This window comes from Modestobacter marinus, assembly GCF_019799945.1.
In the GTDB taxonomy this organism is placed as follows: domain Bacteria; phylum Actinomycetota; class Actinomycetes; order Mycobacteriales; family Geodermatophilaceae; genus Modestobacter; species Modestobacter marinus_B.
The window spans coordinates 1-56,916 of the sequence record NZ_JABGCH010000023.1 but is presented as its reverse complement, the minus strand read 5'-3'; the positions used below and the strand labels follow the sequence as shown (position 1 = coordinate 56,916).

Genomic DNA, 56,916 nt, shown 5'->3' with positions numbered 1-56,916 from the left:
AGGCCTCCAGGAAGACCACGGCCTCGGCCAGGACCTGGATGTTCGCGGCCACGATGAGTTGGTTGGCCGCCTTGACCGTCTGCCCGGACCCGGCCGGGCCGACGTGCACGACGGTCTTCCCGACCACGTCGAGGACCGGCTTGGCGGCGGCGAAGTCCTCGGGCGTGCCCCCGACCATGATCGACAGGGCCGCGTTGACCGCGCCCGCCTCACCGCCGGAGACCGGGGCGTCGACCAGCCGGAAGCCGCGCTCGGTGGCCTCCCGGTTGAGCTCGGCGGTGACGTCGGGGCGGATGCTGGAGAAGTCGATGATCAGGGTGCCGGGCTTGGCGGCGCTGAAGACGCCGTCGTCCCTGGTGAGCACCGCCTGCACGTCCGGGGAGTCGGGCACCATGACGGCGACGACGTCGGCGCCGGCGACCGCCTCCGCGGTGGAGGCGGCGGCCCGGCCCCCGGCCTGCTCCAGCGGCCCGGTGCGGTTCGGGGTGATGTTGTAGCCGACGACGTCGTAGCCGGCCTTGGCCAGGTGGACCGACATCGGGCTGCCCATGATGCCGAGCCCGATGAACGCGATGGTGGTCATGTCGCTGCCCTTCTCAGGAGGTGCGCGGGGATGGGGTGCGGTGCCGCCGACGCGGGGCGGCGGCCGGGCCGGGGCGGTGCGGGGCTCCCGCTGCCCGCCGGGGTCACGACCGGCGGGCAGCGGGTGCCACCGCCCTCAGTGCTCGCTGTGCGACCGGGTCACGGGTGACTGCGAGGTGCCGGGGGCGTCCGGCGTCCCGGGGGCGTCCGGCGTGCCGGGGGCGACGCCGCGCTCGTCGGGGGCGGCGGCGGCGACCGAGGCGCCTGGCCGGGTCCCCGCCCGGAAGTGGTTGAACACGAGGTTCAGCACGACCGCCACGATGGCCGCGGCGCTGATCCCGGAGTGCATGATCGTGGCGAACCAGGTCGGGAAGGCGTCCCAGAAGGCCGGGGCGGCGATCGGGATGATGCCGACGCCGATGGCCGTCGCGACGATCACCAGGTTCAGGCCGTCGCCGTACTCGACCCGGGACAGCGTCCGGATGCCGCTGGCGGCCACCGTGCCGAACAGGACGATGCCGGCGCCGCCGAGGACCGACAGCGGGATGGCGGCGACCACCCGGCCGACGACCGGCAGCAGGCCCAGCAGGACCAGGATGAGGCCGCCGGTGGCGACGACGTAGCGGCTCTTGATCCTCGTCAGTGCCACCAGGCCGACGTTCTGGGCGAACGCACTGGCCGGGAAGGTGCCGAAGAACGGCGCGACGGTGGTCGAGAGCATGTCCGCGCGGAGCCCGTCGGCGACCCGGCGGGAGTCCACCGGGGTCTCCACGATCTCGCCGATGGCCAGGATGTCCGCCGTCGTCTCGGTCATGATCACGACGATCACGACGGTCATCGAGATGATCGCGCCGATCTCGAACGTGGGGCTGCCGAAGTGCATGAACGGCGGCAGCGCGACGAACGACCCCTCCCCGACACCGGAGAAGTCCGCCTTGCCGACCACGGCGGCGACCACCGTCCCGATCACGATCCCGATCAGGATCGACAGCCGGGAGATCGCGCCCTGGAAGAACCGGCTGATCACCAGGATGATCAGCAGCGTCAGCCCGGCGAAGCCGATGTTGCCCATCGAGCCGAAGTCGGCCGCGCCCGCCCCGCCCTGGGCCCACGTGAAGGCCACCGGCATCAGGGAGAGCCCGATCACCGTGATGATCGTGCCGGTGACCACCGGCGGGAAGAACCGGACCAGCTTGGCGAAGAACGACGACAGCACCAGGCCGATCAGGCCGGCGACGATGATCGACCCGAAGACCGGGCGCAGGCCGCCCTCGCTGGCGATCGCGACCATCGTGGAGACGCTGGCGAAGGAGATGCCCTGCACGATCGGCAGCCGGGCGCCGAGCGGGCCGATGCCGATCGTCTGCAGGACGGTGGCCAGGCCGCTGATGAACAGCCCGGCGGTCACCAGCAGCGCAAGGTCCGTGCCGGAGAGCCCGGCGGCGCCGCCGACGATGAGCGGCGGCGCGATGACCCCGCCGTACATGGTCAGGATGTGCTGGGTCCCGTAGACCAGCAGCTGCCCGACGGGCAGCTTCTCGTCCTCGGGGCGACCGGTGGTCCGGCGGCTCGTCCGGTTCGCCGCCCTCGTGCGCAACGACATCTCGGCCACCGTCAGCAGAAGCCCGGCACGCCGTGCCAGGCCGAGCCCGGGTCGGACGCGTCGTCACGCACGACGGTGGCCTCGATCAGCCCGTAGGGCCGGTCCGCGGCGTGGAAGACCTCGCCGGGGTTCTCCACCCCGAACGGGGAGAGGTCGACCAGGAAGTGGTGCTTGTTGGGCGCGGAGAACTTGATCTCGGCGACCTCGGGGTGCTGCTCGAGGACGGCCTGACCCATGCCGTAGAGGGTCTGCTGCAGCGCGTAGCTGTGGATCTCGGCGAACCGCTGCAGCAGCAGGGCCTTGATGGCCTCGAACGACTTGTCCCAGTCGACGTCGGTGTGGTCGTACCGCCAGCGGGCGACCAGGGACGTCGCGAGGATGCGGTCGGTCGTCTCCTGCAGGGTCGTGTACTTGTCCTTCAGGAAGCCGTGGAACTCCGAGCCGGTGGACTTGAGCAGGGTCAGGTCGGTGAGACCCGAGACGACGTGCGCCCGCCGGTCGGCGCCGCGGCCGTCGACGTTGACGACGGTGGTCCGCACTCCCCCACCGGAGCGGACGAAGGAGTGGTCGTGGCCGGCGCCGTCGACCGGGATGCGCTGCCAGGCGTACTCCTCGATCTCGATCCGGGCGCCGTCGGCGGCCGGCGACGCGGCGAGGAAGTGGTCACCGAGGGTCAGCCCGAACTCCTCGATCGAGCGGACGCCCTTCTCCTTGGCGAAGGCGAAGACCGTGTTCTTCTGCGTGTCGGTGGGCAGGACGTCCTTCTGGTCGCCGGTGACGTGCGCGTCGCCGAACCGGCCCCGCAACGCCGAGGAGACGTTGAGGTCCCGGATCTCGTGGCGCGGGGTGTCCCGGTAGACGCGGACCAGGCGGTTCTCCGCCTTGCCGTACTGGTTGGGGCCCAGGCTGATGGACATGGACGGTTCAGCTCCCTCGGTAGGTGGAGTAGGCGAACGGGCTCAGCAGCACCGCGACGTGGAGGTGCTGTTCGGGGTCGGCCACCAGGAACGCGAGGCTGACCTCGGGGAAGAAGCAGGGCTGGCCGGTGCGGGTGAAGTAGCCGGCGGTGTTGAAGACGAGCCGATAGGTGCCGGGGCAGACGCGGTTGGGTCCCAGCGAGCGGACCCGCCCGTCGTCGTCGGTGGTGCCGGCGGCGAGGACGGCGGGCTCGCCGCCGATGACCTGCTCGAGCCGGACGAGCAGGCCGGCGGCCGGCTCCCCCCGCATGGTGTCCAGCACGTGGGTGCTGATCAGGCTCATGACCCGACCACCCGGCGCAGGCGGAGCAGGGCGATCTTGCGGAGCTCCTCGGCGACGACGCCGGCCTCGGTCGCCTCGTCGTTGCCGAGCCGGCTGCGGAGCGAGGCGAGGACCTCCTCGCCGGAGCGACCGGTGGCGCAGATGAGGAAGACCCGGTCGAAGCGGTCCTCGTAGGCGCGGTTGCCCTCGGCCAGCGCCCGCTGGACGGCGGCGTCCTGCTCGACCGCGGACTGCTCCTCCCTCGACCAGGCCGCCTCGGCACCGTTCCCGACCGCCCGCTCCCCGATCCGGGGGTGCGCGGCCAGCGCGCGGTCCACGTCGGCCCGGGTGAACTGCCGGGCCGCCGCATCGGCGGTGGCCAGCAGCGCGGCGACGTCGGCATACGGCCGGTTGTCCCGGACCGCGGTGGCCCAGGACGGGACGTCGCAGCAGGCCAGGAGCGTCGGAGTGACCGCCTCCGCCGGGGCGGAGTTGAAGTCGGGCAAGTCCACGAGGACCCCCTCTCGTGTGACGGAAGTAACTTTCCGCGCAGTGAGAAGGTTGCCAGGTGACCGACGTCACGTCAACAGTTTGTTGAAGTTCTGGGGGGTGACGGCTCCTGCGCCGGGCGAGGGGACGTCGCGACGGGTCAGCCGTCGACGCGCTCCACCTGCAGGGAGACCCGCGTCGCGCCGTGCGCCAGGGCCGTGGCGAGGACCCGGCCGAGCACCGGGAGCAGCTCGTCGTCCTCACCGGCGATCGACGTGCCCAGCGGACCGAAGACGCAGGTCAGTCCGGCCGTCTCGACGATGCGCAGCGTCTCGGTGGCGTGCGGCGGCGGGGTCCCCTCGCCGACGAAGGGCTCGGTCGTGAACTCCGCTGCCAGCCGCATGGCGGGCACGCTACGCGGGCCCGCCCGCCCGTGGCAGGCGACGAGGAGCGGGTCAGGCCGGCCGCGCGCGTCGGGCCAGCTCGGCCAGCGCCGGGAGGCCGATGCCGACCCCGTCGACCAGCTCGCCCTCGTCCAACGCGCCGCAGTCCAGGCCGCGCAGCAGGAACCCGGCGAGGGCGATGGCGGTCGCCGGCTCGTCGAGGACCCCGGAGTCGCCGCCGCCGGTGTAGGCGCGGAGCCGGGCGGCCGCGGACGCGAAGCCCTCGCGGTAGAAGGCGTAGGTCGCCAGGAAGCGGGTCGGCAGCTGGCCCGGGTGCATGTCCCAGCCCTGGTAGAAGCCCCGCTCGAGGGAGCGCCGGACCAGCCGGGCGTGCAGCCGCCAGGCCGCGTGCACCGCGTCCCGCCCACCGACGGGCAGCACGTTGGTGGACCCGTCGCTGAGCGCGACGCCGGTGCCCGCGGCTGCCACCTGCATCACCGCCTTCGCGTGGTCGGCGGCCGGGTGCTCCATGCTCTGGTACGCCGCGGCGATGCCGCAGGAAGCCGAGTAGTCGTAGGTGCCGTAGTGCAGGCCCGTGCACCGGATCCCGGCCGCCTGCACCATGCGGGCGACCAGCGCCGTGCCGTCCGGACCCAGGATCGCCTGCGGCGTCTCCACCTGGATCTCGAAGTGGAGCCGTCCGGCCGGCAGCTGCCGCGCCTGCTCGATGCGGGCGCAGGCCACCACCATCGCCTCGACCTGGTCCACCGAGGTCACCTTGGGCAGGGTGACCACGAACCCGTCGGTGAGCGCGTCGTGCGCGGCGAGCTCCCCCACGAACAGGTCGAGCGTGCGCAGCCCCCGGCGCCGGGTCGGCGCCTCGAAGCTCTTGAAGCGGAGGCCGTGGAAGGGGGGTGCGGTACCCGCCCGGACCGCGTCGGCGAGGGCGCGCGCGGCGTCCCGGACGGCGGCGTCCTCCTGCTCGTCGGGCCGACGCCCGTACCCGTCCTCGAAGTCGATGCGCAGGTCCTCGATCGGCTCGCGCGCCAGCTTGGCGGCCACCCGCGGGAGCAGTTCCTCGACCAGCGGTGCGGCCAGGCCGGTCGCCGTCGCCAGGTCGGCGGCCGAGCCGGCGTGCTCGTCCAGCACGGACTGCGCCGCGCGGCCCCAGCTCGACACGGTCTCCGGGCCGTACTGGTCGGCGGGGACGTACACCGTGTGGATCGGCTGCCGGCCGCCCCGGTCGCCCGGGTACCGGGCCAGCAGGGCCGCGTCCGCGGCGGCGAGCCGCTGGTCGAGCTCGCCGGCGAGGTCCTCGAGGTGCTGGCTCATCCGTCCCCATCTCCACGTGTCCGTCAGCGTCCGGGAGCCGCCACCGGCGCGCGGCACCGGCACGTGCCGATGCCTTGGTCACCGCCGCGCGCTCGGGCCCGCCGGTGTGCTCCCACGGTGCGGGTGCGATCGAGGGGGTCGCCGGTGGAAGGACTCCACGGACGACCACCACGGACGACGTCCGGTCCGTCCGGACCCGGTCACTCGCGCTGATCCCGCGCCGCGGACGCTAGTGACTGCAGGGCGAGACAACAAGGACGAGCACGGATCGAGCCGCTGAGCTGCGGCATCGCTACTGGGGGACGGCGTCGACCCATGAGCCGACGCGCACCGATCGTGATGACCCGCCGGTCTCGGTTCCGGCCCGGGAGCCCGTGGTGCACGAGGCCCTGGCCGTTCCCGGCCCGCGATCCGACAGTCCCCGAGCGGTGGTCAGGGCGTTGCCAGCGGGACTGCGCTCGCCGCAGCGGACCGGGCGCCCACCCGGAGGACCCGAGGAGAGCACGATGAGCCACCGCCACACCTCTGCGACCGACCGCGGCCCTGACTCCGCGGCGGCGCGGCGCCGGAGGGTCCTGGGCCTGGTCACGGCCACCGCAGCCGCCACCGCCGGACTCGCGGCCGTCGCTCCCCCCGCGAACGCGGACGTGCTCACGCCCAACGGCATCCAGGTCCACACCCGCGCGGACTGCATCGCGATCACCAACACCATCGAGCTGACGGCCTCGCCCGACCCGGAACGCGCCAGCGCCCGGGTGTTCCTCCGGGACGTCGCCACCGGACAGGACTTCGCCGTGAGCGAGTTCCGCGGCGGCGTCCAGTACCCCGCCTTGGGATGGACCACCTACACGTTCGAGTTCCCCGAGTTCGGGCTCGGGGACGTCGACGCCCAGGTCTACGTCGAGTACTGGTGGCAGACCGATGCCGGCGGGTTCCTCTACGTCGGCGAGTGGCTCCCCGATCCGTGCTACGTGTGACCCCGGTCTCGGGGCTCACGGGTGCGGCCCTCGCGGCGGCGGACCGGGCGGTCAGGGTCGGCCGCCCCCGGAGTGCCGTTCGAGGAAGCGGTACGCGTCGGTGGTGTCGACGCCCGGCGGGGACGCCGAGGTCATGCTGGGCGCGGTGGGCAGCGTCGCGAACAGCGAGGCGTTCAGCCGCGGGCTCGGCAGCGCCCGGCCGGCCCAGCGCTGCGCGAGTGCGGGCGGTGGCGTACGACAGCAGTTCTCGTCGGGGCACGTCGAGGTGAACCGCTGGTCGGCGTCCATGCCGCGGAACCACTTGGCGTGCGGGAACGACGTGCCCACCGACAGGGAGAACGCGCCGCGGCCGGTGGTCTGGATGCTGGAGGTGCACCAGTAGGTGCCGCCCGGCTTGTCGGTGAGCTGGTGGTACGGGCTGAACCGGTCCTCCACCGCGAACACCCGCCGGGCCGCCCAGAAGCGACAGACCAGCTGGCCCTCGACCGTGCCCAGCGGATCACTGGGGAACCGCACGTCGTCGTTCTCGTAGGCCTTCGCGATGGTGCCGGACTCGTGGACCTTCAGGAAGTGCACCGGGATGCCCAGGTGCTCGGTGGCCAGGTTGGTGAACCGGTGGGCCGCGGTCTCGTAGGTGACGGCGTAGGCGTCGCGCAGGTCCTCCACCGACAGCTCCCGCCTCTCCTTGGCGGACTTCAGCAGCGGCACCGCGGTCGCCTGCGGGACGAGCAGGGCGCCGGCGAGGTAGTTGCTCTCCACGCGCTGGCGGAGGAAGGACTCGTAGTCTTCCGGCGGCCGGTGCTCGAGGACGGCGCCCGCCAGCGCCTGGAGCAGGGTCGACCGGGGGTCGCGACCGGCCTCTGACTGGCGCGGCAGGTAGATGCGCCGCCCTTCCAGGTCGGTCAGGCTCCGCGTGGAAGCCGGCAGGTCGCCGACGTGGTGGATGGTGAACCCCAGGTGGCCGGCCAGGTCGGCCACGACCCGCTGGGACAGCGGGCCGCCGGTGTAGTCGACCGCGGCCAGCAGGGTGGCGGCGGTCGTCTCCAGCTCGGCCAGGTGGTTGCCGCGCCGACGCATCTCCGCGCGCAGCGACGTGTTCGCCCGGCGCGCCTGCTCGGGTGTCGCCGCACGCTGCTCGTGCACCTTCTCCAGCTCGCTGAGCAGGGCGAGGACCGTCTCGATGGCCTGATCGGGCAGCGTCTTGCGCACCGCCAGCGGAGCCAGTCCGAGCGAGGTGAACAGCGGGCTGCGCTGCGCCCGCTCCAACGCGATCTCCAGCTGGGCGCGGCGCGACCGCGGTGCCTGCGACAGCAGGTCGGCGACGTCGACGCCGAGCGCCCCGGCCACCGCGTGGAGCTCCCCGAGCCGGAGTTCGCGCTTGCCGTTCTCCACCATCGAGAGGTGGGAGGGCGCCCGCCCGAGGCGGCCGGCGAGGTCGCTCAGCGTCAGGCCGACCGCGCTCCGCAGCTCCCGGACCCGCCGTCCGACCACCAGGGGGTCGTAGCTCTCGATCATCCGCGGATCTTCCCGACACGGGAAGAACCGGTCAAGTTCTCCTGATCGACCCCTACTCGGCGCACCGCTCCCCCCGCAGGCTCATCGCAGCAAGGCAGTCCCCCGACCCGCAAGGAGCCCTGATGAGCCCCCACCCCGCCCGCGCCGGCGACGCCCTCGAGACCGCCACCGACCTGGCGTTCTCCTGGCAGACCGACCCCCGCTGGGCCGGCATCCGCCGCGACCACACCGCAGAGGACGTCGTCGCGCTGCGGGGGCCGGTGGTGGAGGAGCACACGCTGGCCCGCCGGGGGGCAGAGAGGCTGTTCGAGCTGATCCAGGCCAGCGACGGCCAGGAGTGGGTGTCCGCGCTCGGCGCGCTGACCGGCAACCAGGCCGTGCAGCAGGTCCGGGCCGGGCTGAAGGCGATCTACCTGTCCGGCTGGCAGGTCGCCGCGGACGCGAACACGGCCGGGCAGACCTACCCCGACCAGAGCCTCTACCCGGTGGACTCCGTGCCGTCGGTCGTCCGCCGGATCAACAACGCGCTGCTGCGGGCCGGCCAGGTCGAGGCCGCGGAGGGCGGCTCCGGCGCGGCGCGCGACTGGATGGTGCCGATCGTCGCGGACGCCGAGGCCGGCTTCGGCGGCCCGCTCAACGCCTACGAGCTCATGCGCTCGATGATCACGGCCGGTGCGGCGGGCGTGCACTGGGAGGACCAGCTGGCCTCGGAGAAGAAGTGCGGCCACATGGGCGGGAAGGTCCTGGTGCCCACCGGCCAGCACATCCGGACGCTGAACGCCGCCCGGCTGGCCGCTGACGTCGCCGGCGTCCCGTCACTGGTCATCGCCCGGACCGACGCCCTCGCCGCGACGCTGCTGACCAGCGACCACGACGAGCGCGACCGGCCCTTCCTCACCGGCGAGCGGACGGCGGAGGGCTTCTACACCGTGCGCAACGGTCTGGACCCGGTCATCGCCCGCGGCCTGGCGTACGCCCCCTACGCCGACCTGATCTGGGTCGAATCGGCCACTCCCGACCTGGAGCTCGCCCAGCGCTTCGCGGAGGCGCTGCACGCCGAGTTCCCGGACCAGAAGCTGGCCTACAACTGCTCGCCCTCGTTCAACTGGAAGAGCCACCTGGACGACGACCAGATCGCCCGCTTCCAGCGCGAGCTGGCCGCGATGGGCTACGCGTTCCAGTTCATCACCCTGGCCGGCTTCCACTCGCTCAACCACTCGATGTTCACCCTGGCCCGCGGCTACGCCGACCGGCAGATGAGCGCCTACGTGGAGCTGCAGGAGGCCGAGTTCGCCTCCGAGGCCGACGGCTACACCGCCACGCGCCACCAGCGCGAGGTCGGCACCGGCTACTTCGACCGCATCGCCACCGCGCTCAACCCGACCAGCTCCACCCTCGCCCTGGTCGGGTCCACGGAGTCCGAGCAGTTCCACTGACCCGTCGACCACCCATCCCGACCTCCTGAGGAGAACGCCATGACCACGCTCGACGCCCCTCCCACCCCCACCGCCGCCCCGCCGGAGCACCGGCCCCAGCGCGGCCGGATCGACGTCCTCGGCCCTCGGCTGCCCCGCGGCGAGGAGGTCCTCACCCCGGAGGCACTCGACCTCCTCGCCCATCTGCACGACCGCTTCGGTCCCCGGCGGGCCGAGCTGCTCGCCGACCGGGCCCGCCGCCGGACCTCGGTCACCAACGGCCGCGACCTGCGGTTCCGCCCGGAGACCGCCGCGATCCGGACCGATCCGAGCTGGCGCGTCGCCGGTACCGGGCCCGGGCTGGCGGACCGGCGGGTGGAGATCACCAGCCCGGCCGACCGCCGGTCGGCGACCGCCGCGCTCGGCTCGGGCGCGCAGACCTGGGTGGCCGACCTGGAGGACGGCACCAGCCCCACCTGGGGCAACGTCATCGACGGGCAGGTCGTGCTCGCCGACGCCGTCCGGGGGTGGCTGGGTGCCCCGGAAGGGGCCACCCCACCCACGATCATCCTGCGCCCCCGGGGCTGGCACCTGGTCGAGAAGCACCTCTGCGCCTCCGACGCCGGCGGCCGCCGGACGCCGGCGTCGGCGTCGCTGGTCGACTTCGGCCTGTACATGGCCGCCAACGCCCGCGAGCTGGTCACCCGGGGTTCGGGCCCGTACTTCTACCTGCCCAAGCTGGAGACCGCCGCGGAGGCCCGGCTGTGGGACGACGTCTTCACCGAGACCGAGCGCGTGCTCGGGCTGGCCTCCGGCACCATCCGCGCGACCGTGCTGATCGAGACCATCTCGGCGGCGTTCGAGATGGAGGAGATCCTCTTCGAGCTGCGGGAGCACTGCGCCGGGCTCAACGCCGGCCGGTGGGACTACCTGGCCAGCATCATCAAGGAGTTCCGCGGCCGCGGGCCGTCCTGGGTGCTGCCGGACCGGTCGGCCCTGACGGTGACGACGCCGTTCATGCGGGCGTACACCGAGCTGCTGGTGGCCACCTGTCACCGCCGCGGCGCGCACGCCATCGGCGGCATGAGCACGGCCATCCCGGACGACCGGGACCCGGAGGGCACCGAGCGGGCGCTCGCCGGCGTCGCCGCAGACAAGCGGCGCGAGGCCGGCCAGGGCTTCGACGGCACCTGGGTGGCCCACCCCGGGCTGGTCGCCACCGCGCGGGACGCATTCGACGGCGAGCTCGCCGGGGCGACCGACCAGCTCGGGCGGCTGCGGGAGGACGTCACGGTCACCGCCACCGACCTGCTCGACGTCCGCGGGTCGACCGGCCCGGTCACCGACGAGGGGGTGCGGGCCAACGTCTCGGTCGCCGTCCGGTACATGGAGGCGTGGCTGCGCGGGATCGGCGCCGTCCCGATCGACGGGCAGGTCGAGGACGCCTCGACCGCGGAGGTCAGCCGGGCCCAACTGGGGCAGTGGCTGGCGCACGGCACGACGACCACCGAGGGCACCCGGGTGACCCCCGGCTACGTCGAGCAGCTGCTGGACGAGGTGGTCGCGGCCCAGCCCCGCACGGCGGACGACCGGTTCGACGAGGCCGCGCGGCTGGTCCGGGCGGTCACGTCAGGGGAGGACAACCCGACGTTCTTCACCGTCCCCGGCTACGTCGGGCACCTGGTGGAGGCAGCGCACTCCTGACCGTCCCGGGGGCGGGTGAGGCCCCTGACCCAGCGGTTGCCGCTGGTCAGGGGCCTCGTGCCGGGCCCGGACGAGGATGGCTGCCACGAGACCGTCAGCCGTCGGGCGCGGGGCGTCGGGACCACCAGCCGCTCCGAGCAGCTGCTCGAGCGGTGCACCGGCGGGCAGTGTGCGGTCGTCCACGAGCCCCCGGGTGACCATGGCACCAGCCAGCGCCTCGACGTCGTCGAACAACTCCCGCCTCCCGGTCCGGGAGACCAGCACCCAACGGTCCCCGAACGCGGACAGCCCGGCGCGGGTCCCGACGGCGCGCTGGAGCGCCTGCAGGACGGCGAACTTCATCCCGTGCAGGTTGAGATGGGCCGTGGTCCGCGAGACGGCGCGGCCGCCGGGACATCCTGCGCACATGTGGCGCTCGCTCCCTCGGGCCGGGCCTACGGCATCACGTCGCCGCTGTTGGGACCCAGCGTCTGCCCGGTGTACAAGTCCCCACCGGGTGAGGAGGCCAGCAGCAGCGCGGTGGGCGCGACCTCGTGTGCCTGGCCGAAGCGGCCGATGGGCAGCTCGGCCTGCTTGGCGGCCTTCCACTCCGCCGACAGTCCCTCGATCAGGGGCGTGACGATGGGGCCCGGGGCGATGGCGTTGACCAGGATCTTGTACTGGGCCAGCTCCAGGGCCATGGCCTTGGTCATGCCGATGACCCCTGCCTTCGCCGCCACGTAGTGCGTCAGGCCGGTTCCGCCCTTGATGCCCAGCTGCGAGGCGATGTTGATGATGCGTCCGCCGCCCCGCTCGACCATGTGGGGCGCGGCCCAGCGGATCCCCAGGAACACGGCCTTGAGGTCCACGGCGAGGACCCGATCGAACGTCGCCTCCGTCATCTCGAGCAGCGGCGTCTCGTCGAGGACACCCGCGGAGTTGACGAGGACGTCGATCCCGTCGAGTTCCGCCACGACCCGGTCCATCGCCGCCCGGACGGCCTCGCCGTCGGTGGCGTCCACGGTCAGTGCCGTGGCGCGGCCGCCGGAGCTCCGGCATTCCTCGGCGACGGCCCTGGCGTTCTCCTCGTTGCGGTCCAGCACGGCCACGTCGGCGCCCTCCCGGGCGTAGAGCACGGCAATGGCCGCGCCGATCCCGCTGCCGCCGCCGATGACGACGGCGACCCGGCCGGTGAGCTGCTTCTCCATGTCGTCCCGTCCTCGGGTCGAAGCTGAACTCGGGAACGTGTCAGCTGGGCCAGCGGACGGTCAGGCCGCCGTCGACGATGAGCTGCTGTCCCGTGACGTAGGCCGAATCGTCGCTGGTGAGGAACCGGATGGTGCGCGCGGCCTCGTCGACGTTGCCGACGCGGCCCCACGGGATGATGGAACCGGCGGCGTCGAGGCCCTCCCGGCCCAGGGAGTTGACCGCGTCCAGGGACTGCGGGCTCTCGATCAGCCCCGGGATGACGGTGTTCACCCGGATCTTGCGGGGTGCGAGCTCCACGGCCAGGGATCGGCACAGGCCGAGCAGGCCCGCCTTCGCCGCCGCGTAGTGGGAGTGCTCCTCCCACCCGTAGACGCCGCCGGCGATCGAGGAGGTCGCGACCATCGCCCCACCCCCGGTCATCCGCGTGCTGCAGGAGCGGAAGACGCGCAGGACCCCGGAGAGGTCGACGGCCATCATGTCGTCCCACGCCTGGTCGGTCATCTCCGCCAGAGGCGCCCGGCGCAGGATGCCGGCCGCGGCCACCGAGATGTCGAGCCGGTCGAACTCGTCGAGCGCGGTCTGGGCGAGCCGCTCGGTGTCCTCGAAGCTGCGCACGTCCATGGGCACGGCCGAGCACCGCCCGCCCGCGGCCTCCACGGCGGAGACGGTGGCCGACGCGTCGTGGGGGTCCGATGGCAGGTAGCCGACCACGCTGTGGGCACCGGCCCGGGCGTACGCCACCGCGAGGGCCCGGCCGATCCCGCTGCCGCCGCCCGAGATGACGGCGACCTTGCCCTCGAGTCCGTCGTCACGGTTCATGCGAACACCGTCGACTTCTGGTGGGCGTCGTGGATGGTGCGCGTCCCGGCCATGCACAGCGCCGAGAGGATCAGGCCGCCGGTGCCGGTGATGATCGCCGCGAGGCCGGTGTCCACCCCCGCGGTGAGCAGGATGGTGAACAGGCCGGAACCGGCGACGCCGCCGAGCGGCGCCATGACGTGCGCCACGTTCGCGCCCATGCCGCGCACCTGGGGCGGGAAGGACTCGCCCATGTAGAACAGCAGCGCCGCGTAGGGACCCGTGAGGAAGAACAGGGTCAGCGCGTAGAGCGGGATGATGAACGCCGCGTTGCCCGGGCCGAGCAGCATCGCCAGGCTGACGAGGCCCCCGGCGATCCAGCCGAGGACCACCGTCCACTTGCGGCCGATCCTGTCGCCCAGCCACCCGTGGCTGACGTAGCCCACGAAGCCCACCGCGTTGGAGAGCACCAGGATGATGAGGGCGTTCTCGAAGGACACGTCCTTGGCCTCGACCAGGATCGTGGTGCCGAGGACGGAGAAGATCTGGATCGCGAACCAGTTGAAGAACCACGCCAGGGACAGGCAGGTGGTGTGCCAGCGCAGCTCCGGGGTGAAGACGTCCTTCAACCCGGTGGCGTGGTGGGCCGCCTCCTCCAGGTCGTGCTCGTCGGCCAGGGCTTGGGCGCCGGCGGTGTCACCGGCGGCACGCCGCCGCCTGACCTCCTGCATGGCGGCGAAGGTCGGGGACTCGGGCAGCCGGGACGCGAGGACCACGACGATGATCGACAGCACCGCGGCGACGACGAAGGACCAGCGCCAGCCGATGAGTGGCAGCGTCAGCGCGGACAGGCCCGCCGAGACGAGCGCGCCGACCGGCCAACCGCCCTGCACGAGGGAGTACATCAGGCCCTTGCTCTTGGCCTCCTTGTACATCTCGTTGAGGTAGACGGCGTTGACGACCTCCTCCGACATGGAGAACCCGGAGAAGGAGCGGATGATGACCAGGCTGACGGCACCGATCGCGGCACCGGTGAGCCCGGACGCCACCGCTCCGCCGAGCATCAGGACCATGAGGGCCTTCTTCCGGCCCATCCGGTCGATGATCGTGCCCACGCTGAGGGCGACGATGAACACGCCGATCGTGGCGTAGGTGTTGATCGCGGCGGACTCGGCGACCGACCAGCCGAAGTCCTCGGCGATCACGGGCAGGAGGGTGCCGAAGAGGGTGAAGTCGTAGACGGACGCCACCCAGGCGATGAAGCAGACGACGGACACCTGCCGGATCGTCTTGGCGGTGATCTTGACGTTCCAGGGCTCGACGCCGGTGTGGGTCGAGCCCGAGCGCGGACTGGGCATGGCATCCCCTTCGGGGAAGGAAGATCAACCGGAGGTGCGGGGGGTGCGGGTCGCGAAGTCGCGGGCGACGTCCGCCATGAAGGCGAACTCGACACCGTCGTGGCCCTGGATGTGGTCGAGGAGACGCTCGAGCATCAGCAGGTTCTGCGGACGACCACAGACGTCCGGGTGGATGGTGATCGGGAAGACGGCGTAGTCCATCTCGCGGTGGACCCAGTCGAACTGGTCCTTCCACAACTGCTCGATGTCCCGGGGGCTGACGAAGCCGTGGCTGTTGGGGCTGGACTTGATGAACATCATCGGCGGCAGGTCGTCGAGGTACCAGGACGCCGGGATCTCGATGAGGTCAGTCTCCTCGCCGCGGACCAGCGGCTTCATCCACTCCCGGGCCGAGGCCGCCTCATAGTCGATCTTGGTCCAGGTGTCGCCGACCCGCACGTAGTAGGGCGTGTGGTCGTCGTGCATCAGCGAGTGGTCGTAGAGGAACCCGCGCTCCAGCAGGATCTCGTTGGTGACCGCCGAGAACTCCCACCACGGCGCCACATAGCCGACCGGCTTCACGCCGGAGCGCCGCTCGATGAGGTCGGTGCAGTAGTCGAGGATCTCGGTCTCCTGCTGGCGGGTCATCGCGATCGGGTTCTCGTGGCTGTACCCGTGCACCCCGATCTCGTGACCGGCGGAGACGACCGCGTCGAACTGCTCCGGGAACGTCTCCACGGAGTGCCCGGGCCAGAACCACGTCACCGGCATGTCCCGCCGCTGGGCGAGCTGGAGCAGGCGGGGCACGCCGACCTCGCCCGCAAAGAGGCCGCGGGAGATGTCCCCCGGTGAGTCCTCTCCGCCATAGGAGCCGAGCCAGCCGCCGACGGCGTCGACGTCGATCCCGACGGACACGTAGATCTGCTTGGGCAAGGTGTCTCCTCTGGTGGTGGGCTGGATGGGCGGGTCAGCTGTGGGCTCGGAACGCCCGCGGCAGCTCCGACGCCGAGGTCCCCTGGGAGAGCAGGAGGGCGGTGAGGATGCGTGCCTGGAAGGGGTTCAGCTCCCCCGACGGGATGGCCCCCGCCGCGACGAGGTCGATGCCCCCGCCGTTGCCGTAGGTCGGGACGATCGGGCCCCACGGCGTCCGGGTGCTGAGGACCACGGCGCACCCGTTCGCGACGGCGTGTGCCACTCGCTCCGCGAAGCCGGGGCCCGCGTTGCCCACGCCGGTGCCGGCCAGCACGACGGCCTGGGCGCCGAGTCCCACGGCGGCGTCCATGAGGTCCGGCGTGGCGCCGGGATACGTGGTGACGATCTCCACCCGGGTGGTGTCGAAGGCGGTCGACGGCAGGGGCAGCGGCTGGTGAGCGCGCCGCGGGGTAGCCGTCACGACAAGCCGCCCACCCGCGATGTGCGCGACCCCGGTACCGCCCTGGAACGGGCTGCTCGCGGTGGTGTGGGCCTTGCGGGCGCCCCGGGCCGAACGCACGGTCCCGTCGAAGGAGATCAGCACGCCGCTGTCGTGCAGTTCCGGGGACGCCGCGGCCAGCACCGCCTGCTCGACGTTGCGCGGACCGTCCGGCGCCGGACTGTCGGCCGGCCGCTGGGCCCCGGTGAGCACCACGGTCTTGGCCGAGTGGTGCACCAGGTCCAGCAGGAACGCCGTCTCCTCCAGGGTGTCGGTGCCGTGGGTGATCACCACGCCGTCGGTGTCCCGGTCGCGCAGCGCCTCCTGCGCGGCCTCGGCGATCAGCCGCAGGTCGCCGAGGGTGAGCCGGTAGCTGTTCGTCCTAAGCACGTCCCGGGACGAGACCCGCAGCTCGCCGTACTCGCCGCGGGCGAGGTCGGCGGCCTCGTCGGTGGCCACGGACCCGGCATCCCCACCGCCGCGCGACGCGATGGTCCCGCCCGTGCCGAGCAGCTGGACGTGTGCCACGTGCTGCCTCCCCTCAGGCCGACCAGTTCGTCCGTCCTGGACCCCGGTCCGCCTCGGGCAATCGTGTGCAGCATCGATTGCCCTGAGTCGCAACCGTAGGGGCGCGCGCGGTGATCTGCATGCCGACCGTCGGGACCTGCGACGACCACGGGGGCGGGCCGCTCGCGACGTGGCTCCTGATGGGCTCCGTCTGAGAGCCTCCGGGTTCATCGCCGGCGACGTACGGGGCGCGAAGCGGGAGGACGGCATCGTCCGCGGCGGCACAGCCGCCCGGGCCTCACCGGGGACGTCCACCTGGGCCGTGGACCCGCCATGCCGAGGCTGCGACCGCGCTCCGGCATCTCCAGCAGCAATCCGACTGGACGCCAGGAGACCGCGCTCGGGCGGAAGGATCAGGCCGGTGACCTGCGGTGCTGCTCCCGGATTGGACTTGGACCCATGACCTTGCGAGTTGATCTTGTTGCCATCGACAGCTGTCGGTCGGCGGTGAACGTGCAGTTCAGGCGACGTCGGGACCGTTGGCTCCCATCGGCTGCTGAGGGTCTTCGTTGGTTGTAGGTCGGTCGCGTCACGGGAGCGACTCCTGCGCGGCAGCAAGATCGCTGATCCGGTCACGCGCCCACACCTGGCGCATCCAGATCAATCTGTGCCGTGGGCGTCAGCCGCCGTCGGTCAAGCACGACTGCACCCGTGCCCAGAGCGCTTCGTAGGCGGCTGTCGCGGAGCTGGCCGGCGCGAACGCCGGAACCGGTGCGCGCTCGTCGGCCATCTGCTCGATCACCACCCGATTCGGGATCGCCTCGGGGACGACGGACGCGTGATCGTTCGGCAGCCGCTCGGCGAGCTCGCGATGGGCCTTCTTGCGGCGGTCGACCATCGACAGAAAGCCCACCACCTGCGGCTTCCGCCCTGGCATCGTGTCGACGAAGTCGATGAGCTGGTCGTAGGTGCGTACCGAGAGCATGGCGGGAATCAGGGGGACGAGCAGCACGTCGCAGGCGTGGACGACGTTCTCCGACACCAGGGACACGCTCGGCGGGCAGTCGAGGACAACCAGGTCGTAGTCCTTTTTCAGGGGCGCGATCAGGCGGCGGATCCGATCCGTGGGGCGCTTCGTGGAGTCCAGGTCCAGATCGAGGTTGCGGTAGCTGAAGTCGGCCGGCATCAGATCGAGCTGGCGGAAATCGGTTCCCCTGATCCCGTCGTCCAGGGTGCGCTTTCCACTGACCAAGGCGTTACCGCCACCCTTCACCTCGGGTCTGACCCTGAACAGGTACGTGGCCGAGCCCTGCGGATCGAGGTCCCAGAGGAGGGTGCGCAGACCGTCGCGGGCCGCGAAGTAGGCGATGTTGACCGCGGTCGACGTCTTTCCGACGCCCCCCTTGATGTTGTACGTGGCCACGACCTTCACCGCACCGCTCCCACCATTGCGGTGGCCGGCCCCGCTGGCGCCGTACGGCGCGGTCCTGGTTGGGCCGTCCGAGGCTGCGCCGAGCGCCGCGAGGACCGCTCGAACGTGGCGGCGAACGGCGCGCGCGACGTGTCCGGGTCCTCCTGCTGCGGGGTCGCGATCTCCCCCATCGCGAGCATCGTCCGGGCGGAGGCGCCGTCGCTGGCCGTCATGTCGGTGGCGGGTGAGGAGAGCGCCTCGCGCTGGGCCTTGCTGTCCTGGGACGTCCCGAGCACATCCTGCATGGCCTTCAACTCCTTGATCGCGACGCGAGCGTCGGCCGGGTCTGTCCGTCGGGGGGAAAGGTCTCCAGCAGGTGGCGGAGCTCCCTGGCCGGCTTGCGCACGTCGTGCAGGGCCTCGGCAGAGGACGCTCCGTGGTCCGCGAGCCGCGACGAGCACACGACGATGCGCGCGGTCGAGCCGATCCACAACCACCTCGGCCGCGGTCGCTCCCGCACGGGGCTGCCCGTCCCAGGTCGCCAGCGCCAGCAGCGAGGCCCGCCATCGTGCACGAGACCGCTTGAACCGCGACGACCGCAAGCCAGCCGCGAGCCTGCGCCGCTCGTCCGCACGGAGCCCGGTGAGGTGGAGCACCAGAGGTTCCACGTCCTCGCGCCGGCCGCTCGTCAGACCAGCCGTCAGAGGCGGGAGCTCCTGGAGAAGGACGTCGAGGTCGCGCGACGGCGTCGTGAGATCGCCGAGCGCCCAGAACTGGCCGTCGCCAGGTTCACTCACCGGCGTTCCTCTCCGATCAGCGACCTCGGTCGGGTGTCGCGCATTGTGTCGGTCGCACCCGACCACCAGAGCGAGGCGCGCCGAGCAGCCGTCCTCCCACATGACCAGTGCGGCCGGGCTGCCCGACCGAGGCGCGCGAGGCGTCAGTGGTCACGCGGCGGGCACGGATCGGCGGCCCACGAACAACTCGACGACGAGTTCAAGCCGCTGTGGCTCGACCCGGCTTCCACGCCGGCGTTCCAGCGCGGCGCGATCGGAGTCGTCGACGAGGGCGATGACACCGGGACCGACGACGTCGCCGTGCTCGACGTCCGGCCCGCGGAGGGCGACGAGGCGTCGCGGCTCACCGCGGCCGTCGTGCTCGATGCGCTGCGGGCCGCGCAGGCGGCCGTCCACGACGCGGAGCAGGAGCTCGGCCGGATGGACGGACTGGGGTGCGCGTGGCGTCCTCGACGCGGCCGGCGACGCGTGGGCGGAGTTCGCCGGCGGCACCTCGGGCGTGCTCTGGGGCGTGGGGTTGCGCGCCTTCGGGACGGTGCTCGGGAACGAGGGACGGCCGGACGCGTCGAGGGTCGCGGAGGGCTTGCGTGCCTACCTCACGGCGCTGGTCGACCTCGGCAAGGCGGCGCCGGGGGACAAGACCCTGCTCGACGCCGTCGTGCCCTTCGTGGAGACGATCGAACGCGGCGTCAGCCACGATCGTGGACTGCGCGAGGCATGGGCCGACGGCGTCGCCGCGGCGGAGGCCGGCGCGGAGGCGACGGCGGAGATGTCACCTCGGGTCGGACGCGCACGCCCGCTGGCCGCGCGGTCGATCGGCACTCCGGACCCGGGCGCGGTGTCGTTCGGGATCTGCGTCCGCGCCATGACTCCGGTCGTCGAGAAGCACTGCGGGTGACGTGCGGGGGTAGCGCCGGCGAGGATGGGTGGCGGCGGGAACCCGTGCCGGTCACGCCGCCACCCACCGAACGGTCGAGGACGTTGCGCTGCAGCAGGCGCAGAAGGACTCGATCGCGGCGTTGTCTCCGCAGCCAGGGCCCGCCTCGGACGGCGCCGGGTTAGCTCACCGCTTCGCCTCGTCCAGGCTGATGCCCGATGGCTCGGCGTGGACGAGGCCCAGTTGGGCCCGTGCGGTGGAGACGATGTTCTCCGTGGTGAACCCGAACTTGGCCTGCAGCACCTTCATCGGGGCCGAGGCTCCGAACGTGCTCATGCCGATGATCGCGCCGGTCGAGCCGACCCAGCGATCCCAGCCGAACGTCGAGCCCTTCTCGACGGAGACCCGCGCGGTGACCGCCGGCGGCAGGACCTCGTCGCGATAGGACTGCGGCTGCTGGTCGAACAGCTGCATCGACGGCATGCTCACCACCCGCGCCCGGATGCCGTCGGCGGTCAGCCGTTCGTAGGCCTCGACGGTCATCGCGATCTCGCTGCCGGTGGCGATGAGGATGACCTCCGGCTCGCCGTCCGGCGGGTCGGCGAGCACGTAGGCCCCACGGGCGACGCCGGACGCCGGGGCGTACCGGCTGCGGTCCAGGGTCGGCAGCGGTTGACGGGACAGCGCCAGGGCCACCGGCTCGTGCCGGAGCGGCATGAGGACCCGCCAGGCCTCGACGACCTCGTTGGCGTCGGCCGGCCGCAGATCGATCAGCCCGGGCATGGCGCGGATCGCGGCGAGGTGCTCGACCGGCTGGTGGGTGGGCCCGTCCTCGCCGACACCGATGGAGTCATGGGTGTAGAGGTGGATGAGGGGCAGCTCCATGAGAGCCGAGAGCCGCACAGCTCCCCGCTGGAAGTCGGAGAAGATCAGGAACCCGGCCTGGAAGGCGCGCAGCTTGGACAGCGCGAGCCCGTTGGCGACGGCGGCGGCCGCATGCTCGCGGACCCCGAAGTGCAGGTTGCGCCCGGCCCGGTCCTCGGCGCTGAAGTCACCCGCCTCCTCGAAGGTGAGCCGAGACTTGTTCGACGGGGCGAGGTCGGACGAGCCGCCGATCAGCCACGGCACGCGCTGGGCCACCGCGTTGAGCACCTTCCCGTTGGCGTCCCGCCCGGCGACGCCCTTGGCATCGGCGGGGAACGTCGGGAGGTCGGCGTCCCACCCGTCGGGCAGCACCCGCCGCTGCATGCGGTTGAGCTGGTCGGCGAGGTCCGGGTACTGGGCGGCGTACCGGCCGAGCAGCTCCTCCCACGCGCGCCGCAGTCCGCCGCCGCGCGCACGCATGCCGCCCGCGATGTGCGCGCGCACCTCGTCCGGGACGTGGAACGTCTCGTCCTCGGGCCAGCCGTAGAACCGCTTGGCCGCTCGGACCTCCTCCTCGCCGAGCGGCTCCCCGTGCGCGGCGTGGGTGCCCTGCTTGTTCGGCGCCCCGTAGCCGATGACGCTGTCCACGACGATCAGCGTCGGGCGGGCGGTCTCAGCGCGGAACGCGTCGAACGCCACGCCCAGCGCGTCCAGGTCGTTGGCGTCCGCGACGTGCTGCACCGCCCAGCCGTAGCCGGCGAAGCGAACCGCGACGTCTTCGCTGAACGCCAGGCCGGTGCCGCCCTCGATGGTGATCTCGTTGTTGTCGTAGACCCAGCACAGGTTGGACAGCCGGAGGTGGCCGGCGAGCGAGGCGGCCTCCGCGCCGATGCCCTCCATCAGGTCGCCGTCGCCGCACAGGGCGTAGACGTCGTAGTCGAAGAGGTCGAAACCCGGCCGGTTGTACGTGGCGGCCTGCCACAGGCCGGCCATCGCCATGCCGACGCTGGTCGCGATGCCCGTGCCGAGCGGGCCGGTGGTGCACTCCACTCCCGACGTCCACCGGTACTCGGGGTGCCCGGGGCACTTCGAGTCCAACTGGCGGAACCGGCGGAGGTCATCGAGCGAGACCGCGGGCGTGCCGACCGTCTCGTAGTCGGGGTTGACCGACGTGACCTCGCTCAGGTGGAGCAGGGAGTACAGCAGCGCCGAGGCATGGCCGACCGAGAGCACGAAACGGTCGCGGTTGGCCCACACCGGCAGGTCCGGGTCGAACCGGAGGTGGTGCTGCCACAACCTGTAGGCGACCGGGGCCAGCGCCATCGGTGTGCCGGGGTGACCGGAGTTGGCGGCCTGCACCGCGTCTATCGACAGCGTGCGGATGGTGTTGATCGCCAACTGGTCGATCGACCGGCCCGTCGCGGCTCGGTCGGTGGGCGTGTCCACGGTCATCTCGACTACCTCACCTGGATCGGTGGATGTTCTCAGGGATCCACAGCGGTCTGCGGGGCGCGCCGCCGGGGCCGTTCCCACAGTTCATGGGGCACCGCCTCCGCCGTCGGGCACACGACGCGGATGTCCGCTTCTTGGCCCCTCCGGGGGGCGTCAGGGCACCCTCCGGAGGCTAGGTGTGAAGTGACCCACGACCACGGTCCCTCCTCGCAGCAGATCCGTCGCCCGGCCCCTGAGGAGCCGTCCTCCTCGAGCTGACAGCCGGTGCCGGTGCAGCTCCCGCACTGGAACGAGTCGAGCAACTGGCGGAGGTCTCCCGAGCGTTCGACGGATCGCGCAGGCTGCCGGTCAGCGGCGGGGCGAAGACGACCTCCACCCGACTGCGCGGGGCATTGCGCCCGCCGGTGTTATAGCACCCGGACGGCGAAGTCGGGGAGCGCGATGACCCGCCAACCGGCGGTGGTCTTCGGCCGCGGTTGGATCGTCAGTCCGGCGCCCGGAACGCGGACGACGGTGGCGTTCACCTCGCGGGACCGGACCGCGAGATCGAGGATCGGTTCGCCGTCGCCGTTGGCCCCGTACCGCAGGGCCAGCGCCGCCGATCCGGCAACCGGTGGCCGGCATCCAGTCGACCAAGTCAGGCACGTCGAGTGCAGCCGCGCGGTCACTGCTCCGGAACACCTCGACGAGGCGCGAGGTCTGCTCCACGGTCAGTACGCGCACCCGCTTGCCGCTGCTGGTCTTGGCGGTGGGAGTCGCGCACCGGATCGGCTGCAAGGGCGCCGTCCTAGGACGCCAGCGCGAACATCCCGGAGAGGCACGCCCGCGCCGTCTCGCACCCAGGCCGCCCGGCGCCTGGCGGCCGGTCACCCCGGCCGTCAGCGCCCGCTCGGCTGCTGCCCGGGACGGGCCCACCCTGGAGACCAGCCGGACCCGCCCGTCGTAGTCGCGGAACGTGACTCGGGCCTGTCCTGGATGCCTTCATCGCTTCCGGCCGAGTCCCCCATGCGCCAGGCACCCGCTGACGGGACTGCCCTGACTTTGGTTGACTCTGTTGGGTAGGGGTAAGGCCGCCTCCGAAGCCCCAACTTCCCAGCCGGCGCGTAGTCGACGCCGCGCGCGGCGCACATCCCCCAGACGTACGCCCGCACTGCCGGGTGCGACCCTGGTCCTTCCGTGAGCGGACACAGCCGCGCCGACGACGCCGGTGCCGCCGGGTCCCTGATCTGGTGACGGATCGGTGACGCTCGGGTGACAGCCCACCGAGAGGCTGGTCGCCCAGTCCCGGTGTGCGCGGAGGTGGCCATGAGCGTCTTCGAGACGGAGACCCCGTACGGATCCGCTGGTGAGCTCCTCGTCTCGCCGTTCTCCGTTCCCGAGGTCGAGGCACCCACCGCGTCCGTGCGGGAGACTCCTGTGTCCGCCCTGCTCGAGACGCCCTTCGCCGAGGCATTGGCCACCGTGGGCGAGGAGGAGCTCGAGGCCGAGGCGGTGGGGGCGCTCGCGGCCGAGCTCGAGGACGAGGAGTTCACCGAGGCGCTCGAGGCCCTCGTCGATGAGGCGGCCGGCCGGCACCTGCGCTCGGCGGGCACGTGGAGCCACGAGGCGGACGGCGGGCGCCTGGCCGCCGGCGAGGTCGAGCAGTGGCTCGAGGCCCTCGCCGCCGAGGCCGACCATCGGCTCGCGCAGCTGGAGGAGCACTACGCCGACCGGCCGGTGGACGCCGTCTCCGAGGGGGAGCTGGAGGCCATGGTCGGGAGTGCCGTTCAGGACGAGGGTCTCGGCGGCCCGGTCGACGTTCAGGAGCAGTTCCTCGGCAAGCTGGTGCGCAAGGCCGCGAAGGCGGTCAAGGGCGTGGCGAAGTTGGCCAAGCGCGGCATCGCCATGGCCGGCAAGCTGCTGCCCGTCGGCCGCGTGTTCGCGCTGCTGCGCAAGCTGGTCCGCCCGCTGCTCCAGCGCGTGCTGGCCAAGGCGGTCGGCTCCCTCCCGCCGGCACTGCAGCCGGCGGCCCGTCGGCTGGCCGGCCGGATCCCCGGCGTCGGTGAGGTCGCGGACGAAGCCGAAGGCACTGTCACCAGCCTCGGCGAACGGTTCGACGCCGCCCTGGCCGAGGCGGTCCTCGCCCCGGGCGAGGCCGCGGCGGCCGCACCGCTCGCGCTCTTCGAGGACGAGGCGACCGCCAGCCGGGACGGCGGTTCGGCCCTCGAGGCGCTCGACGAGGCGCGCCAGCGGCTGGCCCGGCAGCTCAGAGAGGCGGAGGCGGGGGCCGACCCGACCGCGGAGATGGAGCAGTTCATCCCCGTGGTCATGGCGGCCATGCCGCTGGTCAAGCTCGGCGTCAAGGTCATCGGCCGGCAGAAGATCGTCGGGTTCATTGCCAAGCTGCTGGCCGATCTCATCCGGCCGATGGTCGGCGCCCAGGTGGCCCAGCCGCTCTCGCAGCACGTGGCCAACGCCGGGCTCCGGCTGCTCGGGCTGGAGGCCGAGGCACGCGACACGATCGGGGCCGAGGCGCTTGTCGCCGCCGCCGAGGACACCCTCCGTGAGGTGCTGTCCCTACCGGAGGCCTCGCTGGAGCAGGAGCTGCTGCTCGAGGCCGCGGTGCAGGAGGCGTTCGAGGAGGCCGCCGTCCGCCACTTCCCCGCGCGGGTGCTGCGCACCGGGCTGGACGACGGCGAGGCGGAGGAGCAGGAGCGCGGGATCTGGGTGCCGATGCCGCGGGGCGCCGGCGTCCGTCGCCGGTACCGCACCTACAGCGCCGTGCGGCCGGTGACCATCAGCCGGCTCATGGCGCGCTCGGTGATCTTCCGGGAGGGGGACACGCTGGAGGAGCGTCTGCTCGACGAGGGCGTCACCGCGTGGCCGGTTCCCGCGGAGGTGACCACGTACGAGCTGCTGCCCGGCGGCCAGCTGGGGCACCTGGCCGCCTTCGAGGCCGACGGCGAGTCGCCCGCGGTCGGCGCGCTGCAGTTCTCCGAGCTGGAGGACGAAGGCTGGCTGCCCGGCCCCCGTCGCGGCTGGGCCGGGCTACCCAGCGGGCTACGTCGGCCCGGCCGTACCGGTCGACGGATCGTCCGCCTTCGCGTCGCCGGACGGCCGGTGCGCCGTCGCCGCCGGTTCGGACTCCAGCTGGATCTGACCGGTCCGGCACCGCAGCTGGTGCTGTCGGTGCTGGTGAGCGAACGGCTGGCCCATCTCCTGGCCGGTGAGCTGGCGCGTCGCCGGCACGCGGTGGTGGTGGCCGCGGTGCGGCGTCTCGTTGGGCCGGCCCGGCAGCGGGCCATCGCCGCCCGGCTGGCTCGCGTGCTGACGCGGCAGGGCATCACCCTGCCGGAGGGCGGCAGCGTCCGGCTGGCGGCGCAGCTGGCCGCAGCCGTCGAGCGGGTGGTCGCCGCGCGGCTGCCCGAGGCCGCGGCGACGCTCGCCGCCGCCGCCAAGGACCCGGCACCGGGCATCACGCTGGCCTTCGCCTTCCCCTTCGCCGATCGCGCCGCCCTGGCGGGGGGTGTGCCCGGCGAGCCGACGATGAGCATCCGCCCGGGCACCGGTCGTGCCTGACGTCTCGACGCGGCAGACACTGGCCGAGCTGACCCACTGGCGGCTGGCCGTCGAGGCGCTGGCCGACCTCGACGCCGTGGCCGCGCCGGAGGCGTGGGCCGGGCTGGAGGCCTACCTGCAGCAGGGGGTCCGCGACCGGTTGGCCGCGGTCGTCGCCGCTGTCGCCCTGGAGGCCCGGGCGCTGGAGCGCCAGGCGGCCGCCGGGGCGTCGCCGGACGCCGTCCGCACCGGCGTGCTGCGGCTGCGACGTCGCTATCTGCAGGCCGAGACGGTGCTGGACTTTTACGGCGACGCGGTGAACACCCGCACGAACCCGACCCTGCGAGCGCTGCTGCGGGGCTTCGACACGCTGGCCGGCGACTCGATGGCCACCTCGCTGCGGCCGCTGGGCCTGTCCTCCCCGCCTGCCCTCACGTACGTGGACAAGGGGCTCGGCGCCTCCATCCTGCGCGCCGGGATCCGCCTGTGGGACTCCGCGCACCCCTCCCCCGCGGCCGCGATCAAACTGACCCGCCACAACCTGTCCTTCCCGACCGCGCTGCTGCACGAGACCGGCCACCAGGTCGGGCACCTGACCGGGTGGAACGGCGAGCTGGCCGACACCCTCCACTCCGTCCTGGCCCCCCGCTCCCGGCAGGTCGCCGCGCTGTGGCGCTCCTGGGCCGGTGAGGTGGCCGCCGACGTGCACGCCTTCGCGCAGGCCGGCTGGGTGCCGGTCTCGGCACTCGCCAACGTCGTCGACGGGCCGACCGAGGCGGTGTACCGGATCCGGCTGGGCGACCCGCACCCGTTCGCCTGGATCCGGGTGCAGTTCAACGTGGCTCTGTGCCGCCGCTGGTTCGGCTCCGGCCCCTGGGACGACGTCGGCACGGCCTGGCTCCGTCGCCACCCGCCGGACTCCGTGGGCGGTCCGGTGGCCGCCGTCACCGCCCGTAGCCTCGAGGCTCTCGACGAGGTCGTCGACGTCTGCACGAAGCGGCCGATGCGGGCCTTCGGCGGCGCGTCCCTGGCCAGGGTGCTCGACCCACAGCGGGTCCACCCCCAGGCGCTGCGCGATCTCGAGCAGCAGGCCGGCGGGTCGCTGCTGACCTCGTCGTACCTGCGCCGGCGCGACTCGCTGCGGATCCTCGCCGTGCTGGCGGCGCGCAGCGTCACCGACCCCGCGCACGCCGCCGAGCACCGCGCCCGTCTGCGGGCGTGGGTCTCGGACCTCGGCGCCGACTCCAGTCCACGCGCCGCGGTCGCGGCGTAGTCAGCCTCGGCAGGAGGAGAACGCAATGGCCGACGACGACCAGCCGCCCGCGGACGCCGCGCAGGGCGACGAGCAGGGCAACGAGCAGGGCAACGAGCAGGGCAACGGGCGCGCGGACGAGCAGATCACCTACCTCGTCCAGCAGTTCACCGAGGCGATCCGGGAGCTGGCCGACGGACGACGTCCCCCGCCGACCACGGAGGACGAGGAGAGCCGTGCCCGACGGCAGCGGGTCGACTTCGGGTACCGGGCCCTCGGCACGCTGATGGGCCGGGTGAGCCGTACGAACGGCGACGAGTTCGACGTCCCGACCTTCACCGCCAGCTGGGACGCCAACCGCCCGGTGATCCACCTGTACGGCCTGCCCGACGATCCGAAGCGCGAGGTCACGTACGTGGAGCTGCGCGCCCCAGCCACCGCTGACTACCCCGTGCCGGTCGAGGAGACCGTGCGGGTCATCCGCGGCGGACGCGAGGAGCCGGACGAGTACGGCTACCGGGCGCGCTCGGCGCGTCTGGAGCCCAAGCGCACAGCCCGGGGCAGCGCGATCGAGTCGATGATCGGGCTGGGCGGACGCACCGGACCGCTCGTCGCCCTCGGTCCTCGGCTCGCCGCCATCGTTCCCGCCCCCGCCGAGTGACCTGGAGGTCAGTCCCGTGTTCCTCAACCTGGCGAAGCTCCTGGGGCCGGCCCGCCGCGAGCAGGTCTTCCTCGTCCACCCTGTGCAGCTCAGCAGGTGGCTCGACGAGGCGTGGCAGGCCGCGGCGCTGGTCCCCCCGCTGCCGATCGGGTCGGTGTCGACCCGACCCCCCTCGATCGGTGGCGCCTTCATCGTCGACGCCCTGGACCTTCCCCAGCAGCTCCCGCCCGCGTCGCTGCTGCCTTCCGGCATCGACCTCGCGGACGTGGACAGGTACCGGGACCAGACGATCCCGCCGGCCGGGCCGGGGCTGCTGTGGCACCACCTGATGTACGCGTACCTGATCGAGAGCACCGGGGCGCTGGAGGTGTTCGCCGAGGTGGTGCGGCGGCTGGTCGTCGGCGAGACCCTGGGACAGCTGTCCCCCGAGTCGGTCAAGTGGGTGCGAGCCACCGAGGAGCTCTTCTTCCGCGACCCCCCGCTCTTCTCGATCGCCGGCGTCACGAGTGAGTTGCGCCCGCAGGCCCGGGTGAATCGCCGCAACGCCTACTGGCGGATGTTCGGGTTCGATCTCCCCCACCCCATCCCGGCACGGTGGGCGCCGCCGACTCCGGACACACCGTGGAAGGCCGACGTCGGGGCCGGGGTCAACACCGACTTCCGGTCCAAGTGGTCCGAGCTGCTCCGGCAGGTCTGGCTCGGTCTGGAGCACTTCACCAACACCTCCGGCGCCAAGCCGACGGACGAGGCCTACATCGCGACGCTCTGCCGCGCGCTCGCCGACATGCTCAACCACCGCCGGCGTGGCGGGCTGCTCGCCCGCGAGGAGTTTGCCTACGTGACGACGCTGAGCTGGTTCCACCTCACCCTGCTGTCCGACACCCCCATCGTCGCCGACTTGAAGGCGCAGGCGTCCCACCCGTCGGAACGCCTGGCCATGATCGCGGAGCGGGTCGGGTTGCGGCCGGCGCAACGGGCCAGGGAGCTCTTCGACCTGGCGGAGCCCATGTCCAGCGTGCTGCGGGCGATCGAGATCGGCTCCTTCGACGACGACGCGGCCGCGGCGACGCTCTTCGACCCGAACGGCGCGCTGGGCAAGGAGATGCGGGACCTGATCAACCAGTGGCAGTCCGCCACGGGCGAGCGGATCAAGGAGCGCGTCACCGCCACCGCCGTCCTCACCGACCGCCAGCCGCTGCGCCTCCCCACGCCCGGTGGAACGGACGGTCGGCGTCCGGTCGCGCCGGCGGTCGAGGGGCGGACCTACGCACCGGCCCCACGGTCGGGCGGTGCCGAGACCGTGCGACCGGGCTGATCCACCGTGTCGGCCGTCTGGGAGAGCACCTGGGCAGCGGGGGCGACACCGAGCACCGCCGAGGTCCAGCTGCAGGAGGACGAGGCGTGGCTGCACGAGGACGAGGACGAGTCAGCCCTCGAACGCGGCCACGAGGTGCTGGCGCCGTCCGGCGAGCTGCTCGCGCCGCCGAGCGTGGCCGGGCAGTTGTGGGTGCCCGGCGCTGAACGGGTGGCCAACCCGCGCTCCCGGGGTGGGGTGTACGTGGGGGGTCCGTGGCGGTTCGTGTTCCACACGGTAGAGGGCAGGCCGAGCGCGGCCGACTTCCGCCGGCTGGCCGCACGTCACCGGCAGCCGCCGCACCTGTGGGCCATGCCGACGGCGGACCTGCTCCTGCAGACGATCCCGCTCGACCGGTCGGCGTTCGCGCTGGCCCGACCCGGCAGCGTGCACACCAACCGCAGACAGGCCGTGCAGGTGGAGCTCTGGGGCTTCGCGAAGGACATGGCCGGCGCGCCGCCCGACGTCCTGGAGTGGCTCGCCGACCGAGTGCTCGCGCCCGTCGCCCGGCTGGTGCCCATCGACCTGGGCAACGTCCGGCCGGCCGGCACCGAACGCTGCTACGGGCTGCGGTCCGCCTGCCGCATGTCGGCCGAGCAGTGGCGCAACTTCAACGGCGTTTGCGGGCACAAGGACGTCCCGGACAACGCCCACTGGGACCCCGGCGGCCTCGACATGGCTCGGATCGCCGCCCGCGCCCGGCTGACCGCCCGCGCGCCGGCGCGCGAGGACGCCGGCACCGGGGAGGCGCCACGCACCATCTTCTCCTGGCCGAGGGAGCCCGTGCAGTGGGCGGAGAGTATTGGTCCGCCCCCCGCCGGGAAGAACGCCGAAGGCGAGGCGTGGGCGAGCTACGACGAGGGGGACGCCTTCGGGGAGGCGGAACTCGAGTCGCTCGACGCGGACGGCGAAGCTACCTGGGACGGCGAGGTCCACCCCCCGGCGCAGACTGCCTGGGAGGCCACTCCGAGCTGGGCGGGCGAGGAGTACGGCGGGGCGGGTGAGGTTGAGGGTGATGGCGGCGTAGGGGTGCGGACCAAGTTGCTGGCCGCGAACGGCCGCCAGCCGATGAGCACGCTCAGCCCATTCCGCGAGGCGATCGAAGTCGAGGACCGTTTCGAAGGCTACGACCCCGGGATGGACTCCGAGGACGGCGGCCAGTATGAGGCCGACCATGACAGCGGGGAGCTCGAGGAAGACCGCCTCGCCGCCGAGCACGAGGGCATCTGCCCCGAGTGCGGCGCTGGCCGCGAGGCCGAGGCTGACTTCGAGGGAGACCTCGAAGGTGACCTCGAGACCATGTCCGTCGAGGGCGGGGAGGCCGAGTCGTTCAGGCAGGACGACCTCGCGATGGAGGCGGAGCTGGGCATCGGTGAGACGCCGTTCGTCGAGAGCTGGGAAGCCGAGGACTCCGGCGACGTCCCGTCGAACATCGTCTCCTTCGCCACGTCGCTTGGCGCCGAGTGGTCGAAGCGGCGCAACGGATCCCCCACGCCCGAGAAGATGACGCAGTGGCTGCTCGGTGACTACCGCGAGACGCTGGAAGGTGCGCGCAAACGCTGGGGCAACAAGGTCGGTCAAGGGAAGTTCACCCTCGACGTCCTTGGTCGGGCGTGGATGGTGAGCCGCCGCGAGAACATGGGATTCCAGGGTGGGTCTCGCGGGGTCAAGTCGCTGGGATCCCACGAGCCGCCCACAAGCGCCGTGTCCCTGATGTCGACGGATCTGGTCGAAGACAGCAAGACCTCTCCCGTCGCGCCGCTCATGGTCCGCTTCATGAAAGAGCTCCGCCAGCGATACAAGAGATTCATGAAGGCCGCGAACTACCCCGGCCACGGTGGCGGGAAGTTCAACGACCGCGGATTCTCCTTGGACCTCTACATCGAAGGCCTCGACGACCGCGGGTTCTACCCGAAGGACGAGGCCATCCGCTTCCTGCAGAAGCTGCACGAGGCGGCGACCGCGGTCAGCGCACAGTGGCGGGTTATCTACAACGACTTCTCCGTCGCGGATGTAGTCAATCACGCGCTTGGGCGCGAGCACGTCATCTTCGTGGGCAAGGCGAGGAAGACGGGCGGCCGGGTTACGGGGCTCAACTGGCACGGGCCTGCGCCGCTCATCCTCCATTTCCACCTGGACCTCGCGCCGCTCTCGGGTGCTGCGTCCACGTGGAGCGGCCCCGCAGGCATCTCGTCGTCGTTCGCCAACTCCCCGCCGCCGTCTGCCAGCGGCTCGGCGCCGGTGAGCGATGGCGCTGCCACTTTCGCCGCCCCCACGGGTGGTCTGGCCAAGCTCGAGCAGCAGCTGCTGCGGGAGGTGCAGGCTTCGTGGCAGCGGGTGAATCTCACGCCGCCCAACGCCGCACAGCTGAGCAAGATGCGCGCGGTGAAGAAGGGCTACACGCGCTACATCTCGAAGGGGCTGTTCGTGGACGACGTCGCGGTGGCGCTGCGCGGGCTGAGCCTGCTCAGCATCTCGGACGACGACATCGACATGGTCCAGCGCGCGTCGAACGTCGAGACCGGCGGCAGGCTGACCGCGCTCAACAGCTGGGACAGCGCGTTCATGAGCGTCGGGTTCATGCAGTGGACGCTCAAGTACAAGAAGCTTCAGCAGTGGATCGCGCTTGCTCCGCAGGCGTTCCGACGCTACGGCATCGAGCTCGAGTCGACGCGCAAGTACACCTTCTCCTCAACCCACGAGGAGAAGGCCATCGTCGGCGCTGCGCGAGCCGTGGACCTTCGTTCCCAGGAGTGGGGCTTGCGCTTCTATATGGCGAGCCTCGACCTCGACGCGGTCATTGTCGAGTACCGCCGCGCGCTGGAGGTCAGCAACGAGGTGCGCCGCTCCATCGTCGACCCCCACGGGGCCGCGGTGGTCGCGCACTACAACTCGTCGCCGGTGCTCCGCGCGCTCGTGCAGGAGACGCACAACAACCGGCCGGCGTACATGAAGCAGGCGATGAAGAACGTGGCGTCGAAGGCCCACACCGACACGGCCACCTTCCTGGACGTGGTTCGCAAGGAGATCCTTCGCATCTACACCGCTCGTGAGGACGCGCCGACGAAGGCGGCGAACCTGATCAAGAAGACACAGTCGCGCCGCGTCTGAACCCGAATCCGCGAATAGCAGGCAGATGATCGCTGCTGTCACGAATTGATCCTGCTTGACTCGGATCCGTGGTGCTGGGCAGCTCGAAGGCCCGAGTGTCGCCCAGCGCGACGATCCACCCACCGAGAACCTCGGCCAGGGACGCCGGTCGGTGTGTCACCAAGGGGGGCGAGGGTTGGCAGCCGCAGTACTGGCTAGGTCAACCACCGCACCGGACATCTACGCCTGGCGCACTTGCCGGACGGGCGCTGCGCCAGCCCAGTTCCGCGGTGATGCGGTTGATACTGACTGGGTTGTCGGCTTTCGTCCCGCAGACGCTGGCAAGAAGCTATGTCGTGCAGACGGTCTGCGTCGACTGCTCACCGAGTACTTGACCGGTGGCATACTTATCGCCGACCCCGGCAGTGCGTGGCTGCGCGCCGCGAAGAACAACACCGACGGCCTGCTCGGGTGGGTGCTTCCCTCTTCCCTCGAGGAGAGCGACCTGCGCGCGTGCTCCATCCCCGGTCAACGCCGCGCGGAGCAAACGCTCACGAGCGACGCAACCACCTCGGCTGGCGCGACCGGGTACAGGGGGAAGCGACCCGACTAGCGCCCTGATCTCGCCATCGCTGCGCTGAACGCACGATTCGCCCGTAGGACGGACCTGGGGCTGAGGAGTGAAGCTCCGCTCGTCGCGGACTGCTCCTGCGACGACTTCGCGGTCGACAATCACGACCGCCAAAGAATGGGGACCGTTCCACTGCCATACCAGGAGGAACGCCTCCGCCTTCCCACTGTCGACTTTGGAGGAACTACCCTCGCTGACGCGAGGGCAACTCTCGTGCTATCGGCTTCACCCCAATTATCCCGTGAGGCTCAGTAGCCGAGCGAGGCCACCAGGCCTACACCTTAGTGAACGCATAGGCCTTCGTCTTGTAGCTCAGGCTAGTGAGCTTGCCATTTGCGTCGAGAGTCCAGAACAGTCCGCTCCAATCCGCGGATGCAGTGCCATCCGTCCTGTTGATCGTGACTATCGAGGGCCCTGGAGACCTCGCTAAGATTTCGTCACGGACCTCCGGTCGCGCACCAAGGAAGGTGAGGACTTCGGCGTCATTCGGTCGTTCGAGTCGGTACCGACCACCAACCACGTGCGGAAAAACCTTTCGAGTGATCGTGCCTCCGGAAGCATTGCGCTCGACCCAGTTGCATGCGCCGTCAGAGAACCCCAGCGTCCACCGCGAAGGCGTGTCGTTGCTTCGCCACGTCCCCAGCATGAGGTCGTTTGGTGACGTTCCTAGCTTCCAAAACCATATGACCCCGCCCCAAGTGGGGTAGGTGCCATGAACACCCTTACCGCTAGCACCATCCCATAGGTCTATGTGCCCCGTGAGGGAGGTGGCGGGATCGGGCTCTTCAAAGAAGACGATTCCTTTCCAGGGCGGCCGATTTGCCCATCCCGAAGCATCGACCGTGGCGTTGTTTTGAGCTCGTGCTAGGCGCGCCATGATGTCCGCACCACGCACACGAGGATTCGTATGTGGGCACTTGTTGTAGGGATCCGAGATGATCGGAAGTGTGTAGCTAGCCCGCAAGACCGCATCTGACAAGTCGAGCGCGCACGAGTTGATGGTCCCTCCTCCTACATCTCGATAAGGACACCCAGTAATTGTGCACCCGCTACTATTGAAGAGTGTCAGAATCCGCTCATAGCTCCAGTCCTGCGTCGAGGGCATGCTCACTCCTACATCAATCGACTGGCGCGATCCATCGAACGACTAGCGCGGCGTCGGCACTGTGTGATGTTTCACACTCACTTTGTCTCGGGGTCGGCCGATTACCGTGTCAGGAAGAAGATCGATTTCTGCAACCAGCTTTGGGTGCCATGGAGTTCAACAGGTGGGTAATCCGTATCGGGTCATGAGGCAACGAGTTGCACAGCCGAGGAACGTCCGGGGCCGTTGGACTTGACGGCTCGCATGATGCTCTTCATGCTCCGTCGGTCTAGAAGGTGACATGTGCGGAGGCGCCATAGTATGGGTCGTTTCATCTCCGGTCCGTCACTGTAGGGTGGCTTTGACCGCGAAGGCCAGTCAATCGGTTTGACCAGCGCTTGAGCCGGTCGAGGAGATAGCGTGGGTAGTCCTGAGGGCGTCATAGTTCCCCCGCTATGACGCACTCAGGACTATAGGAAGCATGCAGTGGACTTCCCCCACGTTCGAGCCAAACCGCACGATTATCGACGCGCGCCTATCCGCCGAGCCCGAGGGATGCCGCGCGGAAGTTGATGCGACTTCGGGGATAGCAGGCATTTCAGGAGCTGGCGGGGCCGCCTGAGCGGCAACGCGTCTATGCATGACTCCACTACCCGGCTGAGGCGCTATGTTGCGGAGGCTAAGCTGGTGAAGCCTGACACGTGAGGCGTCACCGCAGCGTCACGGTGACGTCAATCGAGTGCCGCGGTGCTGGCCACACTCGCCCATGCTGCCAGCGGGACTGCCCCCGGTTCGGTTGACTCCTTGCCTGTGAGGCTTCGGCCTCGCTGGAAGGATCAGCACCGTGCCTAAGCCTCGATCCACCGATGGAGCGGGCGCCTGCACTGATCTCGCGCGGGACGGGGGTGGAGGCATCGGGCGTGACGTGGCCGCCGGTCTGCCCGGCTTTTCCACTGTGGTTTCTCTCGGTGTCCCGCCCCGGGTCTGATGGAGGCTCTGGTGTGCCCCGGGGGCGGGAAAGTCGAGCGATTCGTGGGTCGGTGCCGGTGGACCAGCCGTGCTCAGCGGCCAGCCGGGTGTCGGCCAGCGTCGACACTCGGGTGTCGGCGGTCAGCGCACCCGTCCGCCGGGCGCGTTCGGCAGCCGCCCGGGCGTGCTGCGGTCTTCCACACCAGCCGGACCTGGCCGCCGTAGTCGCGGAACTTGACCCGGGCCTCGACCCGGCCGTTGCGATCTGCGAGCCGATTGCCTCATGTCGCTTTTCTCGAGTCCGTGATTCCTGGAGCTGTGCGTTGTGGGGATGACGGGGGCAAGGTGCGACGACGACGGGCTCGACGGGAGACGACGGCAGGCTGTTCCACCCCGCGCTGTCGAGGATCCCTACGGATCACCCAGGGATGCGGGTGGGCTGGAAGGCCAACAGGCGCCACCGTCCGTCCTCGGCCACCCAGACGGCGACGACCCGGCTGTTGAGCGTCTTCGCGGCCCCGTTCATGCGGATGGAGCCGGACATCGTGCCGCCGACGATCACCACACCGGGTCGGCTCACGACCGCTTCGGTGGTGTGCTCGAGGCTGTGGTAGACGAGCGTCCCGTTGCGGAGGATCTCCAGGTAGGAGGCCTTACTGTCGACCGACGCGTCGGAGTGGGCGTACCTCACCTCGTCGCTGAGCAGTTCGTCCAGCGCGTCGAGGTCGGCGTCGACCATCGCCGCGTACCGACGGTCCTCGAGGTCGTCGATCTGGCCGGTCGAAAGGGTGTCGGACGAGGTCATCGTTTCCTCCATCTGGTTGTCGTTCCGGAGCAGGCGCACGACTTCGGCCATGTCCCGGTCGGCCAGGCCGGCTCGCCGGGCGTCCTCGAGGACGCGACCGACCGTGGTCGCCACCGGGAGGTCCAGGTGGTGTTCGCGGGCGAGCTCCAGGCCCAGGCCGACGTCCTTCTGCAGCAGGGAGACCGGGAAGGCGACCTCGGCGCTCTCCGGCCTCAAGAACGTCTCCCGCTTGTAGGACACGTACGGCGCGGCCACGGCACTGGCCTGGAGGACGTCGTAGAACACGTCGGGGTCGAGGCCGTCGGCGCGCGCGACGACGAGCGCCTCCGCGACGGCCTGGTTCAGCGACGCCAGACCGCGTCGGCCTCAGCCGACATGAGCGTGTTGATGAAGGTCGTGAGCATCTGGCGCAGCAGGTCGGGACTGGCCTGGGCAGCTGCTCGTGCAGAAAGCGGGCAGGGTCGATACTGCTCGAAGCGGTCATCGCGTCGTACTCCTGAAGGACTGTGAGAGGTCATCCAGAAGATCACGCGGTGGCCGCCTTCACGTCCTTGGCCCGCCGGTCACCGGGCCGTGGCACACCACCTTGGTGGACGCCACTTGGCGCGCGCCTCTGCCTGTCGCCGCGCACGGTGTCCGGGCACCTGTACCGGATCTTCCCCAAGCTCGGCATATCGACAGGGGCCGCCCTCCGCGACGCGCTGACCTAACTTCCGGTGGCCGCGGACCCCGACGACTGACTCGGGAGGAAGAAAGACGAGTCAAATGGCGGATAGGCCCCCCCCGTCACGCCCCCTAGTCTGGGCTGCCTCGGAGAGGCTCGGGAGGGACCGCCCGCGGTCCGCGGACTCTCCACGGCCTGGTCCTGACCGAGAGGGACTCGTCATGACGGTCCTGTCGCGTGGTTTCCGTCGCGGACGTTCCGACCGGGCGGACGACCGCCTCCCGCCCGGGCAGTACGACGTCGGGGACGCCTTCCCGGTGCTCTCGGCCGGTCCGACGCCGCAGACTCGGCTAGAGCGCTGGGACTTCAGTGTTCACGACCAGACCGACGAGCTCCGGCGGTGGACATGGGATGAGTTCCGGGCACTTCCCCGCGAAGCCGTGTCCGTCGACATCCACTGCGTCACCACGTGGTCGAAGTTCGACACCCGTTGGGAGGGCGTGTCGCTCGACACCCTCCTCGGGGACGTGCCGGGCACGACCCGCTACATCCTGGCCGCGTCCGACGGCGGCTACACCACGAACCTGCCGCTCGACGAGGTGACCGCAGGCCGGGCGTGGTTGGTGGACACCTACGAGGGGCAGCCGCTCGCGCCCGAGCACGGCGGGCCGGCCCGCCTGCTGGTGCCGCACCTGTACTTCTGGAAGAGCGCCAAGTGGGTGCGGCGCCTGACGCTGCTGCCGTACGACGAGCCCGGATTCTGGGAGACCTTCGGCTACCACAACCACGGTGACCCATGGCGCGAAGAGCGGTACAGCGGCGACTGACCTGGCTGCGCGCCAGGCTGCTGGAGAACCGGTCGGAAAGCCGACGCGTGCACCGGCTGGTGCTCGACGTGCCCGACTGGCCCGGCCACCTTCCGGGTCAGCACCTCGTGGTCCGGCTCACCGCCGAGGACGGTTATACGGCCCAGCGGAGCTATTCCGTGGCGTCACCCCCCGACGTGTCGGAACTGCACCTGCTGGTCGAGCGCCTGGACGGAGGTGAGGTGTCGCCCTATCTCGTCGACGAGCTGGCCAAGGACGACGAGATCGAGCTGCGGGGGCCCATCGGCGGCTACTTCGTCTGGTCGGCGACCTCGGATCCCCTCGGCACGGAGGAGGGCCGGCGGCCGGTGCAACTGGTGGCGGGTGGGTCCGGCGTCGCGCCATTCGTCGCCATGCTGGATCACCACCGTCGGGCGGAGGGCTCCACCCGCGTGCGCCTGCTCTACTCCGCGCGCTCGGAGGACGATGTCCTTGCCCGGGATGTGCTCGGCTCGGAGACGACGGTGACGTTGACCCGGGAGACGCCTGCCGGCTGGTCCGGGGAGGTGGGCCGGATCGACGCCGACATGCTGCGCCGGTGCTGCTTCGGCCCGGATGAAGATCCGCGGATCTTCGTCTGCGGCGCGACGACGTTCGCCGAGTCCGTGAGCTCGACCCTGCTCGATCTCGGCCACGCACCGTCGTCCATCCGGATCGAACGCTACGGAACCTCTGGGGGGCCCCCATGACCGACCCGACCGGCACCGTGGACATCACCGCCTCGCGGCGGCTCGACGGCAACGCGGCCGCCGGCATGCTCGCCGAGCTCTTCGCGGTCGACGTCACCACCGCTCGGTCCCGTTGCGCATCCTGCGGCACGACGTCGATGCTGGGTGCGCACCACCTGTATGCGGACGCGCCGGCGCTCGTGCTGCGGTGCCCAAGCTGCACCGACGTCGTCCTCCGCTACGCGATCCGGGAGGGACGCATCCTCCTCGACCTGCGCGGCGCGCAGCTGCTGGCCGTCCTCCTGCCCGCTGCATCGAATGAGTCGAATGGCGCATGAACGAGTCGCGTCCTCGCCCCTAGTCTGGCGCCCTCCGCCGCTCCCCCACCGACCGCCCTCGGGCCGACGGGTCCACCTCTCCCTGGCTTCCCGTGGCTCCCTGGCTTCCCGCGGCGAGGAGGTGTCATTCAAGGAGGTCGACCGTGGTGCGCACGTCGTCACCGGGGCGCAGCCCGCCTGCTCGCGGCCAAGTGCCGGAGGCGTGACGCCCGGGGGGCGGCTGGGGCGGAGGGCCCGCCGGTGAGCGGCCCGCCCGGGACCTGAACGGAGGGACACGTGATAGAGACGCAGCAATCCCTGCTCGCCGCGATCCGCGAGGCGGTCCGCGGCCCCGGCTGGGCTCCGGGGCGGCGCCCCACCGGGGGCAGGATGCCATCCCTGGACGCGGCCACCGGGTGGCTCAACTCTCCGCCACTGACGACCGAGGGGCTGCGCGGCCGAGTGGTCGCCGTCGACTTCTGGACCTACACCTGCATCAACTGGCTGCGCACCGTGCCCTACGTCCGCGCCTGGGACGAGGCCTACCGGGACGCCGGACTGGTCGTGCTCGGTGTCCACACCCCCGAGTTCCCGTTCGAGCAGGACGTCGACAACGTCCGACGGGCGATCGAGGACAGGCAGATCACCTATCCCGTCGCCGTGGACAACGACTACGGGATCTGGACCGCGTTCACCAACATGTACTGGCCCGCCCTCTACGTCATCGACGTGCAGGGGAACATCTGCTTCCACCACTTCGGCGAGGGCGCCTACAAGGAGTCGGAGCAGGCCATCCGGCAACTGCTCACCGAGGCGGGCGCCGGCGGCCGCCTTCCGGAACCGGTCATCGTCGACGCTCGCGGCATCGAGGCCGCCGCCGACTGGTCAGACCTCGGATCGGCGGAGAACTACCTCGGCGCCGAGCGCACCGACAACTTCGCCTCCCCCGAGCGCGCGACGCCCGGCACCCCGCACCGCTACACCCTTCCGCCGAGACTGGAACCCAACCACTGGGCCCTGTCCGGGGAATGGACGGTCCAACCGGACGCCGTGCTGCTGCACCAACCAGGCGGGCGGGTCGCCGATCGCTTCTCCGCCCGGGACCTGCACCTCGTCATGGCACCGGCGGCGGGCGGGAGCCCAGTGCGGTTCAGTGTGCGCCTCGACGGGCAGCCGCCGGGCTCCGACGCCGGGGACGACGTCGACGACGACGGCACGGGCACAGTCACGGAACCGCGGCTCTACCAACTGGTCCGCCAGCGCGGCCCGGTCGCCGAGCGCACGTTCGAGATCACCTTCCACGACCCCGGCGTCCAGGCCTTCGCCATCACCTTCGGCTAGGCCGGCCCGCGTCGGATGCCGACCAACACGTACAGAGAGGGAGAGCCGTGACCGCAATCGCACAGGACACCGGTAAGGCCATCCGCGCCTTCCGGGCGGACGTGCCCGACGGGCAGCTCACCGACATGCGCCGGCGCATCGACGCGACGCGCTGGCCCACCAGGGAGCTGGTGACGGATCGCTCGCAGGGCGTGCAGCTGGCCACGATGCAGGCACTCTGCCGCTACTGGACGACCGAGTACGACTGGCGCCGGTGCGAGGCGAAGCTCAATGCGCTCCCCCAGTTCGTCACCGAGATCGACGGCGTGGACATCCACTTCATCCACGCACGCTCGCCACACGCGGACGCGCTGCCCTTGATCATGACGCACGGCTGGCCCGGGTCGGTCGTCGAACTACTCGAGACCGTCGGGCCCCTCACCGACCCGACCACGAACGGCGGACGGGCCGAGGACGCCTTCCACCTGGTGCTGCCGTCCCTGCCCGGCTACGGCTTCTCCGGCGAGCCGACCGAACTCGGATGGGACGTCGCCCGCGTCGGGCAGGCCTGGGCCGAGCTGATGCGCCGGCTCGGCTATTCCCGCTACGTCGCCCAAGGCGGCGACGTGGGCGCCGGCGTCACCGACGCCATGGGCCGCCAGGCACCCGAGGGACTGCTCGGGATCCACCTGAACCTGCTCGTCACCGCCCTGGGCGCCCAGCTGCCGGGCGACACCGAACAGGAACGCGCCGCTCTCGAGGCGATCGCCACGTTCCGGTCCAGCGGCTTCGCGTACTTCCTGGAACAGGCCACCCGGCCGCAGACCATCGGCTACGGCCTGCTGGACTCACCCGTCGCCCTGGCCGCCTGGATGCTCGACCACGACACCGACGCCTACTACAAGATGTCCCGCGCCTTCGTCGACGGGCAGCCGGCGGGAAACCTCACCCGCGATCACGTCCTCGACAACATCACCCTGTACTGGCTGACCGGCACCGGGGCCTCGGCGGCCCGGTCCTACTGGGAGAGCTACGGGCCTGACGCTCCCGCGGCCGCAGCCGCGGCCGGCCAGTCTCCTCCACCCGTCTCCGTCCCGGCCGCGTTCACGACCTTCCCCGGCGAGATCTGGCGGACACCGCGCAGCTGGGCCGAGCAGAGCTACCCCACCCTCGCGTACTTCAACGAGGTCGATCGGGGCGGCCACTTCGCCGCCTGGGAAGAACCAGAAGTATTCGCGACCGAGGTTCAGGCCGCCTTCCGTCCGCTCCGCGCGCCCCAGGTCCCTGAACCGCGGCGCTGAACATCCGTCCGGCGGCTGAACGGGGCCGGCGCCGTCCCTGAAGCCGCCGTCCGCTGCCATCCAGACCTTGCCAGAGATTGCGAGTAGAGGAGCAGAAGCCATGACCACAGTCGCACAGGAGACCGCCAAGGCCATCCGCCCGTTTCGCGTCGACGTACCGGACGAGGCCCTCGCCGAGATGCGCAGACGCATCGCCGCCACGGTATGGCCAGAGCGGGAAACGGTTCCTGACTCGTCGCAAGGCGTGCCGCTCGCCACCATGCAGGAACTCGCGCGGTACTGGGCGACCGACTACGACTGGCGCGCGTGCGAGGCGAAACTGAACGCCCTGCCCCAGTTCGTCACCGAGATCGACGGGCTGGACATTCACTTCATCCACGTGCGTTCGCAGCACGACAATGCACTGCCGCTCGTCATCAACCATGGATGGCCCGGCTCCGTCGTCGAGCAGCTCAAGATCATCGATCCGCTCGTCAATCCCACCGCACACGGAGCAAGCGAAGGCGACGCCTTCCACGTGGTGATCCCTTCGATGCCGGGCTACGGGTTCTCGGGCAAGCCGACCAGCACCGGTTGGGGTCCCGAGCGCATGGCCCGAGCCTGGGCAGAGCTGATGCAGCGTCTCGGCTATCCCCGATACGTCGCCCAGGGTGGTGACTGGGGTGCTTTCGTCGTCGATCAGATGGGATTGCAGGCGCCGGCTGGGCTGCTCGCCGTCCACACCAACATGCCGGCCACCGTGCCGGCCGACGTGGACAGGGCCCTGCTGGCGGGCGAACCCCCGCCCGCCGGGCTCTCCGAGGAGGAGCGACTCGCCTACGAACAACTGGTGCGGACGTTCCAGCAGGTGGAGTACGCCAAGTACATGGCGGCGCGCCCGCAGACCCTGTACGGCATCGCGGACTCCCCCGTCGGTCTGGCCGCCTGGCTCCTGGACCACAACGACGCCGACGGCCAGCCGGCCGCGGCGGTAGCCTCCGCCCTGGGCCGGACGACGAGCACCACGGGTGAGCTCACGCGCGACGAGATCCTCGACAACATCACGCTCTACTGGCTGACCAACACCGGAGTCTCCGCGTCCCGCCTGTACTGGGAATACAAGGGCGGCTTCTTCAACGCCAAGGGCGTCACCATCCCGGTGGCCGTCAGCGTCTTCCCGGGCGAGCAGTACGAAGCGCCGCGGAGCTGGACGGAGCGGGCCTATCCCCAGCTGATCCACTACAACCGGCTCGACAGAGGCGGGCACTTCGCGGCATGGGAACAGCCGCACCTCTTCGTCGACGAGATCCGTGCGGGCTTCCGGTCCCTGCGCACGCTCAAGATCCCCGAACCGCGTCGCTGATCACCGCGCGCCGGACGTCGAGAGGACATGCCCCGTGCCAGCGGCCTCTCCCACGTCGTGACCGCGCTGGCTGATCCCACCGGAAGGCGGTTCTGATGGCGAGGAACCGGCAGACCCCCACGGACACCGACCGGCCCGGACTCGGTTTACTCGGCCGGCTCCGCGGCCAACCGGGGCCGGACCGGCCACCGCCGTGGCGCATGGAGGGCGCCCCGGGCGGACGAGCCGACCAGCCCTCGCATCGGCCACGCGCCGACCGGTTCTGGTGGTGGGTGGCGGCGGCGCTGGTCGTCAACTGGGTCCTGATGTCGCTGCTGGTCCGACCGGAGCCGCGCACCGACGTCTCGTACACGTTCTTCGTCGAGCAGGCGGACGCGGACAACGTGCAAACGATCACCACGACCGGCAACGCGATCCAGGGGGTCCTCGACCGGCCCGTGTCCTACACCGCGGGCCAGGAGACGACGGACGTCACCACCTTCGCCACCGAGCGCCCCACGTTCGCCGACGACGACCTGTTCCGGACGTTGGAGGACAACGGCGTAGAGGTGAACGCGACGCCACCTGACGCTCCGCCTCCCTTGTGGCAGCAGATCCTTCTCGGATTCGGTCCCACCCTGTTGTTCGTCGGGCTGCTGCTGTGGTTCCTGCGGCGCAGCGCGTCCGGCCTCAGTGGAGGACTCGGCAGCTTCGGCCGATCCCGAGCGACTCGTTACGAGCCCGACATCGGGCCGCGGACGACGTTCACCGACGTCGCTGGGATCGACGAGGTCGAGCACGAGGTGCGAGAGATCGTCGACTTCCTCCGCGACCCGCCGCGCTACAGCAAGCTCGGCGCGCGCATTCCGCGGGGCGTGCTGCTCTCCGGTCCGCCGGGAACCGGTAAGACCCTGCTCGCCCGGGCCGTGGCCGGGGAGGCCAGGGTGCCGTTCTTCTCCATCTCGGCCTCAGAGTTCATCGAGGCGATCGTGGGGGTCGGCGCCAGCCGGGTACGCGACCTGTTCGACCAGGCCAAAAAGGTGGCGCCGTCGATCATCTTCATCGACGAGCTCGACGCGATCGGCCGCGCCCGTGGCGGTTCCTTCTCGGCGGGCGGAGTCGACGAGCGAGAACAGACCCTGAACCAGATCCTCACCGAGATGGACGGGTTCGAGGGCAACGAGGGCGTCGTCGTCCTCGCGGCCACCAACCGCCCGGAGATCCTCGACCCGGCCCTACTCCGGCCCGGACGCTTCGACCGCCGGGTGAGCATCAGCCCACCAGATCGGAGCGGGCGGCTGGAGATCCTGCAGGTGCACACCCGGAACGTGCCGCTCGCGCCCGACGTGGACCTCGTGGGGTTGGCCGCCGCGACGCCGGGCATGGTGGGAGCGGACCTCGCCAACCTCGTCAACGAGGCGGCGCTGGCGGCGGCCAAGTACCGCCACGACATGGTTACCGCCGCCGACTTCGGCGAGGCACTGGAGAAGACCCTGCTGGGCAGCGTGCGCGGCATCATGCTCTCGCCCGAGGAAAAGCTCAGCACCGCCTACCACGAGTCCGGCCACGCCCTGCTCGGCATGCTGACGCCCGGAGCGGACCCGGTCCGCCGAGTGACCATCATCCCGCGCGGGCAGGCGCTCGGCGTGACCGTGCAGACACCACAAGCCGACCGGTACGGCTACACGGAGGAGTACCTGCGGGGCCGCATCACCGGGGCGCTGGGCGGTCGCGCCGCCGAGAGCATCGTCTACGGCCAGGTCACAACGGGAGCCGAGAGCGACCTCGAGCAGGCCACCCAGCTGGCGAGGCAGATGGTCGGCCGCTGGGGCATGTCCCCTGTGGTCGGACCGGTCACCGTCCTGCCGCGACCCGGGCAGGAGCAGCCGTTCGGCCTCGACGGGGCCGCGCCAACCACCAAGGGACTCGTGGATGAGGAGGTCCGGCGCCTCGTCGAGGAGTGCTTCGGGCAGGCGGTCGAGACGCTGCGGGGCAACCGGGAGCGGCTCGACCGGCTGGCCCACACGCTGCTCGAGCAGGAGACCTTGAACGAGGACGAGGCGTACGCCGCCGCCGGCGTCGCTCGCGACACCGCACCGGCCGCCGTCGCCGCAGGGGAAGTCCCCGGCGCCCGCCGGGCGCCGGGGCTGCCGCCCGACGCGGAGGCCATGGCCGGCGACAGGCAGCCGCTCCCCTCCGACCGTTGACCGGCGACTGCCTAGAGCGGCCGCTCCGCCCGCCTGACACGCCGGACCTGAGACTGGTCGCCGGCGACGGGGTAGCAAAGCGGTCAGACGACTGACCGCTGCAGCCCATGAAGCCGCCACGCCGATCCGAGGCGGGATGACCGATGCGCGGTCCGTCCGCAGTCGGGAGGATCCGGGGATGGACGCTCCCGGCCTCGCCGACTCCCCCACCGCCGGGTCCCACGCCGAGGGATGGCCGGCACTCCCGCTCGCCGAGTGGCAGGAGACCCGCGACACCCTGCACCTGCGCGCACATGCGGACCGCCCTGGTCACCGACGCGCTGCAGATGGCGATCGACGCCGGTCACGTCACCGCTGACTCGATCTTTCATTCCGACAGGGGCCCAGGCAATATACGTCGGCGGAGTTCGGCGTATTCACCGAGAAGAATCGCATTCGTCGAAGCCTCGGGCGGGCTGGGACAACGCGGCCGCGGAATCATTCTTCGCCACTTTGAAGAACGAGATGTATCACCGGCAGACCTTCGCCACTCGGGGGCGGGCACGCTTAGCCGTCGCCGAGTGCATCGAGGTCTTCTACGACCGTCGACGGCTGCACTCCACGCTCGGCTGCTGAACCCCGTTCGAAGCGCTCACCGACTACCGCACCGCGGCAACCGCCGCGGCGTGATCAAACCCGAGGACCTGTCCAAGATTCTTGACACAGTCCATACGAGGCAAACCGGGACATTATGAGCGAGACTGCCCCGCTCGGAGCTGCCGAGCCATGCGTCTGACCCCGTAGCCGACCACGGCCGCATTGACGACAGTCAATGACGGTCAGACGGGTGCCCGTTAAGGCTGTCGCGTCTCGGCACTTGCGTCAGTTGTACAACTCACAAGTTCCGTTTCCGGCTCCATCAATGACCAGAACGCTGCCGTCGGTCAGCGGGACGGACACATGCCCCAGGCGAGGCAGGTTCAAATCATCTGCACTGCTCCAGGAATCCACGGCGACGTCATAAAGCTGGCAGTCGGATTGGACTCCGGCGGGTCCCTCACCGCCGACCACGAGTACGGACCCGTCCGAGAGCACGGTGGTGGTGTGCGCGTCCCGCAGCTCGGTCAGTGGAGCCCCGGTGCGCCACACGCCGGTGACGATCGACCACCGCTCCACGACGTCGGTGTACGCAGACTGACCGCCTTCGTCGCTCCCGGAGACCATGAGAGCCCCGCCGTCGGGGAGGGCGACCAGGCACTGGGCGCCTCTGTCGAGACTGCGATGGGGCACCCGGAGATCACCAACCGGTGACCACTTCTCGGCCGCGACGTCGTACACCTCGCACTCCCGGGTCAGGAACTCCACGGGCGCACCCCCGGTGCCGATCCCGGACGAGGCGCCCGAGGCCAGAAGGATGCGGCCGTCGGCCAGCCGACAGTTCAATGTCCCGGACCGCGCGATGGTCGGCGACGGCAGACCAGCGACCTGACCGTGGGTGAGATCGATCGAACGAAACTCCATCTGATCAAGGGCCGTCTCCGGAGTGCACAGGACGAGCAGGTGGTCGCCGGCTAGCCAGGCGCCTTCCACGCGGGACATGAACGGAGGCATGACTGTCTCGGTCCATTCCCCCGAGGCCATGCTCCAGGATTCCAGCACCGTGTCGTGGCCGGGCAAGTCGCCGCCGATGATCGCGGCGCCGTCGGCCAACCCCACGAGCAGCGCGTGATCGTGCGGTGCGTTCAGCGACCCCGTGGACGTCCACTGCCCCGACTGCGGATTGTAGATCTCCGACGTGATGAGCGGCGTGCCTTGGCCGTCCCGTCCTCCCGCCACCAGGACGCGTCCGTCAGCGAGGGGGGCCGCCGACCTTAATTGCCTACTGACGCTCATGCCGCCAGTGGATGAAAAGCCCGCCATAAAAGCCTCCGATGAACACGACCGAGCCTGCAGAACGCCATGACCGCGACGGCGCCGCGTCGAGCGCTCAAGGCGTCGCACGAAAGCCCCGGTCACCCGGCGATGGCCTAAGGCGCCGACGTCGCGGATGCGGCACCAGCAAGCGGCAGGCCCGTCGGCGGCAAGGGTCGTCGCCACAAGCCCCCGTGTAACGAACATGCCGACCCTGCCGACCGCTGGCCCAAACACCTGCTGATGTCCAATCTCAGCTTCACCATTTTCAACCGACGCCGTCTCCACTTCGTCACCGGTGCGTCACGGCGTGCGCCCGGGCTGGACAGGGCGATGCGAGGGGCGCTTGCGCCATGGCGTAAGCCGCTGGCGATCCAATGGGCGCCTACCCGCTCGCCGTCCAATGGCTAACCGGTCACCTCGTCTGCGCGACGCTGGGCCGACGTCCATCTCCACGTCCTTTCGGGAGTACTCGATGGGCTACTCGCGCATCTGGGATGTCGTCGCTGCCGCGGTGCGGATCCCCCCGGGTCAGGGGCACCTCTCGTCGAACCGCACCGAACCAGGACAAGATCAACGCAACCGGCGTGAATACCCCAGGTGCGACGCCTAGGTGGTCGGAGACGAGCTGGTCGACGCACCGGGCCTCGTAGACGTCGACGGCGGTCACCCCGTCGGGGTCGGCGGAGTACAGGTCCATCGCGCCCACGGCCTGGAACCGCCCAGCCAGGGACAGCGCGAGCACGCTGCGCAGAGGCGTCTTCGTGACCAGCAGGTCGTGGAAGGCGGGCCACCGGCGGGCCGGGATCTCCTCGGTGCCGAAAACGGGGAGCCCGGACTCGGCGGCAAGCAGGCACGGCCCACTGCCGGCGGTGAACTGCAGCCGCTCCGCGGTGGCGGCGACCGTGCTGCTGGCCGCCAGCGATGTCCATCGGCCGGCCTCGCCGTGCAGGCTCAGCCCGACCCCGTCGACCGGGAGCACAGCCGCGGCGGCGTGAGCCAGCCGCTCGGGCAGCAGGTCGGGATCAGAGCCGGCGGCACTGGCGTCAGTGTCCAGCGCCTCGACGAAGCGGATGGCGACGTCCACAGCGAGCCTGCTCTCTCCCAGTCGCGGCGTCCCGGGCGGGCAACCCCGAGCGGTGCGCGCTGATCGGTATCCCTCAGCGGGACCGCCATGTCGCGTCCACCCAGCGCCCCAGCGAAGACGAGTCGCCGGCAGCTCGCCGCAACCGCCCCAGGTCCCGCTCGGTCGGTGCGCAGCCGCCCGTGCAGTCGAACTCGACCAGCACCGGATCGAGCCACCCGACGGCCGCGGTCAGTCAGACCGCAGCGTGGGCAGGCTTCGGGTGATTCGTTCGCTCGCCACGTCTCCCCCGGCCGGCAGGTGAACACCGGCGTGGCGGCGCCGCCGACCCTGGGCTCGAGCCAGGCGGACCCAGCTGAACGGAGCCGCCTTACCCGCACACGAGGCATGGGAACCCAGCCTCTGGGCCGAGACGGCAGGGAACGGCCAGTTTCCGTCGCCACGCCCCGGCCACCGCGGCAGCGCACGCACGAACCGGCGTCAGCTCGCGCACCCCGCTGCCGCGCATTTCCTTGCCAGAACCAGCGGGGAGTTGTGGAACCCGCACGCCTCCTCCAGGTGTGACCGGGACGCGGTCGGGCCGACCTGCCGCGGGTAGCGGGAGGACCGGCCAGCGGCGCCGTACCCGGCGAGCACCGCCGACAACATCCGCAGGCAGACCAGCTGCCCGCACTTCATGCCCGGCCACAGCGTGATCGGCAGTCGGGAGACTGATCGCCCGGCCGCCACGCCCAGCACGTGAGCGGTCCGATCCGGCGACGACGCGCCGGGTGCCCGCGACGTCGGGCCGGTGATGCATCGGCGGCGTCACCACCGTCGTGCTGAACCCTGACGTCGTCCCCCTGCTGGTGGACGACCTGCAGGTCGGCGTGATCGAGCCCGGCGAGCTCGGCGACGCGGACGGCCTGGCGCAGCTGGCCTTCCCGATCACCGCGATCGAGGACGACGAGGACATCCAGCACAGCGGCGGCCTCAGCTTCACCACGCTCGACGGCGCGACGCTGGAGATCACCGAGTTCGAGATCGAACCCGGTGAGGGCGAGCTCGAGGCCGAGGCCGCGCTCGACGGCGCGGCGCTGGAGGACGACGTCGACGTCTTCGACCTCGGCGACGTGCAGGCGATCGACGGCGAGCCTTCATGCGACGGCGTCGCGGCCGGCCTCACCCTCGCCGACGAGGCGGCCGCCGCGCTGGGCGCCCCGGACTTCGAGGGCGTCTTCATCGGCAACGCCTGCGTGCAGCCGGAGGCCTGAGCCCGATCCGGTGCCCGGCCGGGGCGGCCGGAGCGGTGTCCCGCTCCGGCCGCCCGCCTAGCCTGTTCGGCGCCATGACCGCAACCACGTCATCGAGGTGTGCCTGGACCTCGACGGTCAGGTGTGGCTGATGCTGCACTCCGGCTCCCGCAACATCGGCAAGGAGCTGCCCGAGCGGCACATCGGCGTCGCCAAGACCTTGGCGCACAACGCCGCGCTGCCGGACAAGGACCTGGCCGTCTCCCTGTCGGGAACCTCAGGCCCTCAAGTCCTGCGTGTGCGACCTGGTGGAGCCGGTCGGCCGGAGCCAGGGCACGGTCTCCTCGCCCCTGGCCAAGCTCGTCGCCGCGGGCGTCTCCGTACGCGAGAAGCGAGGCCGCAACGAGAGTGAGCGACTGCGTGCAAGGACATCGCAGTGACTGCGGGGAGCACATCAGCTCGACACGGCCTCGCCGGCGGAACTGGAGCACCCACTCCCAGCGCCAGGCTGTCGACCAGCGTCGCAGCCCATGTCCAAGGGTGGGCGAGACAGCCGACGACTGGACCGTCCGACACCGACACTGCAGTCGACGCCGCCGCGCCGTTTGATGGGGGTAAAGCGGGAGTTCCTGAGGCATCCTGCAGACCTACAGCCCGATAACCTGGGTTTTGCTCCCCGATTGGACTCGAACCAATAACCCTGCGAGAACGCGCCGAGGACGTTGGAGGGCATTGGTACATGACGGACTTGCAATTCAGCTGCGCGTTTGGCGTTAACGAGCGTTGACTCAAAAGTGGAGATTACGGTTGATTAATCGTCGTAAGTTCGTCGCGCCGACGGGCGCACGGTGCTCGTCTGCGCGACAGTCGAGGCGCGGGCTCGACGTTCACCACTGGCGTCGTCGCATGCCCTAACTGTTCAAACGTGGCTCCGCGCGCCACGGCCGGCTTCCCAGGAGCTGTTGGGTCAACTCGGTTGAGGGCCCATTCAGGAGGCCAGCTTCGGGGCGCCGCAGGGGCCGCAATGGCGGAGGAGGGCACGCAATGCGGCGACAGGTCGGCGGTCAGCCGTGGGCCTGGGCGGCGGCGGCCTCGGTCGGATCCGTCGGCAGCGCGGTCACGGTGGGCCGTGGCAGGTTCCGGCGGATCGCGATCGACGCCGCCGCCGCGACCATGCACAGCCCGCCGGCGAGGAACCAGGCCAGGTCGTAGGAGCCGGTGACGTCGCGGATCACCCCGCTGCCGAACGCGGCCACCGCGGAGCCGACCTGGTGCGAGGCGAACACCCAGCCGAAGACGACCGGCGCCCGTGCTCCGAAGTGCTCCCGGCACAGGACCAGCGTCGGCGGCACGGTGGCCACCCAGTCCAGTCCGTAGAAGACGATGAACGCGATCATGCTGACGTGCAGGTCCGGCCCGAACAGGGGCGGCAGCAGGAAGAGCGAGAAGCCGCGCAGCCCGTAGTAGGCCAGCAGCAGCACCCGCGGGTCGATGCGGTCGGTGAGCCAGCCGGAGAGGATCGTGCCGGCGATGTCGAAGATGCCGACGAGGGCGAGCAGCCCTGCGGCCGTGGTGACCGGCATGCCGTGGTCGTGCGCGGCGGGGATGAAGTGCGGCTGGACCAGCCCGTTGGTCGACATCCCGCAGATGAAGAAGCCGACCGCCAGGAGCCAGAACGGCCGGGTGCGCGCGGCGTCGAGGAGCCCGCGGACCGCGGTGCGCGCAGCACCGGTGCGCACCGGGTCGACGTCGTCGGCAGCCGTTCCCCCGTACGGGGTCACCCCGAGGTCGCGCGGCCGGTCGCGCAGCAGCCAGGCCACGAGCGGCAGGACGGCGAGCGCGGCGGCGGTGGTGCCCAGGGATGCCGCCCGCCAGCCCCACGCGGAGTCGATGAAGGCCACCAGGGGCAGGAAGATCAGCTGCCCGGCGGCGCTACCGGCGGTGAGGATGCCCGAGACGAGGCCGCGCCGGGCCACGAACCAGCGGCCGGTGACCGTGGCCACCAGCGACAGCGCCATCGAGCCGGAGCCGAGACCGACCAGGACGCCCCACAGCAGGACCAGCTGCCAGCTCGTGGTCATGAAGACGGTCAGGCCGCTGCCGAGCGCGACGACGAGCAGCGCGCACATCACGACGCGGCGGATCCCGAACCGCTCCATCAGCGCGGCGGCGAACGGCGCGGTCAGCCCGTACAGCGCCATGTTCACCGCGACCGCGGCGGAGATCGTGGAGACCGACCAGCCGAACTCCTCGCGCAGCGGGGCGATGAGCACACCGGGCACGGCACGGAACGCGGCGGCGCCGACCAGCGCCAGGAAGGTCACGGCGGCCACCCACCAGGCGGGGTGGATGCGGTGGCTGCGCTGCGGCACGAGCGGCGGGGAGGGCGCGGTCACGCGGAACAGCATGGCCCACCCGGAAAGCGGCGGCCAGTGGCCCGCAGGCCAACATGTGCGACGATCCGGCCATGACTTCTCCCGCGACGCCGGTGCGGCACGAGGTCGTCGTCCTCGCGCTGCCGGACGTCCAAGCCTTCGAGCTCGGACTGGCCTCCAGGTTCCTCGGCGGCGCGGTAGACGCCGACGGACGGCGGCTGTACCGCGTGCGGGTGGCGACGCTGGACGGCGCCCCGGTGCGGACCTCGGGTGGCTTCTCGGTGCTGCCCGAGCACGACGCCTCGATCGTGTCGACGGCGCAGACGCTGGTGGTCCCCGCGGTGTACGGGGGACCGGCCATGACCGAGGGCACCCTCCCGGCGGAGGTCGGCACGCTCCTCCGGCAGGCCGCCGGCTCGGCCCGGCTGGTGTCGCTGTGCACCGGCGCCTTCGTGCTGGCCGCCGCGGGGCTCCTCGACGCGCGGCCGGCGACCACCCACTGGCTCCACACCGACCGCTTCCGCCGCCTCTACCCCGCCGTCCGGCTCGACCCGGACGTGCTGTTCGTCGACGACGGCGACGTCCTCACCTCCGCGGGCAACGCCGCGGGGATCGACCTCCTGCTGCACCTGGTCCGCCGCGACCACGGCACCGAGGTGGCCAACCGGGTCGCCCGCCGCAGCGTCGTCGCCCCGTGGCGGGAGGGCGGGCAGTCGCAGTTCGTGGAGCGCCCGGTGCCCGCGGACGGCGACAGCGGCACGGCCGCCACCCGGGCCTGGGCCGTCGAGCGGCTCGGCGAGCCGCTCTCCCTCGCCGAGCTGGCCGGCCACGCCCGGATGAGCGTCCGGACGTTCACCCGCCGCTTCCGCGAGGAGACCGGGACCTCGCCGCAGCAGTGGCTCGCGGCCCAGCGACTCGCCCTGGCGCGGCAGCTACTGGAGTCCACCGACCACCCGGTGGACCGGGTGGCCGCCGACGCCGGTTTCGGGACGGCGGCCTCGCTCCGGGGGCAGCTCCGGGCGTCGATCGGGGTGTCGCCCCTGACCTACCGCCGCACGTACCGCGGTCCGGCGGCGAGACCGCGCGTCCCGCTTGCCGATCACTCCACCCCAGGGAGCCAGCGCCTCAGATGACCTCCACACACGACCGAGGCCGGCCACCGCGTTGTCGTTCGCGGAGCCGGCCTCGGAGCCAGAGCGAGTCGCTCAAGCCCCTGCCGGGTTCACGCAGGCTGACGGTTCAGTACGGCCCGGACGGTGGCCGGGTACCAGCGCGCGCCTTCCCTGGCGGTAGGCACTCCCTCCTCATGGAGCCGGTCGGCGATGCCGGTAAGCGTCGCGCCGCCCTGGCGCAGTTCGCTGATGCGCTGGGCCACGTCCTCGGGGAGCGACCCGGGACCACCGAGTTTGATGCCCTTCGCCTTGCGGCGGCCGAAGGCGAGGTCGTCGACAAAGACGGCAAGACCGTGGCCACAGCCTCCGGCTCCCTGCTGGTCTTCCCGCTCGAAACGACCTGAAACTCCGAATTCTCCGCATGAGTGGTGGCGTGCTGGATTACTTCCAACGAAAGGCCGAACCATGCCTGTATTCAATGCGCACATCCCCGCTGACCGATTCTCACGTCTACAGAAGCAGGCACTAGGTTCGGCACTGCCCCGAGCTCTCCACGAGGCTCTGGGAATTCCCCGCGAGGACCAGTTCGTCATCATCTCCGATCAATCGCCTGGTTCACTGTTCCTCGACCCTTCGTATATGGGTATGAACCGCAGCGAGAATGCCGTGATCATCACCGTTCTCTTCACCGCGGAACGACCACTGGCCGACAAGCGCGCCGTGGCCCGGGCCATCTGCGACAACACCGTCGACGCATTGGGCATCAGCGCCGATGACGTGTTCATCGCACTGGTGCCGGTCCTAAAGGAGAACTTCTCCTTCGGTCGCGGTGAGCTTCAACTGGCCCAGCGCTGAGAGGGCGGCATCCGAACCTTCCTCACCGTCATTTCCGAGTAAGGAGAAGACATGAACAACACGATGCACGCCATCAGCCAGGATGAACTCGGCGGACCGAGGTGCTCAAGTCCGTCACCGTCGAGGTTCCCGAACCCGGCATGGGCGAAGTCCTCGTCTAGGTGCACGCCGCGAGTGTGAATCCCGTCGATGGGATGAACAGGCAGACCAGACCCCCGTGCACGGCGCCGATCGGGTTGAAGTGGGACGGCTCGGGGTGGCAGGTGAAGGTGACGCTGCCGTGGTCGACCTGGACGAGTTCCATGCGCATGTGGCTGGCGATCGGAGCGCCGGGGAGTTCCCCTGGTGCTCGACAGCGTCGGCGGGGACAACCTCGAGAAGTCCCTGCGCGTGCTGCGCCCCGGTGGCAAGGCCATCGGGATCGCCGGTCCACCGGACCCGGCCTTCGCCCGCAAGGCCTCGTCGCCGACGGCCTCCTGCGCCCCGTCGTCGGCGAGATGTTCCCCTTCGACCGGACCCCGCAAGCCGTGCAGGCGCAGACGTCGGGCGGCCGCCGCGGAAAGGTCGTCGTCACCGGCACGTGACCTCCCCTCCCCCACTGGTCCCGTGCCCTCGCCGGCCGCCGGCCGGTCCACCAGCCCCACTTCTGTCGATCTCGCGAGGAGAGCATCCGAAATGACAGCAACACCATCCCTGCCCGGCGCGTCGCTCGACACCGCCAGCCGCTTCGTGGCCTTGTCCGGCTTCGTCGTCGAGGAAGTGACCGGCACCGTCGTGCGAGGTCACGTGGATCTCGGTCCGGACCACCACACGCCCTGGGGCGTGGTGCACGGCGGCGTCTACACCACGATCGTCGAGAGCGCCGCCAGCATCGGGGCCAGCTCCGCGGTGGCGGGCCACGGGCAGTTCGCCGTCGGGGTGCACAACGCCACCGACTTCCTCCGCTCGGCCACCGAATGCCGCGCGGCGGTGCTGGCCCAACCCCTGCATCAGGGGCGCACGCAGCAGCTGTGGCAGGTCGTGATCACCGACGACGGAACCGGCAAGGCACTGGCTCGTGGTCAGGTGCGGCTGCAGAACGTGCCTCTTCCGGCAGCAACTGGGACGCAGCCGTCTCGGCAGGACGACGGGAAGAAGGCCTGACCTGGCCAGTCAGGAGGACCGTAGTCCGCGGGCAGGATCCAGCCGAGGGGCTCGCCAAGCTGCCGGACATGACCGGCCTGGACTACCTCAGGGCGATCGCCGCCGCGGCCTGACCCGCTGCTGCGGCTCGCGATCGGGGGCATGAGCGGCAGCATCCGGCGCCAGGCCAGGAAGCTCGGCGTGAGCTACGAGTTCCTGCTCAAACGCCGACGGCGGCCAGCTCACCGAGGTTGCGGCCCTAGGTCGTAGCCGGTGAGGAGCTCGAAGTCCTGGGTGCGGGAGTCGATGACCGTGTCGGCACCGAGTGACCGGACGAAGTCCGCGTTGGCCGCGCTGACGGTGGTCGCCACGCTCGCGCCCAGGTGCTTGGCGAGCTGGATCGCAATCGATCCCGCACCTGCCCAGCCTGCACGTGGCCGCGTTCCACCAGCACCTGCCAGGCGGTCAGCGCCACCAGTGGCAGCGACACCGCCTCCACGGCGGAGAGCAGTGACGGTTTCAGCGCGAGATCGGCCTCGGCGACGGCGATGCGTTCCGCGAACGTACCGATCCGGCCATCGCCAGGCTGGTGGTCCGCGAGGTGTCGCTGGGCAACCACCGGTTCAGTGACATCCTTCGTGGAACCGGCGCACCGCGGGAGCGGCTCAGCGCACGCCTGAGCGCGCTCGTGGAGGCGGCGTTCTCGAGCGGCGGCAGTACAGCCAGGCACCGCCGCGCGCCGGCTACCACCTCACCCCGGCCGGCCGCGATCTCCTGCCCGTCCTCCAGGCCCTCATGCAGTGGGGCGACCGGTGGGTCGCCGACACTCCGCCCGTCGAGCTGTACCACCACGACCACCGCATCACGGCGTCCTGGGTGTGCGACACCTGCGGCGAGCCGGTCAACGAGACCCGCGTCGAGTCCGTCGTAGCGGGAGCCCACCCGACCTGACGGTCGTTCCGTCGGGTTGGTCGGGGCCCATGGCAGCGTCACCCAAGAGCCGCCATGGGGTGCTCGTCCTCCGCGGGTGGACCGACGTCGGTCAAGAGCCGTGTCCACCCCAGCAGACTGTCCGGAGCCCAACCGACCCGGCCGCGCGACCCAAGCTGCGGGACCCGCTCACCACGGTTACTACTAACCCGGGGCTTTCACCGCGCGTGAGCTGGCCGCTCGTCGGAGAGCACGAAAGGTGCCTCTGACCTGCAAGGATGTTGCTTGTCGAGGGCAATATCCGCGCGGGCCAGGAGGCACCTTTCTGGTGAAGAAGAGTAGCGGGCAATACCCGCGTCTGGCGGTCGACGGGGCCGGCCGCAAAGTGGTCTCCGGAGCGGGTGGGGTGCTGCTCACGCGCACCGCCATGACAGTCGGGGTGGATGCCGCGTTGAGCACCGCGCTGGCTCCGTGGCGCAAGCCGTTGGCTCGCCACGATCCGGGCAAGATCGTGCTGGATCTGGCGATCAGCCTCGCGGTCGGCGGGGACTGCCTGGCGGACGTCGCGCAGCTGCGGGCCCATCCGCAGGTGTTCGGTCCGGTGGCCTCCGATCCGACGGTGTCCCGGTGCATCGACGCCCTCGCCGCGGACTCGACGGTGGCGCTGGCCGCAATCCATGCCGCCCGGGCCGCGGCGCGAGGCCGGGCCTGGGTGCTGGCCGGCGACCAGGCCCCCGATCACGGCCGGAACGCGGTCACGCCGCTGGTCATCGACGTGGACGCCACGCTGGTGACCGCACACTCGGAGAAGGAGTCCGCGGCGCCGACGTTCAAGCGCGGGTTCGGCTTCTATCCGCTGTGGGCCTTCGTCGACCACTGCGCCGAGGGCACCGGCGAACCCCTCTCGGTGCTGCTGCGCGCGGGCAACGCCGGCTCGAACACCGTCGCTGACCACCGCACGGTCATCGGCGAGGCGCTGGCCCAGCTCCCCGGCTACGACGGGACCCGGCGGCCGGGCAAGAACGTGCTCGTTCGGGTCGACGGCGCCGGCGGCACGCACGGGCTGATCGAGTGGCTGACCCGCCGGCGACTGGCCTACTCGGTCGGTTTCACCCTGCCCGGTGACCTGACCTCGATTCAACAGACCCTGGCAGCGGTGCCGGACCAGGCGTGGACGCCCGCCTACGACGCCGACGGGCAGGTCCGCCCCAGCGCCTGGGTCGCCGAGCTGACCGGCATGTTTGACCTCACCGGCTGGCCGGCCGGGATGCGGCTGATCGTGCGCAAGGAACGCCCGCACCCCGGCGCCCAGCTGCGGATCACCGACCTCGACGGGCACCGCATCACCGCCTTCGTCACCAACAGCACCCGCGGGCAGCTGGCCGACCTGGAGCTGCGGCACCGCCGCCGCGCCCGCGCCGAGGACCGCATCCGCGCCGCCAAGGACACCGGCCTGGCCAACCTGCCGCTGCACGACTTCGCGCAGAACCAGATCTGGTGCGCCATCGTCGCCCTGGCCGGCGACCTGCTCGCCTGGATGCAGACCCTGGCGCTGACCGAGCACCCGGCCCGCCGCTGGGAGCCCAAACGGCTCCGGCTGCGGCTGCTCTCGATCGCCGGACGCCTCGCCGCCACCGGCCGCCGACGCCTGCTGCACCTGGCCGCCTCAGCGCCGTTCACCGCCCTCGCCCTCGACGGCCTTCGCCGGCTCGACGCCCGGGCCGCGCCCGGTTGACCGGCCACCCCCCGTCCCGACAACCCTCACCGACCCGGGCCAGTGGAACCCGGCGACCACCCCGAGGACAGGGGGCGATCTGTCACACCCCGAACCCAGAATCACCGCCACGGCGGTCAAGCACCCGCTCGATGACCGACCTCAGCACGAACACGAAAGATCGGGGCTAATCAACACATTTTCAAGGGTCTGCTCGGACGAGCGTCCAACTTCACCCGAATCGGGCCTTTCGGAAGCGTTTTTCCCTCAACGGGGAGCGTCAAATCAGAGCGGCAAGCATGCGACCACAGCCGCCCTTGGTGCAGTCTGGCTGACTCAATCAGAGCGGGTGTCGGGACCGAAGGGATCACCCCGCCGCGTCTCTTGTCTGGGACCAACGGAGAGATCGCCGACTTCGACCACGGCCTCCCCTCCTCCACGCCTGGCGAGTGGAGGTCGCCTCGAACCGGGCCCCCACCCTGCCAGGCCGTCATGATCGCGTTCACGGCGGTTCGCCGCCGTTCCGTATACCTGTTGACGTGCCGGTTCGAACGACGACGGACCCCGGTGCACGAGCGCGAACGCCGCAGCGACGCCGGCGCGCAGGTCGGCGCCGAGCCCGGCGGCGGGCTGACGATCACCGACTCCCGGCCGGCGGGCGGGGCGTGGCTGCT

52 protein-coding genes and 3 pseudogenes (1 of these 55 only partly in view) are annotated in these 56,916 nt (G+C 71.0%); 26 read left to right on the top strand and 29 right to left on the bottom strand.

Annotated features, from left to right (window positions below):
* The 7 genes from HK417_RS17835 to HK417_RS17805 form a co-directional block, all read right to left on the bottom strand.
* Positions 1-583, bottom strand: partial view of a 2-hydroxy-3-oxopropionate reductase gene (locus HK417_RS17835; RefSeq protein ID WP_222268987.1) — the 5' portion only. Its footprint begins 302 nt before the window's first position; only the first 583 of its 885 coding nucleotides appear in the window; its start codon is at positions 581-583; the stop codon falls past the left edge of the window.
* Positions 584-718: 135 nt separating this feature from the next.
* Positions 719-2,185 carry a nucleobase:cation symporter-2 family protein gene (locus tag HK417_RS17830; protein ID WP_222268984.1) on the bottom strand — a complete coding sequence of 489 codons (1,467 nt, stop codon included), beginning with the start codon at positions 2,183-2,185 and terminating at the stop codon, positions 719-721.
* 11 nt (positions 2,186-2,196) lie between these two features.
* On the bottom strand, positions 2,197-3,102 hold the full coding sequence (gene pucL, locus HK417_RS17825; RefSeq protein WP_222268981.1) for a factor-independent urate hydroxylase: 906 nt from the start codon (positions 3,100-3,102) through the stop codon (positions 2,197-2,199).
* 7 nt (positions 3,103-3,109) lie between these two features.
* Positions 3,110-3,445: a hydroxyisourate hydrolase gene (gene uraH, locus HK417_RS17820; RefSeq protein ID WP_222268978.1), complete on the bottom strand. Its 336-nt coding sequence runs from the start codon at positions 3,443-3,445 to the stop codon at positions 3,110-3,112.
* Entirely contained in the window at positions 3,442-3,936 is a 495-nt protein-coding gene (uraD, locus tag HK417_RS17815; protein WP_222268975.1) for a 2-oxo-4-hydroxy-4-carboxy-5-ureidoimidazoline decarboxylase, read from the bottom strand. Before uraD ends, uraH begins: the two co-directional genes overlap by 4 nt.
* A gap of 137 nt (positions 3,937-4,073) precedes the next feature.
* Positions 4,074-4,316, bottom strand: a complete 243-nt coding sequence (locus tag HK417_RS17810; RefSeq protein WP_222268972.1) for a thiamine-binding protein — start codon at positions 4,314-4,316, stop codon at positions 4,074-4,076.
* Between the two features lie 52 nt (positions 4,317-4,368).
* Positions 4,369-5,628 carry a DUF6986 family protein gene (locus tag HK417_RS17805; RefSeq protein ID WP_222268969.1) on the bottom strand — a complete coding sequence of 420 codons (1,260 nt, stop codon included), beginning with the start codon at positions 5,626-5,628 and terminating at the stop codon, positions 4,369-4,371.
* A gap of 506 nt (positions 5,629-6,134) precedes the next feature.
* Between HK417_RS17805 and HK417_RS17800 the strand changes: the two genes are divergently transcribed.
* Positions 6,135-6,605: a hypothetical protein gene (locus HK417_RS17800; RefSeq protein WP_222268966.1), complete on the top strand. Its 471-nt coding sequence runs from the start codon at positions 6,135-6,137 to the stop codon at positions 6,603-6,605.
* A gap of 51 nt (positions 6,606-6,656) precedes the next feature.
* On the opposite strand, the gene HK417_RS17795 is transcribed toward HK417_RS17800, so the two are convergent.
* Positions 6,657-8,120 carry a helix-turn-helix transcriptional regulator gene (locus HK417_RS17795; RefSeq protein ID WP_222268962.1) on the bottom strand — a complete coding sequence of 488 codons (1,464 nt, stop codon included), beginning with the start codon at positions 8,118-8,120 and terminating at the stop codon, positions 6,657-6,659.
* Between the two features lie 122 nt (positions 8,121-8,242).
* On the opposite strand from HK417_RS17795, the gene aceA reads away from it, so the two are divergent.
* Together aceA and aceB are read left to right on the top strand one after the other, a co-directional pair.
* A complete protein-coding gene (gene aceA / locus HK417_RS17790) occupies positions 8,243-9,556 on the top strand; it encodes an isocitrate lyase (protein WP_222268959.1) in 1,314 nt (437 codons plus the stop codon).
* Between the two features lie 39 nt (positions 9,557-9,595).
* Entirely contained in the window at positions 9,596-11,239 is a 1,644-nt protein-coding gene (aceB, locus tag HK417_RS17785) for a malate synthase A (RefSeq protein WP_222268956.1), read from the top strand.
* Here the strand turns inward: aceB and HK417_RS17780 are convergent.
* From HK417_RS17780 to HK417_RS26555, 10 genes and pseudogenes are all read right to left on the bottom strand, one after another.
* Complete coding sequence (locus HK417_RS17780; RefSeq protein WP_222268953.1) at positions 11,165-11,581, bottom strand: hypothetical protein; 417 nt, start codon at positions 11,579-11,581, stop codon at positions 11,165-11,167. The two genes, aceB and HK417_RS17780, sit on opposite strands and share 75 nt — an antisense overlap.
* Before the next feature lie 92 nt (positions 11,582-11,673).
* Complete coding sequence (locus tag HK417_RS17775) at positions 11,674-12,426, bottom strand: SDR family NAD(P)-dependent oxidoreductase (RefSeq protein ID WP_222268950.1); 753 nt, start codon at positions 12,424-12,426, stop codon at positions 11,674-11,676.
* 40 nt (positions 12,427-12,466) lie between these two features.
* Entirely contained in the window at positions 12,467-13,246 is a 780-nt protein-coding gene (locus HK417_RS17770; protein ID WP_222268947.1) for an SDR family NAD(P)-dependent oxidoreductase, read from the bottom strand.
* Positions 13,243-14,583 (bottom strand): MFS transporter, encoded by a 1,341-nt coding sequence (locus tag HK417_RS17765; protein WP_222268946.1) that lies wholly within the window; start codon positions 14,581-14,583, stop codon positions 13,243-13,245. The genes HK417_RS17770 and HK417_RS17765 overlap by 4 nt, the downstream gene beginning before the upstream one ends.
* 24 nt (positions 14,584-14,607) lie before the next feature.
* Positions 14,608-15,495 (bottom strand): polysaccharide deacetylase family protein, encoded by an 888-nt coding sequence (locus HK417_RS17760; protein WP_222268943.1) that lies wholly within the window; start codon positions 15,493-15,495, stop codon positions 14,608-14,610.
* Positions 15,496-15,529: 34 nt separating this feature from the next.
* Positions 15,530-16,501 (bottom strand): asparaginase, encoded by a 972-nt coding sequence (locus HK417_RS17755; protein ID WP_222268940.1) that lies wholly within the window; start codon positions 16,499-16,501, stop codon positions 15,530-15,532.
* 658 nt (positions 16,502-17,159) lie between these two features.
* Positions 17,160-17,903 (bottom strand): ParA family protein, encoded by a 744-nt coding sequence (locus HK417_RS17750; protein ID WP_308123677.1) that lies wholly within the window; start codon positions 17,901-17,903, stop codon positions 17,160-17,162.
* Positions 17,904-17,908: 5 nt separating this feature from the next.
* The gene (locus HK417_RS26990; protein WP_368858535.1) at positions 17,909-18,196 is read right to left on the bottom strand and encodes a hypothetical protein; all 288 of its coding nucleotides are present in this window, start codon (positions 18,194-18,196) and stop codon (positions 17,909-17,911) included.
* Positions 18,197-18,343: 147 nt separating this feature from the next.
* Positions 18,344-18,790, bottom strand: a pseudogene (locus HK417_RS26985) (CHAD domain-containing protein); the annotation flags it as partial.
* 48 nt (positions 18,791-18,838) lie between these two features.
* Positions 18,839-19,084, bottom strand: a complete 246-nt coding sequence (locus tag HK417_RS26555) for a hypothetical protein (RefSeq protein WP_222268931.1) — start codon at positions 19,082-19,084, stop codon at positions 18,839-18,841.
* Between HK417_RS26555 and HK417_RS17735 the strand changes: the two genes are divergently transcribed.
* Positions 19,053-19,586 (top strand): DAK2 domain-containing protein, encoded by a 534-nt coding sequence (locus HK417_RS17735; protein WP_222268928.1) that lies wholly within the window; start codon positions 19,053-19,055, stop codon positions 19,584-19,586. The genes HK417_RS26555 and HK417_RS17735 overlap by 32 nt on opposite strands.
* A gap of 165 nt (positions 19,587-19,751) precedes the next feature.
* Here the strand turns inward: HK417_RS17735 and tkt are convergent, their stop codons facing one another.
* Positions 19,752-21,881, bottom strand: coding sequence for a transketolase (gene tkt / locus HK417_RS17730; protein WP_222268925.1), 2,130 nt, complete (start codon positions 21,879-21,881; stop codon positions 19,752-19,754).
* A 407-nt stretch (positions 21,882-22,288) separates the two neighbouring features.
* The gene (locus HK417_RS17725; protein WP_222268922.1) at positions 22,289-22,549 is read right to left on the bottom strand and encodes a hypothetical protein; all 261 of its coding nucleotides are present in this window, start codon (positions 22,547-22,549) and stop codon (positions 22,289-22,291) included.
* A gap of 637 nt (positions 22,550-23,186) precedes the next feature.
* Between HK417_RS17725 and HK417_RS17720 the strand changes: the two genes are divergently transcribed.
* The 5 genes from HK417_RS17720 to HK417_RS17700 are packed head-to-tail and all read left to right on the top strand — an operon-like array spanning position 23,187 to position 31,796.
* The gene (locus tag HK417_RS17720; protein ID WP_222268919.1) at positions 23,187-25,439 is read left to right on the top strand and encodes a hypothetical protein; all 2,253 of its coding nucleotides are present in this window, start codon (positions 23,187-23,189) and stop codon (positions 25,437-25,439) included.
* The gene (locus HK417_RS17715) at positions 25,432-26,691 is read left to right on the top strand and encodes a hypothetical protein (RefSeq protein ID WP_222268917.1); all 1,260 of its coding nucleotides are present in this window, start codon (positions 25,432-25,434) and stop codon (positions 26,689-26,691) included. Before HK417_RS17720 ends, HK417_RS17715 begins: the two co-directional genes overlap by 8 nt.
* Before the next feature lie 25 nt (positions 26,692-26,716).
* Positions 26,717-27,331 (top strand): hypothetical protein, encoded by a 615-nt coding sequence (locus tag HK417_RS17710; RefSeq protein ID WP_222268914.1) that lies wholly within the window; start codon positions 26,717-26,719, stop codon positions 27,329-27,331.
* Positions 27,332-27,347: 16 nt separating this feature from the next.
* Positions 27,348-28,646, top strand: a complete 1,299-nt coding sequence (locus HK417_RS17705) for a hypothetical protein (protein ID WP_222268911.1) — start codon at positions 27,348-27,350, stop codon at positions 28,644-28,646.
* A 6-nt stretch (positions 28,647-28,652) separates the two neighbouring features.
* On the top strand, positions 28,653-31,796 hold the full coding sequence (locus HK417_RS17700; protein ID WP_222268908.1) for a hypothetical protein: 3,144 nt from the start codon (positions 28,653-28,655) through the stop codon (positions 31,794-31,796).
* 3,081 nt (positions 31,797-34,877) lie between these two features.
* Here the strand turns inward: HK417_RS17700 and HK417_RS25660 are convergent.
* Together HK417_RS25660 and HK417_RS17690 are read right to left on the bottom strand one after the other, a co-directional pair.
* Positions 34,878-35,609: an NAD-binding protein gene (locus HK417_RS25660; protein ID WP_261327187.1), complete on the bottom strand. Its 732-nt coding sequence runs from the start codon at positions 35,607-35,609 to the stop codon at positions 34,878-34,880.
* Positions 35,610-35,617: 8 nt separating this feature from the next.
* Positions 35,618-35,748: pseudogene (locus HK417_RS17690) on the bottom strand (IS256 family transposase); the annotation flags it as partial.
* 401 nt (positions 35,749-36,149) lie between these two features.
* On the opposite strand from HK417_RS17690, the gene HK417_RS17685 reads away from it, so the two are divergent.
* The 8 genes and pseudogenes from HK417_RS17685 to HK417_RS17650 form a co-directional block, all read left to right on the top strand.
* The gene (locus HK417_RS17685; RefSeq protein ID WP_222268902.1) at positions 36,150-36,755 is read left to right on the top strand and encodes a molybdopterin-dependent oxidoreductase; all 606 of its coding nucleotides are present in this window, start codon (positions 36,150-36,152) and stop codon (positions 36,753-36,755) included.
* Positions 36,725-37,483, top strand: coding sequence for an FAD-binding oxidoreductase (locus tag HK417_RS17680; RefSeq protein ID WP_261327170.1), 759 nt, complete (start codon positions 36,725-36,727; stop codon positions 37,481-37,483). Before HK417_RS17685 ends, HK417_RS17680 begins: the two co-directional genes overlap by 31 nt.
* Positions 37,480-37,800: a DUF6510 family protein gene (locus HK417_RS17675; protein WP_222268896.1), complete on the top strand. Its 321-nt coding sequence runs from the start codon at positions 37,480-37,482 to the stop codon at positions 37,798-37,800. Before HK417_RS17680 ends, HK417_RS17675 begins: the two co-directional genes overlap by 4 nt.
* Positions 37,801-38,076: 276 nt before the next feature.
* Positions 38,077-39,120, top strand: coding sequence for a thioredoxin family protein (locus HK417_RS17670; RefSeq protein ID WP_308123676.1), 1,044 nt, complete (start codon positions 38,077-38,079; stop codon positions 39,118-39,120).
* 47 nt (positions 39,121-39,167) lie between these two features.
* Positions 39,168-40,400 (top strand): epoxide hydrolase family protein, encoded by a 1,233-nt coding sequence (locus HK417_RS17665; protein ID WP_308123675.1) that lies wholly within the window; start codon positions 39,168-39,170, stop codon positions 40,398-40,400.
* A 100-nt stretch (positions 40,401-40,500) separates the two neighbouring features.
* Positions 40,501-41,742, top strand: a complete 1,242-nt coding sequence (locus HK417_RS17660; protein WP_222268893.1) for an epoxide hydrolase family protein — start codon at positions 40,501-40,503, stop codon at positions 41,740-41,742.
* A gap of 95 nt (positions 41,743-41,837) precedes the next feature.
* Entirely contained in the window at positions 41,838-43,928 is a 2,091-nt protein-coding gene (gene ftsH, locus HK417_RS17655) for an ATP-dependent zinc metalloprotease FtsH (RefSeq protein ID WP_222268890.1), read from the top strand.
* Positions 43,929-44,218: 290 nt separating this feature from the next.
* Positions 44,219-44,537, top strand: a pseudogene (locus tag HK417_RS17650) (IS3 family transposase); the annotation flags it as partial.
* Between the two features lie 252 nt (positions 44,538-44,789).
* On the opposite strand, the gene HK417_RS17645 reads toward HK417_RS17650, so the two are convergent.
* From HK417_RS17645 to HK417_RS17635, 3 genes are all read right to left on the bottom strand, one after another.
* A complete protein-coding gene (locus HK417_RS17645) occupies positions 44,790-45,800 on the bottom strand; it encodes a Kelch repeat-containing protein (RefSeq protein WP_261327169.1) in 1,011 nt (336 codons plus the stop codon).
* Between the two features lie 433 nt (positions 45,801-46,233).
* Positions 46,234-46,905: a hypothetical protein gene (locus HK417_RS17640; protein ID WP_222268883.1), complete on the bottom strand. Its 672-nt coding sequence runs from the start codon at positions 46,903-46,905 to the stop codon at positions 46,234-46,236.
* A gap of 477 nt (positions 46,906-47,382) precedes the next feature.
* Positions 47,383-47,640 carry a hypothetical protein gene (locus tag HK417_RS17635; protein ID WP_222268880.1) on the bottom strand — a complete coding sequence of 86 codons (258 nt, stop codon included), beginning with the start codon at positions 47,638-47,640 and terminating at the stop codon, positions 47,383-47,385.
* An 80-nt stretch (positions 47,641-47,720) separates the two neighbouring features.
* Between HK417_RS17635 and HK417_RS17630 the strand changes: the two genes are divergently transcribed.
* Complete coding sequence (locus HK417_RS17630; protein WP_222268877.1) at positions 47,721-48,155, top strand: hypothetical protein; 435 nt, start codon at positions 47,721-47,723, stop codon at positions 48,153-48,155.
* Between the two features lie 91 nt (positions 48,156-48,246).
* Positions 48,247-48,546: an RtcB family protein gene (locus HK417_RS26195; protein WP_308123680.1), complete on the top strand. Its 300-nt coding sequence runs from the start codon at positions 48,247-48,249 to the stop codon at positions 48,544-48,546.
* Positions 48,547-49,198: 652 nt separating this feature from the next.
* On the opposite strand, the gene HK417_RS17620 is transcribed toward HK417_RS26195, so the two are convergent.
* Positions 49,199-50,530, bottom strand: coding sequence for an MFS transporter (locus HK417_RS17620; protein ID WP_308123674.1), 1,332 nt, complete (start codon positions 50,528-50,530; stop codon positions 49,199-49,201).
* A 71-nt stretch (positions 50,531-50,601) separates the two neighbouring features.
* On the opposite strand from HK417_RS17620, the gene HK417_RS17615 reads away from it, so the two are divergent.
* Entirely contained in the window at positions 50,602-51,642 is a 1,041-nt protein-coding gene (locus HK417_RS17615) for a GlxA family transcriptional regulator (RefSeq protein WP_222268868.1), read from the top strand.
* An 89-nt stretch (positions 51,643-51,731) separates the two neighbouring features.
* On the opposite strand, the gene HK417_RS26980 is transcribed toward HK417_RS17615, so the two are convergent.
* On the bottom strand, positions 51,732-51,884 hold the full coding sequence (locus tag HK417_RS26980) for a recombinase family protein (protein ID WP_222268865.1): 153 nt from the start codon (positions 51,882-51,884) through the stop codon (positions 51,732-51,734).
* On the opposite strand from HK417_RS26980, the gene HK417_RS17605 reads away from it, so the two are divergent.
* The gene (locus HK417_RS17605) at positions 51,816-52,025 is read left to right on the top strand and encodes a hypothetical protein (protein WP_222269083.1); all 210 of its coding nucleotides are present in this window, start codon (positions 51,816-51,818) and stop codon (positions 52,023-52,025) included. The two genes, HK417_RS26980 and HK417_RS17605, sit on opposite strands and share 69 nt — an antisense overlap.
* A gap of 61 nt (positions 52,026-52,086) precedes the next feature.
* Positions 52,087-52,476: a tautomerase family protein gene (locus HK417_RS17600; RefSeq protein ID WP_222268862.1), complete on the top strand. Its 390-nt coding sequence runs from the start codon at positions 52,087-52,089 to the stop codon at positions 52,474-52,476.
* 157 nt (positions 52,477-52,633) lie between these two features.
* Here HK417_RS17600 and HK417_RS17595 read toward each other — a convergent pair whose 3' ends face one another.
* Entirely contained in the window at positions 52,634-52,780 is a 147-nt protein-coding gene (locus tag HK417_RS17595; protein ID WP_222268859.1) for a hypothetical protein, read from the bottom strand.
* On the opposite strand from HK417_RS17595, the gene HK417_RS26975 reads away from it, so the two are divergent.
* Complete coding sequence (locus tag HK417_RS26975; RefSeq protein WP_222268856.1) at positions 52,779-53,060, top strand: zinc-binding dehydrogenase; 282 nt, start codon at positions 52,779-52,781, stop codon at positions 53,058-53,060. The two genes, HK417_RS17595 and HK417_RS26975, sit on opposite strands and share 2 nt — an antisense overlap.
* 91 nt (positions 53,061-53,151) lie before the next feature.
* Positions 53,152-53,619 (top strand): PaaI family thioesterase, encoded by a 468-nt coding sequence (locus HK417_RS17585; protein ID WP_222268853.1) that lies wholly within the window; start codon positions 53,152-53,154, stop codon positions 53,617-53,619.
* 221 nt (positions 53,620-53,840) lie between these two features.
* Here HK417_RS17585 and HK417_RS25655 read toward each other — a convergent pair whose 3' ends face one another.
* Positions 53,841-53,969: a hypothetical protein gene (locus HK417_RS25655; RefSeq protein ID WP_308123673.1), complete on the bottom strand. Its 129-nt coding sequence runs from the start codon at positions 53,967-53,969 to the stop codon at positions 53,841-53,843.
* A gap of 424 nt (positions 53,970-54,393) precedes the next feature.
* On the opposite strand from HK417_RS25655, the gene HK417_RS25650 reads away from it, so the two are divergent.
* Positions 54,394-54,549 (top strand): hypothetical protein, encoded by a 156-nt coding sequence (locus HK417_RS25650; RefSeq protein ID WP_261327167.1) that lies wholly within the window; start codon positions 54,394-54,396, stop codon positions 54,547-54,549.
* A 307-nt stretch (positions 54,550-54,856) separates the two neighbouring features.
* Positions 54,857-56,263 (top strand): IS1380 family transposase, encoded by a 1,407-nt coding sequence (locus tag HK417_RS17570; protein WP_222268851.1) that lies wholly within the window; start codon positions 54,857-54,859, stop codon positions 56,261-56,263.
* The last annotated feature ends 653 nt before the right edge of the window (positions 56,264-56,916 follow it).

What these genes read in the sequence shown, in the direction of transcription:
- HK417_RS17830 (WP_222268984.1), bottom strand. Translation starts at nt 2,185, where the DNA reads ATGTCGTTGCGCACGAGGGCGGCGAACCGGACGAGCCGCCGGACCACC.
- pucL (WP_222268981.1), bottom strand. Translation starts at nt 3,102, where the DNA reads ATGTCCATCAGCCTGGGCCCCAACCAGTACGGCAAGGCGGAGAACCGC.
- uraH (WP_222268978.1), bottom strand. Translation starts at nt 3,445, where the DNA reads ATGAGCCTGATCAGCACCCACGTGCTGGACACCATGCGGGGGGAGCCG.
- HK417_RS17810 (WP_222268972.1), bottom strand. Translation starts at nt 4,316, where the DNA reads ATGCGGCTGGCAGCGGAGTTCACGACCGAGCCCTTCGTCGGCGAGGGG.
- HK417_RS17805 (WP_222268969.1), bottom strand. Translation starts at nt 5,628, where the DNA reads ATGAGCCAGCACCTCGAGGACCTCGCCGGCGAGCTCGACCAGCGGCTC.
- HK417_RS17800 (WP_222268966.1), top strand. Translation starts at nt 6,135, where the DNA reads ATGAGCCACCGCCACACCTCTGCGACCGACCGCGGCCCTGACTCCGCG.
- HK417_RS17795 (WP_222268962.1), bottom strand. Translation starts at nt 8,120, where the DNA reads ATGATCGAGAGCTACGACCCCCTGGTGGTCGGACGGCGGGTCCGGGAG.
- aceA (WP_222268959.1), top strand. Translation starts at nt 8,243, where the DNA reads ATGAGCCCCCACCCCGCCCGCGCCGGCGACGCCCTCGAGACCGCCACC.
- aceB (WP_222268956.1), top strand. Translation starts at nt 9,596, where the DNA reads ATGACCACGCTCGACGCCCCTCCCACCCCCACCGCCGCCCCGCCGGAG.
- HK417_RS17780 (WP_222268953.1), bottom strand. Translation starts at nt 11,581, where the DNA reads ATGAAGTTCGCCGTCCTGCAGGCGCTCCAGCGCGCCGTCGGGACCCGC.
- HK417_RS17775 (WP_222268950.1), bottom strand. Translation starts at nt 12,426, where the DNA reads ATGGAGAAGCAGCTCACCGGCCGGGTCGCCGTCGTCATCGGCGGCGGC.
- HK417_RS17770 (WP_222268947.1), bottom strand. Translation starts at nt 13,246, where the DNA reads ATGAACCGTGACGACGGACTCGAGGGCAAGGTCGCCGTCATCTCGGGC.
- HK417_RS17765 (WP_222268946.1), bottom strand. Translation starts at nt 14,583, where the DNA reads ATGCCCAGTCCGCGCTCGGGCTCGACCCACACCGGCGTCGAGCCCTGG.
- HK417_RS26990 (WP_368858535.1), bottom strand. Translation starts at nt 18,196, where the DNA reads ATGCAGGATGTGCTCGGGACGTCCCAGGACAGCAAGGCCCAGCGCGAG.
- HK417_RS17735 (WP_222268928.1), top strand. Translation starts at nt 19,053, where the DNA reads ATGCGCTGCGGGCCGCGCAGGCGGCCGTCCACGACGCGGAGCAGGAGC.
- tkt (WP_222268925.1), bottom strand. Translation starts at nt 21,881, where the DNA reads ATGACCGTGGACACGCCCACCGACCGAGCCGCGACGGGCCGGTCGATC.
- HK417_RS17720 (WP_222268919.1), top strand. Translation starts at nt 23,187, where the DNA reads ATGAGCGTCTTCGAGACGGAGACCCCGTACGGATCCGCTGGTGAGCTC.
- HK417_RS17710 (WP_222268914.1), top strand. Translation starts at nt 26,717, where the DNA reads ATGGCCGACGACGACCAGCCGCCCGCGGACGCCGCGCAGGGCGACGAG.
- HK417_RS17685 (WP_222268902.1), top strand. Translation starts at nt 36,150, where the DNA reads ATGACGGTCCTGTCGCGTGGTTTCCGTCGCGGACGTTCCGACCGGGCG.
- HK417_RS17680 (WP_261327170.1), top strand. Translation starts at nt 36,725, where the DNA reads ATGGCGCGAAGAGCGGTACAGCGGCGACTGACCTGGCTGCGCGCCAGG.
- HK417_RS17675 (WP_222268896.1), top strand. Translation starts at nt 37,480, where the DNA reads ATGACCGACCCGACCGGCACCGTGGACATCACCGCCTCGCGGCGGCTC.
- HK417_RS17660 (WP_222268893.1), top strand. Translation starts at nt 40,501, where the DNA reads ATGACCACAGTCGCACAGGAGACCGCCAAGGCCATCCGCCCGTTTCGC.
- ftsH (WP_222268890.1), top strand. Translation starts at nt 41,838, where the DNA reads ATGGCGAGGAACCGGCAGACCCCCACGGACACCGACCGGCCCGGACTC.
- HK417_RS17645 (WP_261327169.1), bottom strand. Translation starts at nt 45,800, where the DNA reads ATGAGCGTCAGTAGGCAATTAAGGTCGGCGGCCCCCCTCGCTGACGGA.
- HK417_RS17615 (WP_222268868.1), top strand. Translation starts at nt 50,602, where the DNA reads ATGACTTCTCCCGCGACGCCGGTGCGGCACGAGGTCGTCGTCCTCGCG.
- HK417_RS17605 (WP_222269083.1), top strand. Translation starts at nt 51,816, where the DNA reads ATGGAGCCGGTCGGCGATGCCGGTAAGCGTCGCGCCGCCCTGGCGCAG.
- HK417_RS17600 (WP_222268862.1), top strand. Translation starts at nt 52,087, where the DNA reads ATGCCTGTATTCAATGCGCACATCCCCGCTGACCGATTCTCACGTCTA.
- HK417_RS26975 (WP_222268856.1), top strand. Translation starts at nt 52,779, where the DNA reads ATGCGCATGTGGCTGGCGATCGGAGCGCCGGGGAGTTCCCCTGGTGCT.
- HK417_RS17595 (WP_222268859.1), bottom strand. Translation starts at nt 52,780, where the DNA reads ATGGAACTCGTCCAGGTCGACCACGGCAGCGTCACCTTCACCTGCCAC.
- HK417_RS17585 (WP_222268853.1), top strand. Translation starts at nt 53,152, where the DNA reads ATGACAGCAACACCATCCCTGCCCGGCGCGTCGCTCGACACCGCCAGC.
- HK417_RS25650 (WP_261327167.1), top strand. Translation starts at nt 54,394, where the DNA reads ATGCAGTGGGGCGACCGGTGGGTCGCCGACACTCCGCCCGTCGAGCTG.